The following is a 56,068-nucleotide window of genomic DNA, read 5'->3' on the forward strand; positions in this document are numbered from 1 at the left end:
AGGCGGTGTCGGTCGGCGCGTCGGCACCTACCACCACGGTCTGATTGACGAACACCAGCACGACGGCGTGATTCGGCTCGGCGGAGACGGATGCTGCGGCGGGCACGGTCGCGACGGCGGAGATCTTCTTCTGCTTGGCGCCGGGGATGACCACGTCGTTGATGAGGCCCGTGTAGGAGTTCTGGAAGTCACCGGTGAGCAGGTTGCGTGCGTCGTTCAACTGCTTATCGACGGTGTCGGGCTGGTACGACAGCATGGCGATGGTGCTGTCCTTGGCCACCTGCATCGACTCGATGCGTGCGGTGTCCGAGTCGCGCACCGAATTGTCCACGTACTTCAGGTAACCGGCGGCAAGCACGAGCAGCAGCGCCAACGCGGGCAACACCCCGTAGGCCGCGACGCGGCCCCAGTCGATGCTCCGGGTCCGGGCCTTCGGCACCTCGGCGGTCTCTGCATCGGCCGCTGCCTCGTCCGTCGCTTCTTCGTCCGAGGTTTCGTCGGCCTTCGTTTCGTCGGCCTTCGTTTCGTCGGCCTTTGCGTCGTCGGCCTTCGTTTCGTTGTCTGCGTCGCCGACCACGGTCGTCTTCTCTTCGTCTGTCACGGCACGAACTCCACGTTCGAAACCTTGGTGTCTTCGCCGACCTTCTGCACCGTGATGCGCATCCGCCACGCGCGCGGTTGCTGTTCGGGTTGCCCTTCGACGGTGGTGTTCACCGCGACCGCGACGAGCACCTGCGCCTGGTCTTGCGACTCCGATTCCAGGCCGGCCTCGGTGACGGAGCCGACGGACTTCGACTTGACCTGCTTGACCACTTCGGTGAACGGCTGGGAGCGCTTCTGGAAGTCGTCGTAGAACGTTCCCGTCGCCGAGTCGAGGATGCGCTGGACGTCCGCGTCGACGTGATTGAAGTCGATCGTGGTGAGGTTCAGCGCGCCCTGGCGGCCGACCTGCACGAAGACCTTGCGTTGGGTGTCGAGCTGGTGCGACTGGTAGGCGCGGAAGCCCAGCCAGCCCGTCAAGCCGCCAAGCGCCAGCACCACGACCAACCCGACGATGGTCGCCAGCCGGACGTGCGACATCCGTGGCGCTGACTCGGCCTCTTCGAGGTCGGTGTCGTCCCCATCGTCGTCAACCGCGTCGTCGTCGAGCGCGTCGTCGTCAACCGCTTCGTCTACGACGTCGGTTGTCGGTTCGACCGCTTTGGCTGAGGGTTCGTTCAGTTCCCCGTCGGGGGCAGCAGCATCGTCTGCCATGTTTGCTCCTCTGTGGCACTGCGGGCCAGGTTGGACTGTGTGTACACACGTCCGTCGGGACCAACGTACGTGCCGCTGGCTGGGTCGTATTCGGCGGCTGCCACTGGCGGCGGTGCAGGACCCGGCGGCGGAGCGGCTTGCGCAGGTGGCACGGCCGGCGGCACGTGCGGGATCGCTTGCCCGGACAGCGTGGCGTTCGGATCGCCCTTCCAGTTGTATCCGTCGTTGAGCGGCACGTAGTGCTCGTCGCTCTCGCATTGCTGCCACGTCGGCGCGCGTTTGCCGGGCACGGTGATGCAGGGCAGGTTGCGCGCCCCCCGGACGTTGAACGGCGCGTCCTGCGGCACCCGGCAGTAGACGTCACCCGGCGGCCTGTCGGGATAGTCCTCGAAGGTGGGCACTCGCTGCTGCTGGGCGGGCAGGAAGCCGGTGGTGCACGGCGGGGGCAGCTGCTGTGGCGGCAGTGGGATCGGCGCAGGGAAGTTGGGGATCATCAGGTTGAGGTTGAAGACCAATGCATCGCCTTCGTAGTCCTGCTTGGTGTTCCGCTTGTGCACGCCGACGGCCTGCGTGACGGCAGTGCCCTGAGGTAGCAGCACCAGCAGCTGCTCGAGGCTCGGCTGGTAGGTGACGGCCACCTCGCCGACGCTGACCAGGTTGGCCAGCACGATCGGCAGCGTTGGTTGCACCCGTTCGATCAGGGCCCGCACCTCATCGGCGGCGCCAGGGCCGTTCTGCAGGATGCCGGACACCGCCTGATCCTGGCCCTGTAACTGACCGGTGATGCTCGCCAGATTCGCGGCCCATGCCTGAATCGAATCCGCGGTGTCGGTCTGACTGTCCAGCACCGGTTTCGACTGGTCGATCAGGGTGGTCAGTGGGTCGAGGTTCTGGCGGGCGTCGATGGCCAGCGCGGTGCTGCCGTGGACCAGCCTGCGGAGCTCCGGTCCGAGCCCGCCGACCGCGATGTAGGACTCGTCGATGACCGTCTTCAGGTTCTCGCGGGGGATCGCCTCAAGGCCGCGGGTGGTGTCGTTCAGGACCGTATTGATGTCCGTCGGAACCGTGGTGCGGTCCCGGGGGATGACGTCGCCACCCGTCAACGCCGGCCCCTGCCCACTGCGGGGCACCAGCATGACGTACTGCTCGCCGACGGAGGATTGGCTGTGCACTTCGGCGACGACGTCCGCGGGAATCTTTATGTCGGAGTTCAGCGAAAGCACCGCTGCCACACCGGTGTCCGTCAGCTCGACGCTGTCGACGATGCCGACCTGCGCGCCGCGATACGTCACGTTGCCGCGCGGGTACAGCCCACCGGTTTCTGGTAGCTCCACGGTGACGCGGTACTCCCCGATCCCCATCATCTCCGGCAGCCGCATGTAGCCGAAGACCATGATGCTCACCGCAGCAAGGGCCAGCACCGAGAAGATCGCGAGCTGGATGAGCATTTGTCTCGTCAGGATCATGTCTAGGGCCCCTGATCGAAGTGGTACGGAGCGACCAACGGGTTGCCTGCGCCGTTCGGCGGGGCGCTACCCGTACACGGGCTGGGGAACTGGCCGATGGTGCGGCCCCACTGAATCTCCAGCCAGGTCAGGTCGCACTCCCACCGCGAGCCGGTGAAGAAGCCGGAGTCGATCCGGCTCAGCGTGAGGTCGAGGATCAACGTCAGGTTGGCGTAGTCGCCGCGCATCCAGTTGGTCAGCGTCTCCTTGGGGAAGGGGAACGTGGGCAGGAAGCTCAGCGCACGGGTCAGCGCGGGACCGGCGTCGGCCAATGACTGCAGCACCGGGCCAAGGTCTTTGAGCTCTTGGACGAGCGCGTCCTTGGTTTGGTTGACCGAGTCGGCGGCCAGGGCACTGAACTTGCCCAGCTGTGCCAGCGCGTCGGAGAGATTCTCACGCTGGTCCCGCAGCACGGCCAGCGCATCGGGGATGGTCTTCAACGCCTTGTCCACCACCGGCTTCTGCGCGGCGATCTGACCGAACAGGTCGTTGAGGCTTTCCGACGCGGCGATGATGTCGCCCTTTTGGTCGTCGAGGTAGCCGATCGCCTTGTCGAGTTGCTCGATCAGGCTGCGCAAGTCGTTCTCACGACCGGCGAAGGCGGTGCTCAACGCCTCGGTGATGTCTTGAATGTTGCCGATGCCGCCGCCGTTGAGGACCACAGCGATGGCGGCCAACGCCTGCTCGGTGGTCGGATACGCGCCAGCAGAGGCCAGCGGAATCACCGAACCTTCACGCAGCTTGCCTTGGGGCGCAACGTCGGTCGGTGGCGACAGCTCGATGTGTTGTGACCCGAGCAGGCTGGTCTGTCCGACCTTGGCCGTCGCATTGGCAGGCAACTGCACGTCGCGGTTGAGGGTCATCGTCACCAGCGCATTCCACCCCTGGCGTTCGATCTTGCTCACTGTGCCGACGTTCACGTCGCCGACACGCACGCGAGAGTTCTCCTCGACGTTGTCGACGTCGGGCATCTGCGCCTGAATGGTGAACGCCCCGGGGCCCACACCCTGCACCCCGGGCAACGGAAGCGAGTTCAGCCCTCGCCAACCACAACCGGACACCACGAGGCCGAGCACCAGCATGCCCGCCGCGACGCGTCTCCACCTGGCGCGCATCATGGTCCGACTCCAGGCGGCACCATCATGCCGGGCAGGCCGTCTGCTGGATTGGTGACCATCGCCTCGGCGGGCAGCGGCGGCGTGTCGGGCGGTGGTGGCGGCGGCGTGCCGTCCGCTGGCGGTGGAGCCTGCGGCGCAACCGGCTGTGGCGGAATGTAATCCGGCCGCATCCAGTCCTCGCTGTAGGTGAGCTCGTTCGGCCGCGTCGTGGCACCGACGAAGACGTTCTGCGCGAGGGGCAGGAAGTTGTACTGCCGATTCTTGATGACCGGCGCCAAGTACTGCACGCACAGCTTCGCCGACTCCTCGGCGCCGAGCCGTGACGCCGCCTGAATCGCGCCGCACAGGAAGGAAATCGGGTTCGCGAAGTTGTTGAGCATCGGCACGCTACTCACCGCGCCCTGGGCGGGCTGCCAGATGTTCACGTAGTTCTGCAACGTGTTGGGCGCGACGTGCAGGAACTGCTTGACGTCGGCCAGGCTGTCGTTCAGCGCCTGCGTCACCCCCGCCAGCTTGTCCGACGTGGTGCCCAGCGCTTCACGGTTCTCCGCCACGAACGACTGCACCTGGGGGACGACGGCGTTGAGGTCGCGCACGGCGTCGGCGACTTCGTTCGGATTGTCGGCGAGCAGCCCCGTCACCGACGCCAGGTTCTGGTTGAGCTGGCGCATCAAGTCGGTGCTGTCCTTCAACGCCGACACCAGAATCGCGAGGTTCTTGACGGTCGAGAAGATGTCGGTGCTGTGATCGCCGAGCGCCGAAAAGGCCTGCGACAACTTGATGACCGTGTCGCGGATGTTGGCGCCCTCGCCGCGCAGGTTGTCGGCGGTGGTGTTGATGATCGAACCCAGCGGGCTCACTTCACCGGGCTCGGTCGGCTGCAACGTGTCGGCGAGCTTTTCGAGTTGTTGACGAACCTGGTCCCACTCGACCGGCACCGCGGTCCGTTCGCGCGGGATGACCGCGTCGTCCTTCATCACCGGCCCTTCGGTGTAGACCGGGGTGAGCTGAATGGCGCGCGCAGTCACCAGCGTCGGCGACAGGATCGCGGCCTTCGCATCGGCAGGCACGTCGTACTTGTCGTCGTACCAGAACGAGACCTTGACCCGCTCGGGCTGGGGTTCGATCGACGTGATCTTGCCGACCGGCACCCCGAGGATGCGGACGTCGTCGCCGACGTAGATGCCGTTGGTGTTCTCGAAGTACGCAACGACATTCGTGCGGTTGATCGACTCCGACGTGCGAAGCAAGATGATCACCCCGCCCACCAAGAGCACTGCCAGCGCGGCGGCGATCCACGGCCTGTAGTGGCGGATCATTGGCCTCCCTCCGCTGGCCCGTGGGACTGCACCTCACCGGGTGCCGGCTCGAAGATCGGATTCGGGGTCGGCGACGGTGTGGACTCCAGCCCCGGTGGCGGCGGCGCCGGAGGTCCCGGTGGCGGTCCTCCCGGCGGGGGTGCGGGCAGCGGCTCGCGGTACGGATAGCAGCCGGTGGGTCCGGGCAACGGCAGGCCGGGCGGTCCGCAGCCCTGATCGCCCGGGTTGCCGGTAATGGCATCCGGGATGGTCAAATTCGGCTCGCCGCCCTGGCCCGTCCGCGGGAACGGTACCGGCAGTGCCGGTGTGCCCGGCTGGCCGACCTGTGGGTCGGTGCGTTGCGACGGCAGCAGCACGTTGGGATCGAGTCCGAGGTCGGAGAACGCGGCGTCGATGAACGGCTGCAGGAACTGTCCCGGCAGGAGATTCGCGACATAGGTCTTGAAGAACGGCCCGGACGCGACCGACTCGCCGAGTGACATCGAATATTGGGTGAGCAGTTTGAGCGAGCGCTGCAGCCGTTCCTTGCGATTGTCGAGGATCGTCAGCACGCCGTTGAGCTTGTCGAGCGCGGGTTTCATCGTCGCGCGGTTCTCGCCGATGAAGCCCTGCAACTGTTGGCTGAGGGCAGAGACATTGCCGGAGATCTGATCCAGTGCGGCGCTTTGACTTCGCAGTTCGATCAGCAGCGCATTGCTGTTGGAGACCAGGCCGACGATCTGGTTGCTGCGCTCGGCCAGCACCGCGGACGTCTTGTTGGCGTTGGCCAGCAGCCCACGCAAGTCCGCGTCACGCTCATTGAGCGTTTCCGAGAAGCGGGCCACGCCCTCGACCGCGATCCGTAGCTGCGGCGGGGTGTCGGAGAACGTCTCCGACAACACGCGCAGGGAGTCCGACAGTTGATTCGTGTTCAGACCGCTGATCGTGGTCGCTAACTCGCCCAATGCATCCGGCAGTTGATAGGGCGACGTGGTGCGATCCAACGGGATCGTGCCGTCCTGCTGGCCGTCGCCGCGCGAATAGACCTCCAGGATCTTCGTGCCCAACAGACCCTTCGTCTTGATGGCTGCCTCGGTGCGATCCCCCAGCCGGATGTTCTTCTTGACGGTGAACTTGACCAGTACCCGCGGACCGTCCAGCTCGATCGAGGTCACCTTGCCCACCTGGAAACCCGAAACCTGCACGCCCGCATCACCGGTGATACCGCCGGCCTCGGCGAAGTAGGCCGAGTACTCCTTGCCCTGATTGAGGAAGGGCAGCTTGTCGTATTGCAGTGCACCCACGACGATGCCGATGGTGATCGCCAGCCCGATGGCGCCGATGATGAAGTGGTTGCGTTCGCTGAAGGGTTTCACCTTGGCGCACACCTTCCACTCGTCTGGCCCGCGACCTTGACGTACACCGGCTGGCCGCCCTTTCCATTGAGCTTGAGCACGATGTCGCACAGGTAGAAGGAGAAGAAGTCGCCGTAGATGCCTTGGCGGGAAAGCGCTTGATACGCATCCGGCAACGTGTTGAGCAGGTTGTCGAAGTAATCGTGATCGGCCACCACGATGCCTGCGGCACGGTCGGTCTCGGTGATCGTCTTCGCAAACGGTGGACGGGCCTGCGCGAGTAGGTCGGTGATGCTCCCGGCGGCGGCGTTGGCGTACGCCAGGCCGTTGCTGATGTCCGCCTTGCGGGCCTCGAGTCCCTTCACCAGTTCGGCGAGCGCGTCGACGCCCTTGCCGAATTGCTCGTTCTGGTCGCCCAACGACCCCAACACTGCGTTGAGGTTGACGATGACGTCCCCGATCAGCTGATCGCGGTCGGCCAGCGTGGTCGTCAGCGCCGCGGTCTGAGCGAGGAACGAGTTAATGGTGCCGCCCTGGCCTTGCAAGGCGGTGATCAGCTGACCGGACAACGCATTTACCTGATCGGGATCGAGCGCCTTGAACAGCGGCCGGAAGCCGCCGATCAACGCATCCAAGTCCAGCGCCGGCGACGTGCGGGCCAGCGGGATCGTGTCACCCGCGTTGAGCTTCTTCGTGCCGCCGGTACCTTCTTCGAGCGCCAGGTACCGGCCGCCGATCAGGTCGTCGTAGCGGATGACGGCTCGGCTGCCCTCGGTCAGCACCACCGAGTCGTCGGCGGTGAATTCGACCGCCGCCGAGGTGTCGGGCTGAATCTCGACCGACTTCACCTGGCCGACCTCGACGCCCGCGATGCGGACGAAGTCGCCGTTCTCCAATCCGGTCACGTTGACGAATTCGGCGTTGTAGGTCTTCGCCTTCTCGCCGAAACGCAGCTGCCCGAAGACCGCGTACAGCCCGAACACGCCCAGCAGGCAGACAGCCAGAAAGACGGCGAGGCGCAACCCGACGCCTCCCAGGCTTTCCTTCATGACTGGCTACCTCTCGTTGTCGTCGGTCTGCGGACGGTCATGGTGACGGGACCACCGCAGGCGGAAGGGGTACCGGCGGCAGCGGTGTCGGCTGCATCTGCGCGGGCTCAGCGACCACGAACGGCTCCGTGCCCGGTGTCCGGCCCGGGTCCCGTGGCGCCATCGGCGGAGGCGCCGGTGGGAGACCCGGCCACAATGGCGTGCCGTCCGGCGCGTACAGGTCGGCACCGTAGGCCGGAGCACCGGGATACGGAATCGGCCCCGGGGCGGGCCCACCGAACAGGTTGCGGATGCTCGGCGGCTCCGGCACCGCACGGGTGGTCGGCAAGTAGTTGGCCCAGGCCGGGAAACCGATGCCGGGGTTGGGCCGCCAATCGACTCCGGTTCCAAATCCCGTGTTGGTGACGAGGTTGCGCACCGGCCAGTTCTGCGCGACGTCCGGCAGCGAGCCGCAGCTCGGCTTGCCGCCCGGTCCGCCCTTGGCGCCGATGACCGGCAGGTTGTCCGGGTAGTGGTACGGGTCGTCGCCGAGCGACAGGCCGGTGTCGAGCACGAGCGAACGACCATTGCCGCCAGGCGCTTCGTAGCCGCCGGTGTCCAGCAGGGTCTTCGCGCCCACCAGCAGGCAGGTGTACTCGGGGTTGTACTTGTAGAACAGGCCGGTCGTCGGCTGCAGCACGTTGATGGCCTTGATGAGGTTGGCCTGGTTCGGCGCGAGCAGACTGATGCCGCTGTTGGAAAGCCCAATGGTCGCCAGCAGCAACGCATCCAGCTGGCCGGCCTGCCTGACGATGGTGGTGCTCGTCGTGCTTGCCGCGTTCAGCGTGGCCAAGATGTTCTGTGCCGCACCGGCATAGGCGTCGTTGAAGTCCTTGAGCGCCCGCCAGTCGGCTCGAATCGTCTCATTGCGCGGATTCAGCTCGAGCAGAACCTGATTGGCGTCGGTGGTGGCCTGACCGATCCGGTCGCCTTGTCCGCGTACGCCTTCCGCGAGCGCGGACAGGGTGCTGTTCAGCTTGGCAGGGTCGATCGTGTCCAGCACCGCAACGACGTTCTGGAACACCGTATTGACCTCGGTGCTGACGTTGCGCGACTTCAACACCTGACCGGCCGCCAGCCGCTGCTTGCTGGGATCGCTGGGATACACCAGATCGACGAACTTCGAACCGAATACGGTCGTGGCCCGAATCTGCGCCTCGATGTTGGCGGGAATGCGGTCGATCTGGTTCCGGTCGATCTCCAGTTTCAAGGTCACCGGTTGCCCACCGCCGGTGATCTCGGCGACCCGGCCGACCTGTACGCCGCGAAGTTTCACCTTGGCGTTGGTCTCCATCACCAAGCCGGCCCGATCCGAGCTCAACGTGACCGGAATGGACCTGCGGAAGGTGCCGCTGAACAACGCATAGGTCAGCCAGATCAACGCGGCGACCACGAGCAACAGGCTGAGCGTCGCCCAAGCGGGATGCAGTCCTTCGTCTCTGTCGTCCATTGCGCTAACCAGCCAGATTGAAGTTGCCGGATTGGCCATAGATGGCGAGCGACATCATGACGAGGACGAACGCGGCGATGATGAGTGACATGCGCACTGCGCGGCCGACGGCCTCGCCGACGCCGGCGGGACCGCCCCCTGCGGTGAAGCCGTAATACGTGTGCACGAGCATGATTACCACGGCGAGGACCACGCACTGGAGGAATGACCAGAACAGATCGGTGGGGTTCAGAAAGGTCCTGAAGTAGTGGTCGTACACGCCCGTCGACTGGCCGTAGAGCACCGTCGTGCCGAATCTCGCCGCCCAGAATGCCGCCAGCACACCGATGCAATACAGCGGGATCACGACGAGCAGGCCGGCGACCACACGGGTGGACGCGAGATACGCGACGCTGCGGATGCCCATCACCTCGAGCGCGTCGATCTCCTCGTTGATTCGCATGGCGCCGAGTTGGGCTGTGGCTCCGGCCCCGATCGTCGCCGACAGTGCGACCGCGGTCGTCGCGGGCGCGATCAATCGCACGTTGAAGAACGCCGACGCGAATCCCGTCAAGGCCTCGACGCCGATCTCGGAGAAGTCGGTGTACCCCTGCACTGCCACCAGCGCGCCGGTGGTGACGGTCAGGAATCCGACGATCGCGACCGTTCCGCCGATGATGATGAGCGCGCCTGCGCCCAAGCCCATTTGTGCGATCAGCCGGATGAACTCGACCCGATATTGGGTGACGGCGATGTGGATCGACCGCAGTGTGCGGCCGTAGAACTTGGTCTGCCGCCCAACGCGATTCCAACCGTCGACCCAGGGGCGCGCCCTGGCCTTCAGCCACGGGAACTGGGAGTGGGGTCTGGAGACGGTCACATCGTCACCTTCACGGCGACGGCGGTGGCGACGACGTTGATGGCGAACAGCGCCATGAAGGTGAACACCACGGTTTCGTTCACGGCGTTACCGACACCGGCCGGGCCGCCACGCACGGAAATGCCCTTGTAGCAGGCAATCAGCCCAGCGGAGAGTCCGAACAACGCCGCCTTCAGCAGCGCGATCGTCACGTCGGCAGCGCCGATGATCAGGGTCAATCCGGACGCGAAGGCACCCGGTGAGACGTTCTGAATGTAGACGGTGAAGAAGTACGCGCCCGCGAGGCCGACGAGGATCACCGACGCGGACAGCGCCAGCGACACCAGTGTGGCGGCGAGCACGCGGGGAACCACAAGGGCCTGAATCGGATTGATGCCCATCACCCGAAGCGCATCGAGTTCCTCGCGAATCGTTCGGGCACCGAGGTCGGCACACATGGCGGTGGCGCCAGCGCCTGCGACCACCAGCACCGTGACGATGGGCCCGATCTGACGCACGGTGCCGAGCGCGGCTCCGGTGCCGGAGAAGTCCGCGGCGCCGAACTCCGTCAACAGGATGTTGAACGTGAACGTGAGCAACACCGTGTAGGGAATCGTCAGCATCAGCGTCGGCAGAATCGACACCCGCGCAACGAACCACGACTGGAAGACGAATTCCCGCCAAGCGAACGGTGGCTTGAACATCGACACGAAGGTGTCGAGCGCCATCGCGAAGAATCCGCCGGCCGCGCGGATCGGTTTGGCCGCATTCGTGGCGACGGTGCCAGGCGCAACCATCAGCGAATCTCCCCTGTGTTGCACCTCAGTGGCATGAGTCGATGGTCCCCTCCGACTAAACCGGATCGCTGGGCGAATCCCGTGATGGTGACACAAGACGAAGTCGAAGAACCGTACAACAGGAATTTCGACGCCAGCAACCGCACGACCGTCGGGCTGGCGTCCGCAAAGTGTCGGAAGGGTCAACCACGGCGGATCGCGGGTGCCGACTGCGCCTCGACCCGGCTCGCCACCGCGTTGCGCGCCGGCGAAGGTGATTTCAGCAAACGCCCGACAGGTTGTGACCGCGCCAGGATCAGGCTTTGTCGGCCGCTGCTTCCAGCTCGGCGATCACGATCCGCCGCATGCCGAGCATCGCCTTGGTCGCGGCGGCGGCGCGCGCCGGGTCGGGGTCGTCGAACAGTTCGAACAGCCGCTCGGGCACGATCTGCCAGCTCAGCCCGAACCGGTCCTTGAGCCACCCGCACTGGGATTCTTCACCGCCGTCAATGAGCTTGTCCCAGTAGTAGTCCACCTCGTTCTGGTCGGCGCAGCGCACCATGAACGACACCGCCTCGGTGAACGAAAAGTGCGGGCCGCCGTTGATGCCGACGAATCGTTGGCCGTCCAGCACGAATGCGCCCGACACCACCTGACCAGGCGTGCCGGGGCCGGCTTCGGTGTAGCGGTTGAAGCCTTCGATGGACGAATTGGGGAACACGGACGTGTAGAACTGAGCGGCCTCTTCGAGGTCGTCGTCGAACCAGAGAGATGGCGTGATCACAGGCATGACGAACAGACTCGCCGCGGCGCCCAAACTCATCGCGGGGGTGCCCGCAGCCCGGTGAACCGCCTGGGTAGCGTGAGGCCAGGGGCCCGGCCGAGAGGACGTTCGTGAGCATTGCGAGCAGCACACCGCAGACCGTGACGTTCCGTGGCGTCGACGACCTGGCCCTCGTCGCCGACGAGTGGAATCGCGACGCTGAATCGGCCGACGGCCGGCCGACCATCCTGATGATGCATGGAGGCGGTCAGAACCGGTATTCGTGGAAGAACACCGGCCAGATCCTGGCCGACGCCGGCTTTCACGTCGTCGCCATGGACAGCCGCGGGCACGGCGACAGTGACCGCTCGCCGACCGCGAACTACTCGGTGGAGACGCTGTGCAGCGACACCCTGCAGGTGCTGTACCAAATCGGCAGGCCGGTGGTGCTGGTCGGCGCCAGCATGGGCGGGCTGACGGGCATCCTCGCCGCACACGAGGCCGGACCCGAACTGGTCACCAAATTGGTGCTCGTCGACGTCGTGCCGCGGTTCGAGAAGGACGGCAGCGCCCGCATCCGCGACTTCATGTTCAGCCACGTGCACGGCTTCGATTCGCTCGACGAGGCCGCCGACGCGGTCGCCGCCTACCTGCCGCACCGGCCGAAACCGCGCAGTCCCGAAGGATTGAAGAAGAACCTGCGGCTGCGTGACGGCCGGTGGTACTGGCATTGGGATCCGGCGTTCCTGACCAAGCCCCAAGATGACCCGTTCACGCGGGTGGACAAGCTGGAACAGGCCGCGATCAACCTGGAGATCCCGATCCTGCTGATCCGCGGCAAGCTCTCGGACGTCGTCAGCCCCGAGGCGGTCGAGGACTTCCTAGCCAAGGTGCCGGGCGCGCAATTCGTCGAACTGTCCGAAGCCGGACACACGGCTGCCGGTGACGACAATGACGCCTTCACCGACGTCGTCGTCCGGTTCGTCAACCCGTGACCGCGGGCTTCAACTTCCTGGAGCAGCCCGAGTTACCGGCCCCCCAGGTCAGCGAGACGCAGGCCGAGTACCTCTTGTTGAAGCACTACGGCATCAACGCCCGAGCCGAATCGCTTGGTAGCCAGCAGGACAAGAACTTCCTGGTGCTCGACTCCGACGACCGGCCGTTCGGCGTTTTGAAGATCGCCAACCCGGCGTTCACCCCGGTCGAACTCGCGGCACAGGACGCCGCCGCCGAGACGATCGCCGAGGCGGAGCCGACACTGCGGGTGGCGGCGCCGCTGCCCAACCTCGACGGCGAGAAGTGCACGACGGTAACGGGTCTACTCGACGGGCCCGCCCACGTCAGGTTGCTGCCCTATCTGTCCGGCGGCACCCTGGTCCAGGCCGGTCATCTGTCGGCCGAGGTGATTGCGGGCATGGGCGGTCTGGCCGGGCGGATTAGCCGGGCCCTGGCCAGCTTCCATCATGACGGCCTGGACCGGGCGCTGCAGTGGGACCTGCGCTTCGGTCGCGACGTCGTCGACACCCTCGCCTCCTACGTCGACGATCCGTCACACCGGCAGCGGTTGACCGCTGCCGCCACGGAGGCGTGGCAGCGGATCGAGTCGCGGGCCAACGAACTTCCGCGCCAGGCCGTGCATCTCGACTTGACCGACGCCAACGTCGTCGCCTCCTGCGGTCACGGCAGCGTCGCGCTTCCCGACGGCATCATCGACTTCGGTGACCTGTCGAACAGCTGGGCCGTCTCGGAAGTCGCCATCACGCTGTCCTCGGTACTGGGGCACCCCGGCACGACGCCCACGTCGATCCTGCCTGGGATCAAGGCGTTTCACGCGGTCCGGCCGCTGACGGCCGCGGAGGCCGACGTGGTGTGGCCGCTGCTGGTGTTGCGTACCGCGGTGCTCATCGTCAGTGGCGCGCAGCAAGCACGGCTCGATCCCGACAACGACTACGTCACCAATCAATCCGACGACGAGTGGCGCATGTTCGAACAGGCCACCTCGGTGCCGGTCGATGTCATGACGGCCGTGATCCGCGCCTCGCTCGGCATGGAAGCCGGCGTCGACGCAGTACCAGGCGGCGCGTTGATCGCCGATCTCGACCCGGCAACGGTCACCATCTTGGACCTCTCCCCCACCTCGGACGTATTCGACCGCGCCTTTGAACCCGGTGCGTGGCTTCGAGCCGGCGTCGAGGACGAATTGGCAAGGGCGGCAGTGCATGACGGCGCCTCACTCGTCGTCACCCGCTTCGGCGGACCGCGTCTGACCCGTGCCCCCGCGCTCAGCCAGGACAGCCCCGAGGTGATTGCGACCGGCATCTCGTTGTGGCCGGCCACGGCCGCCACGGTGACGGCGCCGTGGCCTGGAGTCGTCGAGCACCTCGGTGACGGCTTGGTGCTGCGGGGTGCCGGCTACGAGCTGAGGGTGTCGGGCGTCGACGTGGCCGCCGCCGGCGACGTCGGGGCGGATGCGGTTTTGGCGACCGCATCAGCCAACCGTTGGTTCGAGGTCGGTATCCGCCCGGCAGGCGCGCCGCCCGCGCCGGCGTTCACCACCGCCGAATTGGCACCAGGATGGCTTGCCGTCTCCCGGGACCCGGCACCGCTGCTCGGGTTGCCCCTGGCGGAACCCGCTTCAAGCCGAGACCTGTTGGCGCGCAGGGATGACAGCTTCGCCAAGGTGCAGGAGCACTACTACCGCAATCCGCCGCAAATCGAGCGCGGCTGGCGGCACTTCCTGATGTCGACGTCCGGCCGGGTGTACCTCGACATGGTCAACAACGTCACGGTCCTCGGCCACGCGCACCCCCGGGTGGCGGATACCGCGGCGCGACAGCTGCGCAGGCTCAACACCAATTCGCGGTTCAACTACGAGGCCGTCGTCGAGTTCAGCGAGCGTCTCGCGGCCACCTTGCCCGACCCTCTGGACACCGTCTTCCTGGTGAATTCGGGTTCGGAGGCAAGCGATTTGGCGATGCGCCTGGCGATGGCGGCGACGGGTCGCCGCGACGTGGTCGCGGTCCGCGAGGCCTATCACGGTTGGACGTACGCCACCGACGCGGTGTCGACGTCGACGGCCGACAATCCGAATGCGCTCACCACCCGCCCGGACTGGGTACATACCGTGGAGTCGCCGAACAGCTTCCGCGGCAAGTACCGCGGTGCCGACGTCGGCCGGTACGCGGTCGATGCGGTGCGCTGCATCACCGATTTGGCCACCGAAGGCAGGCCGCCCGCCGGATTCATCTGTGAAACGGTGTACGGCAACGCCGGTGGCATGACGCTGCCGGACGGCTACCTGCAGCAGGTGTACGCGGCGGTGCGCGGCAACGGCGGACTGGCGGTGGCCGACGAGGTTCAGGTCGGCTACGGCAGGCTCGGCGAATGGTTCTGGGGTTTCCACCAGCAGAACGTCGTGCCCGACATCGTCTCGGTGGCGAAGTCGGTGGGCAACGGCTATCCGGTGGGTGCCGTCATCACCAGCCGCGCGGTGGCCGATGCGTTCAGCTCGCAGGGGTACTTCTTCTCGTCGACGGGCGGCAGCCCACTGTCATGCGCCATCGGCCTCACCGTGCTCGACGTGCTGCGCGACGAGGACCTGCAGGGCAACGCGTCCCGGGTGGGCAGCCATCTCAAGCAGCGGCTGCTGGCGCTGCGCGACAAGCACCCGATCATCGGCACCGTGCACGGCATGGGGCTCTATCTGGGAGTCGAACTGGTCCGCGACCGGGAAACGCTGGCGCCGGCGACCGTGGAGACCGCGGCGATCTGCGACCGCATGCTCGAATTGGGCGTGGTCATCCAGCCCACCGGCGACCACCAGAACATCCTGAAGACCAAGCCACCGTTGTGCATCGACGTCGACGGCGCCGACTTCTACGTCGACGCGTTGGACCGGGTGCTGACCGAAGGCTGGTAGTCCGCCTGGCCAGATCCCTTCGATGCGTGGCACGAACGGCTCTGGCGAGGGCCTGCACGTTGGCTTAACGTCCACCGCGATGTCTCCGATACTGCTCAGTGCCCACGTCATCCTGGCCATCCTCGCCATCGGCCCAATCGCCGTGGCGGCAAGCATCTTTCCGCGCTATGCCACGACTTCGTCGGTCGCCGCGGTGCTGCACCGGATCTGCATGACCTACGCAGCCGTCGGCTTGGCGGTGCCGCTTCTCGGTGTCGCGACCGCGATGGCCATGGGGGTGCTCACCGACACCTGGGTGCTGGTGTCGATCGGGCTGACCGTCGTTGCGGCGGGGATCCTGGTGGCGGCGATCCTGCCCGCACAGCGCGCCGTGCTCGACGGCGCGTCCGCAGGTCGGCTTGCCATGGCCACGGGCATCTTCAACCTGCTGTGGGTGGCCGTGACGATCCTGATGATCGTGCGCCCGGGTTCGTCGACGGGCGCGTAGTCAAGCCAGGAGCGGCACCGACTCCACGACTGTGCGTCTGACGAGAAAAACGGCGCGCAAATCTCGTCACGCGCACAGTCGCGGCCCACGTCCGTCCCCAACACAACTAAGCCAGCAGCGGCACCGATTCGTGCGGCTCCGGCAGCAGGATCTCGAACATCGCCCGGCGTGAGGAGACGAGTTTGACGTCGGTGAACCCGCTGCCCGACAACCGGATTCGACACGTGGCGAGCGCCGAGTTGTAGCAGTACTTGGTGTGGCCGGTGGTATCGAAGTACGTCAATCCGATCACGTCGGATGGTTCGGCGGTCATCTCCCCCTCCATCGTCATCTCCCCTACCCTGCCGCCGAACGACCACGAGAACGGCCAGTACTCGCCATGGGTGTGACGTGTGCCGAGAACCGACCTGACCGCGAATTCCCTTCCGCCATGGCGCAACACGAACAACGTCGCCGCGGGCAGCGAGACGGGTCCGACGGCGGCGTGGGCAGTGACGATCTCGAGCGTCGCAGCGGGCGCATCGTCGAATCCGCACACCTGGCCGAACGCATAGGCGGGGGTGTGTCGTCGGCCCCAGTTGTGGTTGACGCTGCCCGTCCACTGCTGCACGTCCAGGCCCGTCCCGTCGAGCTCCAGCCGACCGTCGAACGTCGCCAGCGGGTGACGGACCAACGTCTTCGCCGTCGGAAAGGGCGCCCGATACCCACGGTCGGTCAGCAGTTTCACGGGCGCCTCCTCGTCGGCGTCGATGCGCAGATCCCACGTCGCGCGGCGGTCATCGTCGGTGACGGTGCCCCGCACGGAGGCGTCGTCGATCGTGGTCTCACCGATTCGCGCGGTCCACGCATCGGCCCCGGACTCGTAGCGGTAGTCGGACGCCTCGATCGGATGTCCGACCTTCAACGCCCGGTTCCCCGCACCGGCCGGATCGAACACCATCACCCACACGTCGGCCACCGCTTCCCCGGCCGTGGGCAGCAGCAACGTCTCCCGCAGCCAGAGCGCCAGAGGCTGGTCGGGGTGGTTGGCGCGGACGAAACGGCTCTCGTAATAGGGCGGCTTGACCGGCTTCACGGCCCCAGCATCCATTACCTGAGCGGTGACGGGGACCAGGATCAGGATGTGGTGTCGGAAAATTCCGCTGCATGTGGCTTGGCGACATCGTCCCAGCCACTGCGCTGAAAACGGAGCCGAACCAGCAGCTCGTCCCAGTGCTCGAAGCGGGTGGCGTGTGAGAGTGGTTTGTCGAGGTCGTCGACCGCCAGCACCGCCGGATCGTCATCCGGTCGGTCGCGATAGTCGAGCAGCACGGCGCGGTGGTGATCCGCCTCCAGCACGATCAGCCTTTCCGCGCCGACGTGGCGCCGCTTCCACGGCGTTTCGCCCGGCGGAAAGGCAATCCGGTCCGAGAGGACGGCGAGGTTGACGACGAACTCCAACGGCACGGGAAGGCGCATCACTTCGAGATCCGCGGCTCTGCCGTCGATCTCGATCTCGACGAACCGCGACGCGACGCCGCCGCCGTTCTTGGCACGCCACAGCGTGACGAGGCTCGCTGGCAACGTCACGCGGAGCCGTGCGTGCGTCTCGGCGATCAGGTCGTCATCGGCGAAAAGCTTCGGCTCCGATCCGTCCTTGCCGTAGCTGGCGCTGACGTAGAAGGGATGCTTCTTCCCCGCGCCCCAAAACCGCCGGGCGCGGTTGCCTTCCGATGCCTCTCCCAGCGGTTTGTCGAGATTGCGTCGTGACGGCGGGCGGTGGGCGACGCGTTCGCGCCGGAGGGCCGCAAAGAACGCGTCGAAGTCGTCGAAGGCGATGTCGATCGGATCCTCGCCGGGCTTGTCATAGTCGACGATCAACACTCGCGGCAGGGGCCCGCCCGAAAAGTCGAGAAGCGTCATGTCGCCGTAGCGGGCCTGCAAGATGACGAGACGGTCGGCGTTGGCCGGAACGTCGTCCGGATCGTGGGTGAAGTCCTCGTAGTGCTCGGCGACGGTGCGCAGCTTCTCGAGCGGAACGAGCGACGAATAGTCGATGGAGAACGCGCCGCGCCAATCGTCGTAGACGGGCCGCGGCTCCGGTTTCAGTGGCACGTACATCGAGCCGACGTAGCCGCCGTTCATCACGCCGTACAGCTTGCGAAGCGTTTCGGGCAGCCGTAACCCCAGCCGTTCCTCCGCGGCCACGATCATGTCCTCGCGAGCCGCGAGCGGCGGCTTCACGACGATCTCCCCACGCCGTTCCAGCGCCTCCCGCGCTGCGTTGACCCGCCAGTAGCCGGGAGACTTGAAGAATGTGTCGAGCGTGAGCGGTGTCGGGTCAACGTCAAGCTCGAGTTCGTCGGTCGACGTGCTGACCTCCGCGGCGGCGGCCGGCACCGGAGTGTCCTCGAGGCGGATGATCGCGACGCTGACCGCCACGCCGACGGCGAGCAGAATTCCCGCCCCGAGCGCGTCAACCCCCGACAACGCCGCAATCGGCCGGTATCCGGCCGCCAGCCTGCCTAGACCCAGGCCGACGAGATAGAGCGCCCCGGCCAAGATTGCCTGGATGGGCAGTGTCGCAAGCGTTGCCAGCATGATCTGCTTCGCACCGCCCATGCGCCAGGCGGCCTTCCACGACGTCCATTTACCCAGTGCATAGAGTGCCGTGAACGTCGGCGCCGCCAATGCGACGATCCACGGCGAACGATGCAGCCAGCCCGCCACGATCATCGCCACGACGATGGTCAACGCAGCTGTGAGCCTGATACCGCCGGCGCGGTCGGATTTCATCCGCTCCCCTACGCATTCCAAACACGGGTTGTTTCAACAGAACTCATTTTACGTGGATGAGTAACCGCGGGTGCGCGGCACGACTGCACCGCGTTGCGGTGCGGGACTCGACACGACAGCAGAGCCGTGCGGCGCCGATCGAGGTCATGTCCGCGACCATACTTGAGCGGTGACGGGAACCATGCTTGCCATTTACGGGCTCGCAGCGGTCGCGGTCGTCGAGGCGATCGCATTGCTCGTGCTTTGGCGACAGCTGACGAAGCGCGACGGCGAGCTGGCCGAGCTGCGGCACAGGCTCGACGCCCGCGCCAACCTCATCTCCGGTGGTCGAGAGGCCGTCAAGTCGGTCTGGCAGACCGCCAACATCCTGCGCAAGGAAGGCTTCGGCGCGGCAGTCCGGTCGTCGATCGAAGACCTGGCCGACTGGGCCGAGGTGGAGCGGCCCGACCTGGCCCGGCTGTCCCCGAGCGGCCGCGTCGCGATCCTCTTCTCGGACATCGAGGAGTCCACCGCACTCAACGAGCGGATCGGTGACCGGGCATGGGTCCGGTTGATCGACCGGCACGACAAGATGGTCGGCAGGCACGTGAAGCGGCACTCGGGGTACGTCGTCAAGAGCCAGGGCGACGGGTTCATGATCGCGTTCGCGCAGCCCGAGGAGGCGGTGCGGTGTGGCCTCGACATTCAACGTGAACTTCAGAAGCGGCACAATGGGATTCGGGTACGCATCGGCATCCACGCGGGTAAGTCCGTGCGGCGGGGCGACGACCTGTTCGGCCGTAACGTCGCAATGGCGGCGCGCGTGGCCGCGGCAGCCGACGGCGGAGACGTACTGGTCAGCGAATCGGTGCGCGAGGCCGTCAGCGATCGGGACGGCATCGCCTTCGACGACGGCCGCGACGTGGAGCTGAAGGGGTTCAGCGGAACCCACCGGCTGTACGCGCTGTCGAAGTGAGAGACGCCTATTCGGTAGCTCCCGCCTCGGCGGCTCGCTGGTGCAGCCGCGCCCGGATGTCGTCCGCGGTATAGGCATTGCGCTTGCGTTGATCGCGCGCCACCAGGACACCACCTGCCACTACGCCCGCAACTCCAGCCATTCCGATCCACTTCCAGATGCCTCGCATGATCAAAGTCTGCCTAAGCTGCGGTGGTGAATGCGAACACGGTGCCTCTGAGCCGCGCGCTGGCCGAGACGCGGACGGGTGACGTCTGGCTGTTTCGCGGCGAATCCGGACCAGATCGGGCGATTCAGACGCTGACGAATGCCCCGGTGAATCACGTCGGGATCACCGTCGCGATCGACGATCTGCCACCGCTGATCTGGCACGCCGAACTCGGCGACAAGCTGCAATGTCTGTGGAGCGGTACCAACCATCGCGGCGTGCAGCTCAACGATCTGCGCCAGGCCGTGGAGCGGTGGATGCTCACCTACGGTCAGCGGTGCTGGCTGCGTCAACTCACCCCGTATGCGAGCCGCGAGCAGGAGGACGAGCTGCTGCGGGTGATCGCGAGGATGGACGGCACCGCGTTCCCGACCACCGCACGGCTGACCGGGCGCTGGGTGCGTGGCCGGTTGCCGATCGTCAGCGACTTCACCAGGGGCCTGCCCTTCGTGCACCGCCGCGTGCGGGAATCGGCCGAACGGAAGAAGGCCGAGCGCAAGGTCGCCGTCGAGACCGCGTACTGCGCCGAGACGGTGGCCATCACGTACGAGGAGATGGGCCTGCTCACCACCGAGAAGCACTACAACTGGTTCGACCCCGGCTCATTTTGGAGCGGCGACACGCTGCCGCTGGCCGAGGGATACCAGCTGAGCGACGAAATCGCGGTCGTGCTCGACTGAGCGGACCGCCGCCATCGGTCCAAGACAACTAGATGTGTGCGACGTCACACCGCCCCAGGCATAATCCAGCTGAAGTATGCGTTCTTGTGCATGGATCGGCCCGTCGATAATCATCCCCGAGGTCGGCGGGCCGACCACTCCAAACCGCCAACGCCTTCAGGGCATTCGCTAAGGCAAGCCGCGCGGACCCTGAGGTTTCGGCGGCGGCGGGTCCGCGATGTACGGGCACGTCGTTTCTATCTCGAATTGATGTGCCTGGACCTCACCGGGATTCGGCGGCATCCGTCCGCTGAAGTTGTAGGTGTCGTCCACCTTGGTCGCCACGACCTCGCGCGGATCGGCGACGAAGCCGGCCGCATCGTCGTACCGTAGGCCTGCGCGCTCGACGACGAGCCGACCCCGCCGGCTGAGCATCACGCGGACGGTTTTCTTGCCGCCGTCTTCGTTCACCAGGATGAGGAGCCTGCCGTCGGGTTGGGCGGTGCAGTGCACCACGCCTTTGATCGTCTCCGTTCGGCCGTCGAAGACCACCGTCGTATCGGACGGGGTCTCGTGTCCGCAGCAGCAGAGCACCGACGCGACAAACGGGATCACAGCCATCCGAGCCAGCACCGCGGTGCGCCTACTTGGTGGTAGTGGGAGTCGACGGCGGCACCAGGTTCAACCCGGTGTAAATCTCGTCGAGCATCGGCGCGAGCATCGCCTGCGCCGTGGTCCTGCCGTCGGGAGTGAGCGTCAGGTTGGTCCAAATAACAAGCGCCACATCGTTGTCCGGGTCGTAGCCCATGAAGGAGTTGAAGCCGGGCATTTCACCACCGTGGTAGAACATGGCGGCGTTCGGGCCGAATCGCTGATACGAAATCCCATACCCGTACTTCTGCCCGTCGGGCGCCGCCGGATCTTCGGCCTGCGGGCTCGCCAACCACTGCTGGTGGAAGTCGACGTTGAAGACGTTGCCCGACACCAGCGCCTTCATCCAGGTGGCCAGGTCGTCGGCCGTCGAGATCCCTCCCCCGGCGGCAGTGGCGTACGAGGAGTTCTGGTTTGTGTAGTCGATCGGCTTCAACGTGCCGGCCTCTGCGGCGGCTTGCATGTCGGCGGGGTACGGGTCGTCGGCGAGCGCGTAGAGGCTGCCGCCGTACATGTAGCCATGTGAGTACGGAGCAGGGATCGAGGTGTCGTCGACGGCGGGCAGCGACGTCTGCGTGAGGCCGACCGGGCCGAACAACCGGTCACGAAACTGCTGGGCCAACGGCCGCCCTGCGATCTTCTCGGCGATGAGCCCCAGCAACGCGTAATTGGTGTTGCTGTACTCGTATTCGGCGTCGGGCGCGAACTGCGGAGGATGCCGGAACGCGATGGCCAAGACCTCCTGCGGCGTCCATACCCGTGCTGGGTCGGCATCCATCGCCTCGGAGAGCCCAGGGTCGCCGGTGTAACCGTAGAGCCCACTGCGCATCTTCAAAAGCTGTGCGACGGTGATGTTCTCGCCATTCGGCACGTCGGGCACGTACGTGGATACCGGGTCACTGAACTTCAGCTTGCCATCCTGGGCGAGCAGCACGATGATCGCCGCGGTCATGGTCTTGGTGTTCGAGGCGATCCGAAAATGAGTGCTCGCCGCAGGCGACGTCTGCTTGCCGAGTTCGGTGGTGCCGACTGCCGCGTTGAAGTTGCCCTGCGGGGTGCGCAGCACCACCATCGCCCCAGGGACTTTAAGCTTTTCGGCGACGGCCGCCACGGCTGCCTGAAACGCCTGGGGATCGATGGTCTTCAGCGCCGATTCCTTCGACGCGGAGCTGGTCGCGGTGGTGGTCGTGGCGCCCGGGGTCGAAGTCGTCGGCTCAGTCGTGGACGAGCAGCTTGCGATCGACACTGCCACGCACGTCGCAAACGCAGCGACACATCGCGCTTGGGAACCGATCATCGTTCGCCAGCACCGCCTCGAATATGGGCCTCGCCTACCGCGCCGAGCACCGGCAGACATGGGCCTACCATTCGCCGAACCCTAGGCCGTTTGCGCAAGTCGAGCCGAGCGTTTGACGAACGAACCTAGAATCGCGGCCATCGGCCCAGGCGTACGAGGAGTCCACGTGCCCGCAGAAGGACATATCCGGGTGGGCACCCGGACTGTCACCTATCTCGAAGTCGGTGACCCGGGTGGGGCGCTGGTACTGCACAACCACGGCGGACCTTCGAGCCGCCTCGAGGCCGAGCTCTTCGATTCCGAAGCGAAGGCCAATGGCTTGCGGTTCGTCTGCGCGGACCGCCCCGGCATCGGAGCGTCTGATCCACAGCCGGACCGGACCTTCAAGTGCTGGGCCGACGACCTCCTGCTGCTGTCCGACTCCTTCGGTGCACACCAATTCGCGGTCACCGGCTGGTCGGAGGGCGGACCGTGGGCGCTTGCGGCGGCCGCCTACCTCGACCCTGAACGCCTCGTCCATGTCGCGTGCATCGGCGGTGCCAGTTACGGAACGTTCGGACCGAACTGGGCTGCGAAATACCAAAGCAGGGCGGACGCACTGGGTGGGCGTTTGGCGCTGCACTTCCGCCCCGGCTTCAAGCTGATGTACGACGTGCTTGGCATGAGCGCCAAGCACTTCGAGGAAGGCTATGGGAAGGCGATATTGAAGTCGGTGAATGCGGCGGATCGGGAGGTGCTGGCCGACGACACGGTCATGGCGTCGTTTCTGGCGGCAAGCCGAGAATGCTTCCGACACGGTGCGGACGGACTCGTCGTCGATGCCACGATCCTCTACGACGCGTGGCCATTCGACATCACGGAAGTACGGCGCCCCATCCACTTCTGGCAGGGCGACGCCGACACGCTGGTGCCCGAGGTGATCAATGAGACGGTGGCGGATCAGACGCCCGGCGCCGTCTGGCACCCGATCAGCGGTGGTGGCCACTTCATCGCCGTGAGTCACGCGGGCGAGATCCTGGCGCTGGCGGCCAACGACCTTGCGGCGGCGCCAAAATCATGAGCGGACACGTCTGTCGCTACGCCTGACGGCATCAGGACTGGGTTAGCCTCGGCCCGTGCCGTCTCGAAGCCCAGTCCGCGCGGCCAGATACGCGCGCCGACGCAAGCGGCGCATGGCGCAGAAGGAGCACGACCTCACCGAGTCACAGTGGACCGCGCTGAAGGCGGCGTGGGGTGGTTGCGCGTACTGCAATGCGATCGGGACGCCGCTGCAGAAGGACTGCGTGCTGGCCATCTCGCGTGGCGGGCGATACGCGCTCGCCAACGTGGTGCCCAGCTGCCGTTCGTGCAACGCCAGCAAGTGCAATGCAGAAGTGACCACCTGGATGCGCCGCAAGAAGCTCGACGAGAAGAGCTTCCTGGTCCGGCAGGCCGAGATCAACCAGATGTTGGCTGCCGAAGCGGTTGACCCCGAACCGGGCCCGTAGTACTACTTCTGTCCCTCCAATAGGTGGGCGTACGGATCAGCCTCGGCCCCAACGGATTCCGGCATCGGGTAGTAGGTCTTGATGAGGAGGTTTCCGTCGTCGTCCCACGCGAACGTCTCGATGCTGTGTGCCATTTGTACGTTGGGCTCGGTGCCGAAGTAGTTCTCGCACACCCAGGCCATCTCGTTCCCGTTGACCTGGACCGTGAGCATCTTGATCTTGAGGATCGACTGGAACATGTCGTAGGCGTCCGACGTCGCGGCCTCGAAGCCCTGCTTCTCCTCGGTGCCGACGGGGTCGTACATGCGAACGTCGCCGGGACAGATCGTGCGCCACGACGCAACCCAGTCATCCTTCTTGCCCGCGTTCCAGAGGTCGGCGTGCTTGGCGGCGTGCGCCAGGCGCGCAGCACGGCTCGGAACCTTGCTCAAAGTCAGCCCCCGTCTCAGTCCGGATTGGTAGGCCCACGATAGCTGGACACCTGTCCAGTCGGGAAGGGTCTGGCTCGGACGTGTGGTTACGCCTTCCCGGCGGCGGCCCACGCGCGAGCGGTAACCGTGAATGGTCCGCTGCCCAGCCGTTCGCGAGCCACGGCTCTGAGGCGTGCGCGACCGTCGTCATCGAGTCGCAGGACGTACTCGCCGGCCGGCCCGACACCGAACGTGTACGGCTCCCACCATTCGTCGAAGGTCGGATGCACCACATTGACCGTTATTGCGTCTTCGCGCACTTCGCGTAGACCGGCAGCTTCGAAGAGATGAGTGAGGTGTCCCCTGTCGGCCCCGGACAGCAGTGCTTCGTCTTCCGCTTCGGGTTCGATCACGTGAACCGCATCCCAGAAAGGCGCCAGCGCACCCGTCGGCCCATCCCACACGCAGGCTGCGATGACGCCGCCGGGCCGCGTCACGCGTGCCATCTGGGTGATGCCACCCACTGGATCCGTCATGAAGTGCACCACCAATTGGGCGAGAGCAGCATCGAATGACGCACTGTCGTATGGCAATTCCTCAGCGGTGCCTCGCCGGGCGTCGACGTCGGGGAAGCGCTCGCGGAGGGCGTCGATGAACGGAGGCGATGGATCGATCGCCGCGACGTCGGCTCCGGCTGACAGCAGGAACGCCGTCAACGCGCCCGGGCCGCAGCCGACGTCGAGCACCTTGTCCCCCATGGTGATCCCGGCGAATGCCGCGAAGACCTCCGCAAGCGGCGCGGCATACCGGCCCATGAAGCGGGAATAGTCCTCCGGCGGGACGATGAAACTCACGAGGAAATGCTAAGCCGCCAGCTACTCCACCATGTCAATAACCGCCGCTCTGCCGCCCAACCGTTGACTCTGCGGTGAGGGCGCAAAAGTGCGAGAGCACATCGCCATAGCCGCAGAGTCGACGACCGCTACACGTTGAAGCGGAACTCCACCACGTCACCGTCGGCCATGACGTAGTCCTTGCCTTCGATGCGGACCTTGCCCGCGGACTTGGCGGCGGCCATGGAGCCCGCCTCGACCAGGTCGTCGAACGACACGACTTCCGCCTTGATGAAGCCCTTCTCGAAATCGGTGTGGATGACGCCCGCCGCCTTGGGCGCCGTGTCGCCCTGGTGGATGGTCCACGCCCGGGACTCCTTCGGGCCTGCCGTCAGGTACGTCTGCAGCTTCAACGTGTGAAAACCCGCCCGCGCCAACGCATCCAGGCCGCGCTCGGTCTGGCCGATCGACTCGAGCAGCTCGGCCGCGGACTCGTCGTCGAGCTCTTGGAGCTCGGCCTCGATCTTGGCGTCGAGGAACACCGCGTCGGCGGGCGCCACCATGGCACGCAGCTCGTCCTTGCGGGCCTCGTCGGTGAGCACCGACTCGTCGGCATTGAAGGCATACAGGAACGGCTTGGTGGTCAGCAGGTTGAGCTCCCGCAACGGCCCCGTGTCGACGCCCGCCGAGAACAGTGTCTTGCCGCTGTCGAGCAGCTGCTGCGCGGCCACCGCCGCCTCGTGCACGGGCTTGCGGTCCTTGTTGTTGCGCGCTTCCTTCTCCAACCGCGGGACGGCCTTCTCCAGCGTCTGCATGTCCGCGAGGATCAGCTCGGTCTCGATGACCTCGATGTCGGACGCCGGGTCGACCTTGCCGTCGACGTGCACGACGTCGTCGTCGGCGAACACCCGCACCACCTGACAGATCGCGTCACACTCGCGGATGTTGGCCAGGAACTTGTTGCCAAGCCCGGCGCCCTCCGACGCTCCCTTGACGATGCCGGCGATGTCGACGAACGTCACCGGCGCCGGCACGATCTTCTCCGAGCCGAAGATCTCGGCCAGCTTGGTCAGCCGCGGATCGGGCAGTGCCACCACGCCCTCGTTCGGCTCGATCGTCGCGAACGGATAGTTCGCAGCCAACACGTCGTTTCGCGTCAACGCATTGAACAAGGTTGACTTGCCGACGTTCGGCAGTCCGACGATTCCAAGATTTAAGCCCACGGTTTCGACAGTCTAGGGCCCTGCCCAGGCACGCCAGAGCGTGCTGGCAGCGCATCGCCGGAGATTGCCGGTACGGTCTAAGCGTGTCAGGACAGCGTGCGCGGTCGGCAGTTGCGGCCGATCACCAGTCAGTGCTGCCCCGCGTACCCGGTGTTCCATGGTGGGGCGCGGTGGTGCTGGCCGCGACGGCCGCCGCCGTTGGCTTCGCGTATGACGCCGGCACGGGTGACAAGACTCTCAGCTCCGTCTTCACGGTGTGCTACGTCGCGGGCTGCCTGCTCGCAGTGCTCGGCGTGCGGCAATCGGGCGTGTTCACTGCGGTCATCCAGCCGCCGTTGATCCTGTTCTTCCTCGTCCCCACGGCCTACTTCGTCTTCCACGGCGGCACGTTCACCGGGATCAAGGACACCTTGATCAACAGCGGCTACCCGCTCATCGAACGGTTCCCGCTGATGTTCTTCACCTCGGCGGCCGTTCTGTTGATCGGGATGGTCCGCTGGTATCTGGGCATGGCGGCCGGCCGCCGGACAGCGCACGACGACGACACCGCGACGCCCGACGCGGCGGCTTCCGACAGCTCGGCTGCCGCGGCAGCACTCGCGACCGAGGGCAAGACATCGGCGCGGCGTGCTCGTCGACACACGATCGAACGCCCCAGCCGCGCCGCTGCCGCCGCCGCCGCCGCCGCGGAGGAAGATGCACCGCAGCGTCCGGCTCGCAAGCCGCGGGCGGCCACCGGATCCACCCGGGCGTCCCGCTCGCGCCACACCCGCCCGCCGGAGACGGAGATCATCGAGCCGGTCGCCCGACCGCGACGGCCCCGGCCGGCAGCCGCGCCGACCGATCCACCGGCAGAACCGCGTCGACGCAGCCGCAGCTCCGAACCGCGCGAACCCCGTGAACCGCGCGAGCGCCGTGAACCACGGGCTGCGCGCGAGCGGCGGAACCTGCCGCCCATCGAGCCGCGCGACGTCTATGACCGGTCAGATCGGTATGACCGCCCGCAGCGCCAGGAGCGTCCGGAGCGGCGCCGTCGGGCGCCGGAGGACTACGACTCCTACGAACCTCGGCCCAGAAGCGGGCTGGGCGGTTCCACCGGATCCGACGCGTACCACCCGGTGTCGCGGGTGCGCTACCGCGGCACCGATGACGGCGAGTCGCGTACCGAAAACCGCAAGAAACCGCGGCACAGCCTCAATTCGGACGCCGATTCCTGGCGGTACGACCTCTAACGCCGCGCGGGCCGGATCTCCCGCGGCAGCGCGAACACCAGCGTCTCGTTCGCCGTGGTGACGGGCTGCACGAAGTCGAAGCCGTAGTCGGCCAGCCGTTCCAACACGCCGCGCACCAGGATCTCGGGCACCGAGGCACCGGAGGTGACGCCGACGGTCGTCACGCCGTCCAGCCATGCCGGGTCGATGTCGTCGGCGTAGTCCACCAGGTACGACGTCTGCGAACCGGCGTTCAGCGCGACCTCGACCAGCCGCACGGAGTTCGACGAGTTGCGTGACCCGACGACGATGACCAACTCGCACTCGGGTGCCATCGCCTTGACCGCGACCTGACGGTTCTGGGTGGCGTAGCAGATGTCGTCGCTCGGCGGATCCTGCAGCTTCGGGAAGCGCTCCCGCAGCCGCTGCACGGTCTCCATGGTCTCGTCGACGCTGAGCGTGGTCTGCGACAGCCAGATCACCTTGTTCTCGTCGCGCACGGTCACCTGGTCGACTGCTTCGGGGCCGTCGACGAGCTGCACGTGATCGGGTGCCTCACCCGCCGTGCCGACGACCTCTTCGTGGCCCTCGTGACCGATCAGCAGGATGTCGAAGTCGTCACGCGCGAAGCGCTTGGCCTCGTTGTGCACCTTCGTGACGAGCGGGCACGTGGCGTCGATGACCTTCAGGTCGCGCGCCGCGGCGGTCTCGTGCACGGTCGGTGCGACGCCGTGTGCGGAGAACACCACGATGGAGCCCTCGGGCACCTCGTCGTTGTCCTCGACGAAGACGGCGCCGGCCTTGGCGAGCGTTTCGACGACGTGCCGGTTGTGCACGATTTCGTGCCGGACGTAGACCGGCGCACCGTGCTTCTCCAGCGCACGTTCGACGGTCTCGACGGCGCGGTCGACGCCCGCGCAGTAACCTCGCGGCTCGGCGAGGAGCACCCGCTTGCCGATCGCAGGGTCGACGACCGAGCTGGCGGCACCTGGGATGCCCATGTTGATCGTCGGTGGCATGCCTCCAAGGGTACTGACCCACCCCGGGGATCGCCCAGCCGTAGGCTTGCACCCATGGCTACTGCACCGTATGGGGTCCGCCTGCTGGTAGGAGCGGCCGCGACCGCGCTCGAGGAAACCCGCAAGCTGCCGCAGACCATCCTGATGTACCCGATGACGGTCGCGAGCCAGGTCGCGCACCTCGTCATGAAGATGCAGCAGGACGTCGCAGACCTGGTCAACAAGGGTGACGAGACCCTCGAGCAGCTGTTCCCGCCCAAGGATGAGCAGCCCGAGTGGGCGACGTTCGACGAGGACGAGGAGGACGACGGCGACGCCCCGGACTCCTCGGAGCCACGCTCGAACGGCGAACGGCTGACCGAGGGCCGGTTCGCGCTGTACAGCACGGGCGAGCCCGAGCAGCCCGCAGCCAAGGAGGCCAAGCTCGCCAAGGCCGATCCACCCGACATCGTCGGCGAGCTGGACTACGAGTCGCTGACGCTCGCTCAGCTCCGCGCCCGGCTGCCGTCGCTGCGGGTGCCCGATCTCGAGGCACTGCTGGCCTATGAGGGTGCGACGAAGTCGCGCGCGCCGTTCCAGACGCTGCTGGCCAACAGGATCACCCGCGCGACTGCGAAGTGACCCAGCCGAGCTCAGCGGAGAACCCGTGGCCCGTCCGCGCGGTCGCCATCCGGGTCGCCGGCTGGATCGACAAGCTCGGCACCGTGTGGGTGGAGGGCCAGCTGACCCAGCTCAGCGTCCGGCCGGATTCGAAGACGGTGTTCATGGTGCTGCGCGACCCGGCCGCCGACATGTCGTTGACGCTGACGTGTCCGCGTGACCTGGTGCGCAACGCGCCGGTGAAGCTGGCCGAGGGCACGCAGGTCGTGGTGTGCGGCAAGCCCAGTTTCTATACCGGCCGCGGCACGTTCTCGTTGCGGGTCAGCGAGATTCGCGCGGTCGGCCTCGGCGAACTGCTGGCCCGCATCGACAGGTTGCGCCGGCTGCTGGACGCCGAGGGCCTCTTCGACCCACGAATGAAGCGGCCAATACCCTTCCTGCCCAACACAATTGGCCTCATCACCGGACGCGCATCGGCCGCGGAGCGCGACGTGATGTCCGTCGCGGAGGCCCGTTGGCCGGCGGTGCGGTTCGCCGTCCGCAACACGATCGTGCAGGGGCCCAACGCCGTTGCGCAGATCGTCGAAGCGCTCCGCGACCTCGACGGCGACCCGGAGGTCGACGTCATAGTGGTGGCCAGGGGCGGTGGCAGCGTCGAAGACCTGCTGCCATTCTCCGACGAGACGCTGTGCCGCGCCATCGCCGCGTGCACCACGCCCGTGGTGAGCGCCATCGGGCACGAACCCGACAGCCCGCTGTGCGACCTGGTCGCCGACGTGCGGGCCGCGACGCCGACCGACGCCGCCAAGCGCATCGTCCCCGACGCCGCCGCCGAGCAGGCACTCGTCGCCGATCTGTGCCGCCGCAGCGCCCGCGCCCTGCGCAACTGGGTGCACCGCGAGCAGCACACGGTGAGCCAGCTGCGCAGCCGTCCGGTGCTGGCACAGCCGCTCGCTGCGCTGACCGCGCGCGCGGAGGAGATCCATCGGGCCCGTGCCGCCGCGCGCCGCGACGTCACCCGCCTCATCGCGTCGGAGACCGATCGGGTCGGGCACCTGTCGGCCCGGCTGGCCACACTGGGACCGGCAGCGACGCTGGCGCGCGGCTACGCCGTCGTTCAGGTCGTGTCGGATTCCATGCCGGTGCTGCGGTCGGTTGAGGACGCCCCGGCAGGCACCCGGCTGCGGATCCGCGTGTCCGACGGCGCCGTCACTACGCTCAGCGAGGGGTCAGATGAAGCCCATTAGTCAATTGGGATACGAACAGGCACGCGACGAACTGATCGAGGTGGTGCGCACGCTCGAGCAGGGCGGACTGGACCTCGACGCCTCCCTCAAGCTGTGGGAAAGGGGTGAGGAGCTGGCCAAACGCTGCGAAGAGCACCTCGCAGGCGCCCGCCAGAAGGTCGAGCAGGCACTTGCGTCCCGGGACGCCGAAGAAGGTTGAGAACGGAACCAGTCAGTCCCTCAGCGGAAGCAACTGGAACACGTTACAGTTTTCTTCGGTATGCTTCACGTCCATGGGTGACTCAACGCTGACCACTGACCTAGGCCGCGTCCTGGTGACCGGAGGATCCGGTTTCGTCGGTACCAACCTGGTGAAGGAACTTCTCGACCGCGGCCACGAGGTCCGATCGTTCGACCGTGCGCCGTCACCGCTGCCCCCACATCCGAGGCTGCAGACCCTGGTCGGCGACATCACCGACGTCGAGGACGTCACCAAGGCCGTCGATGGCATCGACACCGTCTTCCACACCGCGGCCATCATCGAACTATTGGGCGGCGCGTCGGTCACCGACGAGTACCGCCGGCGCAGCTTCGACGTCAACGTCGGCGGCACCGAGAAGTTGGTGCACGCCGGTCGGGCGGCGGGCGTCAAACGCTTCGTCTACACCGCGTCCAACAGCGTGGTGATGGGCGGCCAGGTGATCTCGGGTGGCGATGAGACATTGCCCTACACACAGCGTTTCAACGATCTCTACACCGAGACCAAGGTCGCGGCAGAGAAGTTCGTGCTCGCCCAGAACGGGGTCGACGGCATGCTGACGTGCTCGATCCGCCCCAGCGGCATCTGGGGCCGCGGCGACCAGACGATGTTCCGCAAGCTGTTCGAAAGCGTGCTTGCAGGCCACGTCAAGGTTCTCGTCGGAAGCAAGCACTCGAAACTCGACAACTCCTACGTGCACAACCTGATTCACGGTTTCATCCTGGCCGGTGAACACCTGGTCCCCGGCGGGACTGCACCGGGCCAGGCGTACTTCATCAACGATGGCGAACCGATCAACATGTTCGAGTTCTCCCGCCCGGTGGTCGAGGCATGCGGCGAACGCTGGCCGCGGTTCCGCGTGTCCGGCCGCCTCGTCCGCTTCGTCATGACGGTGTGGCAGCGCCTGCACTTCCGCTTCGGCCTACCGAAGCCGCCGCTGGAACCGCTTGCCGTCGAACGGGTGTACCTGGACAACTACTTCTCGATCGCCAAGGCCGAACGCGACCTCGGTTACAAGCCGTTGTTCACCACCGCGCAAGCGATGGCCGAGTGCCTGCCGTACTACACCGACCTGTACGCCGAGATGAAGACCGCCGGACAGAAGGTGCCTGCACTGGCCTAGCCGCTACCCCGGTGATTTGGCTGCCCTGCGGCCGCCTGCTGGTTGGGTCGCGGTGGCGAACTGTCCGAGCAGGTGGCGCAGCACGAACGCGTTCATCGGCTCCGTCGCATCCGCCACGGCGCCGAGCACGTGATCGACGACGGCCACGGCGCACGACGGCGGAACGACGTACAGCACCGCGTCGCGCGAATGCGTGCCGATCAGATAGATGGTTTCGCTCGTCACCAGCGTGTACGGATCGACGGAAATGGCGACGCCCCTGCGGATGATCCGCCGCGGCGTCGGCGGCCAGATGCTGGGGTCGTACACCACCCGGCGAACCTCACCGATCCGCGACCCGAAGACGGCCAACACGTCGGGTAGCTCGGCACCAAGGTCGGTGCTGCCGGGCCACCACGCCCCGTCCACGCTGCCCCGCACGGCCGACCTGGTGCAGAACGCCAGGCGCGGCGCGTGCGTACGAGGAGAGGAAATTGGCACCATGAAAGGTGCTCCCGTCCGCTATCAGAGCAATCGCAGACGGTAACCGAAGTGGCGGGAACACGAGGAACCTACGATCCCTCGAGACTAGCGCACCACACCCGTATACACGTTGTTTGCCAAGCCGTAGTAAAGCCTCAGTCGTGCACCGCAATTGTCAAGGTGCGAAGTTGATTTGATCAACCGTGACTGCGCCAAACCGCGATGTTGAGGTCCCGCATTGCCTAGCATCAGAAATCGCCACCACCAGCGCAAGGAGCAGCAATGCCAAACGGCAAGCCCAACATTCTCGTCATCTGGGGCGACGACATCGGGATCTCGAACCTCAGCTGCTACAGCCGCGGCATGATGGGCTACTTCACGCCCAACATCGACCGGATCGCCAACGAGGGAATGCTCTTCACCGACTCGTACGGCGAGCAGAGCTGCACGGCGGGACGGTCGTCGTTCATCACCGGGCAGAGCGTCTACCGCACCGGAATGAGCAAGGTCGGCATGCCCGGCGTCGACATCGGGCTGCAGAAGGAAGACCCGACCATCGCCGAGTTGCTCAAGCCCCTCGGCTACGCGACGGGACAGTTCGGCAAGAACCACCTGGGTGATCTGAACAAGTACCTGCCGACCGCCCACGGGTTCGACGAGTTCTTCGGCAATCTCTACCACCTCAACGCCGAGGAGGAGCCGGAGAACGCCGACTACCCCACCGCCGAGGAAGCGCCGCTCATGCGTGCGCGCCTGCTGCCACGCGGCGTCATCCACTCCTGGGCCACCGACGAGGACAGCGGCGACGTCGACGAGCGCTACGGCCCCGTCGGCAAGCAACGCATCGAGGACACCGGGCCGCTGACCAAGCTGCGGATGGAGACCATCGACGACGAAACCACCGGTGCCTGTGTCGATTTCATCAAGCGCCAGAACGAGGCGGAAACTCCGTTCTTCGTGTGGATGAACATGACGCACATGCACTTCCGCACGCACACGAAGCCGGAGAGCCTCGGCCAGGCCGGGCGCTGGCAGTCGCCGTACCACGACACGATGATCGACCACGACCGCAACGTCGGCACGCTGCTGGATCTAGTCGACGAACTCGGCATCGCCGAGGACACCATCGTCATCTACTCGACCGACAACGGTCCGCACGCCAACAGCTGGCCGGACGGTGCCACTACCCCGTTCCGCAGCGAGAAGGCCAGCAACTGGGAGGGCGCCTTCCGCGTGCCGGAGATGATCCGTTGGCCCGGAAAGATCAAGGCCGGTTCGGTGTCGAATGAGATCGTGCAGCACCATGATTGGTTGCCGACGTTCGTGGCCGCCGCGGGTGACACCGAGATCATCGACAAACTGAAGGCAGGCCACACCATCGGTGACATGACCTACAAGGTGCACATCGACGGCTACGACCTACTGCCGTACCTCACCGGCGAGGTCGACAAGAGCCCGCGGCGCGGGATGATCTACTTCTCCGACGACTGCGACGTGCTGGGCATCCGCGCCGAGAACTGGAAGGTGGTGTTCCAGGAGCAGCGCTGCGAGGGCACACTGCAGATCTGGTTCGAACCGTTCACCAAGCTGCGGGCCCCCAAGCTGTTCAATCTGCGCACCGATCCGTACGAACGAGCAGACATCACGTCGAATACCTACTGGGACTGGATGATCGACCGCATCTATCTCGTCCTATACGGGTCCGCCATCGCGACGCAGTTTCTGCAGACGTTCAAGGAGTTCCCGCCGCGGCAGGAACCGTCGTCGTTCACGATCAACCACGCGGTCGAGGAACTGGAGAAGTTCCTGTCCACCTGTGGCGGCTGAGCGTGGGGGAACTCGAATCGTGGAATGACGGGCCCACGAAGTCGGTGATCGTCGACTTCGTGGGGCGCGTCACCACCGAGGGGCCCGACTACGTGGAGCCAGAGGAACGCGTCGCGGTCTTCGACAACGACGGCACACTGTGGTGCGAGAAGCCCGCGTACATCCAACTCGACTTCATCGTCCGCAGGCTTGCCGAAAAGGCCTCGGCAGACAACTCATTGGCGGAGCACCAACCGTACAAGGCGGCGTTGAGCGGGGATCTGCGGTGGTTCGGCGGAGCGATCACCAAGCACTACCAGGGCGACGATTCGGACCTCAAAGTCCTTGCGGGGGCAGCACTGTCGCTGCACGAGTCGATGAAGGTGGAAGACCACGCCACCCGTATCGCCGCCTTCTTCGCCGAGGCGAGTCATCCGACGCTGGGCCGGCCGTACAAGGCCTGCACGTACGTGCCGATGGTCGAGTTGCTGCGCTACCTCGAAGCGCATGGCTTCACCTGTTACATCGTCTCCGGAGGCGGCCGCGACTTCATGCGGCCCATCACCTCGACGATCTACGGCATCCCACCGGAACGCGTCGTCGGCAGCGCGCAGGGCCTGAAGTTCGAGGGCGGTGACGGTCACGGCGACCTGTTCATCCAGCCCGCGCTGGACATTTGGGACGACGGCCCGGAGAAGCCGGTGCGCATCTGGAACCGGATCGGGAGGCGGCCCATCCTGTCGGCGGGCAACTCCAACGGCGACGACGAGATGCTGATGTACTCGGGCCGGCCCGGCAAGCCGTCGCTGCGACTTGTGGTCCTGCACGACGACGCCGACCGCGAATTCGCCTACACCGCAGGGGCAGAACGCGCGCTCGGGCATGCCGATCAGTACGGGTGGACCGTCATCAGCATGCGCGACGACTGGACCCAGGTCTTCAGTGCCTGACCCCTCAATGCCTGCCCCCTCGCCAGCCCTGACCCCCTCGCCGAGACTGCTGTGAGATCGCGTTGACGCACGAAATCGCGATCTCCCAGCAGTCTCGCGAGGGGTTGGTGTGGGTGCCGCCGCAGACCACCGTCCTGGGTTCCGACGCGCACTATGCGGAGGAGGCGCCCGCCCGCGAAGTCACGGTCGACGGCTTCTGGATCCAGGCGCACCAGGTCACCAATGCCGAGTTCGGCGCGTTCGTCGACGCCACGCACTACGTCACGGTCGCCGAGCGTCCGCTGAACCCCGTCGACTACCCGGGGGCACCGCCGGAGAACCTGCAGCCGGGATCGATGGTGTTCCACCGCACCCCCGGCGCCGTCGACCTGCGCCACCTCAACCAGTGGTGGACGTGGACGCCGGGCGCCTGCTGGAACCACCCGCGCGGACGGAAGTCGTCGTTGCGCGGGCGTGAGCGTCATCCGGTCGTGCACGTCGCGTTCGAGGACGCGTCGGCATACGCCGAGTGGGCGGGCAGACAGTTGCCGACGGAAGCGGAATGGGAAGTGGCCGCGCGTGGCGGGCTGTCGGGCGCGGCCTATACCTGGGGTGACGAACCGGAGGCGCCGGGCCAACGGCTGGCCAACTACTGGCACGGCGAGTTCCCCTACCTGCCCGACACCGGGTATGGCGTCACTGCCCCCGTCGGCAGTTTCGAGCCCAACGGTTACGGCCTTTACGACATGGCAGGCAACGTGTGGGAGTGGACCACCGACTGGTGGGCGGATACCAGGGCGCTCGAATCCTGTTGTGCAGCAGAGAGCTACGATCCGGCGCAGCCGCAGTTTCCCGTTGGCCGCAAGGTGATCAAGGGCGGCTCGTTCCTCTGCGCGGACAGCTACTGCATGCGCTACCGGCCGGCCGCGCGGCGCCCACAGGCCATCGACACCGGGATGAGCCACATCGGTTTTCGCTGCGTCCAGCGGCCGTGAGATTCGTCTCGGCGTGACAGGATCACTCCCGTGGCCATGCAGACCGAGTTCACTGTGTCGCAGAAGCGCGCCCTGGCCGTCGCCACGGTCATCGCGATCCTGTTCGCCGCCTACTTCCTGCGCAGTTACTTCATCCTCGTCGTGGTCGCCGCCGTGGCCTCCTACCTCTTCACTCCCCTCTTCGACCGGTTGCGGCGGCGGTTCGGCACCGGACTGTCGGCCACGCTGACGCTGCTCGCCGTGGTCGGCGTGGTGATCATCCCCGTCGGCCTACTGGTCCTGTTCGCGGTCATTCAGATCAGCAGCATGATCGACAGCGTCTCCGAGTGGGTGGCCAAGACCGACCTCAGTGCCCTGGGCAACAAGGCGCTCGGGGTGGTCAACGAAGCGCTGGCGCGGGTGCCGTTCATCCACGACCTGCAACTGACGCCCGACATGCTGCGCGACCGGCTCAGCACCGTCGCCCAGCACGTCGGCGAGTTCCTGCTCGGCACCCTGCAGGGGGCTGCGGGCGGCCTGGTCGGTGGGGTGACGGCGGCGATCCTGTTCCTGTACGTCTTCGTCTCACTGCTGACCAACCGCGCGCAGGTGGCCACGCTGATCCGTCAGCTGAACCCGCTGGGCGAAGAGGTCACCGACCTGTATCTGCAGAAGATGGGCGCGATGGTGCGCGGCACCGTGCTCGGCCAGTTCGTGATCGCGTTGGCGCAGGGCATCTCTGGGGCCGCGTCGATCTACATCGGGGGCTTCCACGACGGCTTCTTCATCTTCGCGATCCTGCTGACCGCGCTGTCGGTGATCCCGTTGGGCGGCGGCATCCTCAGCATCCCGGTCGGCATCGTGATGATGCTGTTCGGCAACGTGTTCGGCGGAGTGTTCGTCATCGCGTTCCACATCGTGGTGGTGACCAACATCGACAACTTCCTGCGACCCATCCTGGTGCCGCGCGAGGCGCGCCTCGATTCCGCGCTGATGCTGCTGGCCGTCTTCGCCGGAATCGCGATGTTCGGCTTCTGGGGCATCGTGATCGGCCCGGTGCTGATGATCGTCGTCGTGACGACCATCAGCGTCTACCTCGCCGTGTACAAGGGCGTACCGCTCAACCAGTTCGACGATGACGACGGACCCAAGAAGCCGGGCGGGCTGCGCCGGTTGCTGGCCAGGGCGAGGCGCTCAGCGGCGCCCGCTTCGAAACAACCTGTGCTCAAGCCGGATTCGGACTCAGCCGCTCAGTAAGGAACTCCACCACCCGCTTGCGCGCCTCGTAGGCCGGGTGCCCGTCGACCTCGCGCACCTCCAGGGTCAGCACGGAGTGGGCCGACTTGCCGAAACCGTGCTCATTGCCCTTCCTCGAGTCGAGTTCGATGACCTCGAAGGCGTCACCGAGGCGGTCCTTCAGCGTCTTGAAGCGCGCGCTCGGTACCAGGACGTCCTCGCTGAACCGTAAGCCCATGGCGCACAGGCCCTCTTCGGCCGCGCGACGTTCGATGATCTTCAGCTCGCCTTCGGACAGACCGGGGTCGCGGCGCTGCTTCGCCGTCAGGCCTATCGGCAGTGACGGCTGGCTCAGTATCGGGGCCAGCACGCTGTCGTCCACGGCGGCGGCCAATGCGAAGCCGCCGCTCCAGCACTCCCCGATCACGCCGACGCCCTTGCCCGGCGTCTTCTCGTTGAGATCACGCGCCAGCGCACGGAGGAACTGCCCGATCGGCCGGTTGGCGTTGGTCGCGAACGCCGCGAATTCCTTTGCCACACAACCGCGCAGCATCACCGGAATCGCGCCCGGTCGCATACCCGGCGCACCAGGCGTGCCGTACAGCGACGGGCATGCCACGGTGAAGCCGTTGTCGACGAGATGGTTGCCGAGTGCCAGCACGCCGGGATGGATGCCCGGCATCTCGGGGATCAGCACGACGCCGGGACCTTCACCCCTGCGGTAGACGTCGTAGGTGAAGCCGGCGCCGGTGAACGGTTCGACGCTCCATCCGGTCAGATCCGCTTCCGGCGCCGTCAGGGCGGCGACGTCTGGTTTGCCTGAGGTCATTCAAACGCTCCTAGCTGACGGGCAGTGGCGGCTGCGTCTGCGTCGCCTCGGCCAGCATACGGTACTCGTTGGTACCGGCAGCTCCGTTGATGGCGATCTGTGCGGCGCCGGTCGGTCCGGTCAAGCGCGTCGTCCACACCGGCTGCACGTCGCCGCCGCCCTCGTAGACGATCCACTTCACGCCGTCGACGTCCTGCGTGCCGGTCGGCGCCAGGCTGGTGTCGATCGACGCGACGAGCTTCTCCTCGTCGGCGTCGCTCTGGGTCAGGCTGAGGTACATACCGCTCGGCGCCAGGTAACCCACCCGGGAGATCACTGCGCGCGCCTGCCTGCCGTCGGCATCGGTGCGACCACCATCGATGCTGCCGCGGGAACCGGAGTTGGCGTGCCAGTCCGCGGGCAGCTTGGGCAGCCGGATCGGGATCTTGAGCGCCTCGGCGTCGGCCTTCAGCGCCGCGGGCGCATCGTAGGTCGGCGCAGCGCCCTCACCGGGGCCGTTGGGCGCGAACGAACACATGCCGAGCACCCCCGCGAGCACGATGCAGGCCAGCACCAGCGGCGCCATCGACCAGAACATGTCGCGGCCGTCCTGCAGCAGCCGGGCCTTCGCGGGCTTCGGTCCCGGGAGCGGCGCAGGGGTCGTCACAACTGCCAGTATCCCAGCTCCCAAACTCCGATCCGCTAATGGGACAATCTGCGCATGACGCCATCGCGCCGCGAAGCCCCAGACCGCAACCTCGCTCTCGAACTGGTGCGCGTCACCGAGGCGGGAGCCATGGCGGCAGGCCGCTGGGTGGGCCGCGGCGACAAGGAGGGCGGCGACGGGGCGGCCGTGGACGCCATGCGCGAGCTGGTGAACTCTGTGTCGATGCGCGGTGTCGTCGTCATCGGCGAGGGCGAGAAGGACAACGCCCCGATGCTCTACAACGGCGAAGAGGTCGGCAACGGCGACGGCCCGGACTGCGACTTCGCCGTCGACCCGGTCGACGGCACCACGCTGATGAGCAAGGGCATGCCCAACGCCATCTCGGTGCTCGCGGTTGCCGAGCGCGGCGCGATGTTCGACCCGTCGGCCGTGTTCTACATGAACAAGATCGCCGTCGGGCCCGACGCCGTCGACGTCATCGACATCACCGCACCCATCGGCGAGAACATCCGGCGGGTCGCCAAGGTCCGCAATTCGACGGTCGCCGACATCACGGTGTGCGTGCTGGACCGGCCCCGCCACGCCCAGTTGATGGAAGACGTCCGGGAGGCCGGCGCGCGCATCCGGCTGATCTCCGACGGCGACGTCGCAGGCGCCATCTCGGCCTGCCGACCCGAATCCGGCACCGACATGCTGGCCGGCATCGGTGGCACCCCCGAGGGCATCATCACCGCCGCGGCGATCCGCTGCATGGGTGGCGCCATCCAGGCGGTGCTGGCCCCGACCGACGACACCGAGCGCCAGAAGGCCCTCGACGCGGGCCACGACCTGGACCGCGTTCTGCACACCGAGGACCTGGTCTCCGGCGAGAACGTCTTCTTCTCCGCCACCGGCGTCACCGACGGCGACCTGCTGAAGGGCGTCCGCTACTTCGGCGGCGGCTGCACCACGCAGTCGATCGTCATGCGATCGAAGTCCGGAACGGTCCGGATGATCGAGGCCTACCACCGGTTGTCCAAACTGAACGAGTACTCCGCGGTCGACTTCACCGGTGACAAGACCGCCGCCTACCCCTTGCCCTAACAGCAGCAAACCCACATTCACCGACGAAACAGGGAGCAGATGTCCGCGGACAGCGCAGTCGACACCGAGTACCGCATCGAACACGACACGATGGGTGAGGTGCGTGTGCCCATCGATGCCCTGTGGCGAGCGCAGACCCAGCGGGCGGTGGAGAACTTCCCGATCTCGTTCCGGCCGCTCGAGCGCACCCAGATCCGGGCACTCGGACTGCTGAAGGGCGCCTGCGCGCAGGTGAACAAGGACCTCGGCCTGCTCGACGCGGAGAAGGCCGATGCCATCATCGCCGCCGCAGCCGAGATCGCCGACGGCAAGCACGACGACCAGTTCCCCATCGACGTGTTCCAGACCGGCTCGGGCACCAGCTCGAACATGAACGCCAACGAGGTCATCGCGTCGATCGCCGAGGCCAACGGCGTCACGGTGCACCCGAACGACCACGTCAACATGTCACAGAGCTCCAACGACACCTTCCCCACCGCCACCCACATTGCGGCGACGGAAGCGGCTGTCCGCCATCTGATTCCGGCGCTCGAGGTGCTGCATGAGTCGCTGGCGAACAAGGCCCGGCAGTGGCGCGTCGTCGTGAAGTCGGGCCGCACCCACCTGATGGATGCGGTCCCCGTGACGTTGGGCCAGGAGTTCGGCGGCTACGCGCGCCAGGTGCAGGCCGGCATAGAAAGAGTGCGCGGGTGTCTTCCCCGCCTCGGTGAGCTCGCGATCGGCGGCACCGCGGTCGGTACCGGACTCAACGCGCCGGATGGGTTCGGCGACAAGGTCGTCGAGGTGCTGGTGAACGAGACCGGCATCGCCGAACTGCGGCCGGCCGAAGACCACTTCGAGGCACAGGCGGCGCGCGACGGGCTGGTCGAGGCGTCTGGTGCGCTGAAGACCATCGCGGTGTCACTCACCAAGATCGCCAACGACATCCGTTGGATGGGTTCCGGTCCGCTGACCGGTCTCGGCGAGCTGCAGCTGCCGGACCTGCAGCCGGGTAGCTCGATCATGCCCGGCAAGGTCAATCCCGTTCTGCCAGAGGCCGTTACGCAGGTGGCCGCCCAGGTCGTCGGCAACGACGCCGCGGTCGCCGTCGGCGGGCTGTCGGGCGCGTTCGAGCTCAACGTCTACATCCCGATGATGGCGCGCAACATCCTCGAGTCGTTCACGCTGCTGTCCAACGTGTCGAAGTTGTTCGCGGAGAAGTGCATCGACGGCCTGGTGGCCAACGAGGCGCACCTGCGCGAGCTCGCCGAGTCGTCGCCGTCGATCGTGACGCCGCTGAACTCGGCGATCGGCTACGAGGAAGCCGCCAAGGTGGCCAAGGAAGCGCTCAAGGAGCGCAAGACGATTCGGCAGACGGTGCTCGACCGTGGCCTCATCGGCGACAAGCTGTCCGAGGAAGAACTGGACCGCCGGCTGGACGTGCTGAAGATGGCCAAGGTGCAGGACGGCGACAGCTAGCTTTCGCGCGAGCAGACGCAAATGTCCCCCAAAACACCGTGTTTGGGGCACATATGTGTCTGCTCGCGCAGGGGTTTGTGATGACCGATGACGAACGGACCCGCGTCGGCGTCACGCATCTGCTGACCACCTACCAGTACCTGGCCGACACGGGCAAGGTCGAGCGGCTTGCACAGCTCTTCGCGCCCGACGGCGTGCTGGAGATCGGCGGCGACCGCTTCGTCGGTGCGGACGGCGTTCTCGCGTTGTTCCGAGACGCGGGTGCGCGTTTCGCCGACGCGGACATCCTGCCCGCCCGACATCACTTGAGCTCGATTTACGTCGAGCCGCTGCCCGACGGCAGCGCGAAGACCTACGCGTGCTTTCAGTTCATCGGCGCCCGCGGATTGGACCACTGGGGCGTCTACCGCGACGTCGCCGTCCGATGCGAAACCGGCGACGGCTGGCGGTATGCGCACCGCCGGGTGATCACGGAGGGGTTTGCGCCGGAGTCGCGGCTGGCTCCCGCGTCGCCAACCACTTGATTCCGGGCCACACTGTGAGGCTGTGCACGACGAGGCTCAGCGTAATCGTCACGGCCACCACCTGAATGATCAACGACTCCTGCTCGATCTGACCGCGTTCGACGACGAGCAGGCCCAACACCAAGGTGCCGATGCCGCGCGGCCCGAACCATCCCATGAATAGGCGTTCGCGCGGCGGCACGTCGCTGCGGATGAGCGCCAGCCACACCGCGACGAGCCGGACGAGCAGCAGCGCGACCACCGCGAAGACGACGACGCGCCAACTGACGTCCCGCCAGCCGGTGATCACGGCGTAACCGCCGAACAACGCGAACACCGTCAGCTCGAGAAGCTGTCCGGCCGCGTCGGACACGTGGGTTTCGGGTCGCGAACCCGCCCGCCGCGCCGCGAAGGCGTATGCCAGACCGCCGGCGAAGGCGGCGACGAAACCGCTGCCGTGCAACATCTCTCCCACCTGGAAACACACCAGCGCGACGGCGAGCGTCGCGAGCTGCGCCCAGATGTCGTTCATCCAGCCGCGCTCGCGCGACGTGCCGATCACCCAGCCCGCGGCCGCACCGATGACGAGCCCAACCCCTACGGAGAGCAGCTCGGTGCGCACCAGGAACCAGCCCCAGTGGACGTCGGAGTCGTGGCTTTCGGAGGCCAGCGCCAGCGCGGCGAGGAGGGCGGCCAGGGCGAAGCCGTCGTAGAAGCCGCTCTCGGTGGACAGCGCGTGGCGGATCCGCTCGGGAACCCGGCCGTCCTCGAGGAGTGCGTCGATGAGCGCCACCTCGGTCGGCGCCACGATTGCCGCGAGACACACGGCTTCCCACAGCGGCATCACCGGCAGCACCACCAGTGCCGTCACCACGCCAAGGGTGATGGCCAGCGGAATGCCGATCACCAGCAGCCGGAACGTCACCTCCCGACGGCGGACGACCGCCGACACCTTGAGCTCGGCGGCCTGGTTGAAGAGGATGACCGTGAGAGCGAGCTGGGCGAGCACCGTGAACGTCGTGGTGTTCGGGCCGCCCTCGAGCAGGTTGAAGCCGAACGGCCCCAACGCCATTCCCGCGAGGACGAAGATCAGGGCGGGCGCCAGGTACCACTTCTTGACCAGACCCGAGACGACCGCGTAGGCCAGCACCATCAACGTGAGGACGAACGCGGTGTTCGTGGTCATGGCGTGTCGCTACGCCCCGTTGTTGGAGCCGCCAGAGTTCGCACCCGGGATGTCGGTGATCGGAATGTTCGGCATCGGCGCCGGCGACGGCGTATTCGGCAGCGACGGGATCTCGGCCGGCGGGATGTCGAGCAGATCGTTGGCCGGTGGCCCGTTGTCCCGGCTGCCGTAGCTGGTGCCCGCCGCACGCGGGCCGAGCATCTGGCTGACCGTCACCAGGTGGTAGCCGTTGGCCTTCAGCACCGGGATGAACTGGTACACCAGGTCGACCGTCGAGGAGTAGGTGTCGTGGAACAGGACCACCGAATTCGGCTTGATCTGGGTCATCAACATGTAGCGGGTCGCGCCGGTGTTGGAGTCGTTGGCCCAGTCGAACGGGATGACGTCCCAGTTGATGTCGGCAAGGCCCTGCTTCTTGGCCTCGGCCAGCACCTGGTCGTTGATCAGGCCACCGGCGGTGCGTACCAGCTGGGGACGCTGTCCCGTCGCCGCCTCGATCGCGTCACCTGCCTTGCTGAACTGGGCGGGGATGGCCTCGGGCGGGATGGTGGTCATGTTCGGGTGTTCCCAGGTGTGGCTGCCGATCTCCATGCCCGCGTCGGCTACGCGCTTGGCGCCCGCCGGGTTGGCGGCGACCTTGTTGCCGATCAGGAAGAACGTCGCCTTGGCGTCGTTGTCCTTCAGGATCTGCAGCAGCCGGTCGGTGTACGGGCTCGGCCCGTCGTCGAACGTCAGAGCGATGCACTTGACCTGAGCGCAGTCCACGTCGTCGGCCTTCGCGACCTTGATGTGGCCGGTGAACCCGCCGATGACCACGATGGCAGCGCCCGCGCACACGCCGATGACCATGCGCCAGTACGACCAAGCTGAGCTGTCAGGGCGTTTGCGCACCCTGGCAGCCTACCGATTGGCGATTTGTGCACGCGCAGTCGCGGGGAGCGCAACTGCGCGTGCACGAGCCGCAGAGAGATCAGGGCAAAGCGCCGGGGCTGAACTCCTCGAGCATCTCCGTGACCAGGGCCGCGATCGGCGAACGCTCACTGCGCAGCAGCGTGATGTGGGCGAACAGCGGATGGCCCTTGAGCTTCTCGATCACCGCAGCCACGCCGTCGTGCCGGCCGACCCGCAGGTTGTCGCGCTGGGCGACGTCGTGGGTGAGCACGACGCGCGATCCGGCGCCGAGCCGGGACAGCACGGTCAGCAGGACGTTGCGCTCCAGCGACTGGGCCTCGTCGACGATCACGAACGAGTCGTGCAGCGAGCGGCCCCGGATGTGGGTCAGCGGCAGCACTTCCAGCATGCCGCGGGACAGCACCTCTTCGAGCACCGCCGGGCTGGCCAGACCTTCGAGGGTGTCGAAGACGGCCTGCGCCCACGGACCCATCTTCTCGCTCTCGCTACCGGGCAGGTAGCCGAGCTCCTGGCCGCCGACGGCGTACAGCGGCCGGAAGACGACCACCTTGCGCTGAGTGCGCCGCTCCAGCACGGCCTCCAGCCCCGCGCACAGCGCGAGCGCCGACTTGCCGGTGCCTGCCTTGCCGCCCAGCGACACGATGCCGACTGACTCGTCGAGCAGCAAATCGAGCGCGACGCGCTGCTCGGCCGAACGGCCTCGCAGTCCGAACACCTCGCGGTCACCGCGGACCAGTTGGACGCGCTTCTCGGCGGTCACCCGGCCGAGGGCGTGCGAGTTTCCACCCAGGAGACGAATCCCGGTGTGGCACGGCAGATTACGTGCGTCTTCGAGGTCGATCTCGCCGTCGGTGAACAGCGCGTCGATCTCCTCGGTGGTCACGTCCATCTCGGACATCCCTGTCCAGCCGGACGTGACGACGTCCTGGGCGTGGTACTCGTCGGCGGCCAGGCCGACGGCACCGGCCTTGACCCGCAGCGGGATGTCCTTGCTGACCAACGTCACTTGCTTGCCCTCGGCCGCGAGGTTGGCCGCACAGGTGAGGATGCGCGCATCGTTGGTCTCGGTGCGGAACCCGGCGGGTAGCACCGTTGGGTCGCTGTGATTCAGCTCGACCTGCAGCGTACCGCCTTGCGTGCCAACGGGAATCGGCTGATCGAGGCGTCCGTACTCCAACCTCAGATCGTCGAACATCCGCAACGCCTGGCGGGCGAACCAGCCGAGCTCGTGGTGATGGCGTTTCGCCTCGAGCTCACTGATCACAACCAAGGGAACGATGACTTCGTGTTCGGCGAACCGGGTGCATGCCCAGGGATCGGACAGCAGCACGGAGGTGTCGAGCACATAAGTCCGAACGGACGAATCAGTCACGTGGCGCTCCTCGGCCCGCGCGGCCCCGCGGAGGCGTCTCGACGGACACTGCGGTACGGGACCGGGGCCGGTCCCCTTCCTGAGAAGACGGGTACCGCCACGGACAGCGAAGCAAATTGCTAGCCATCACCTTCGACGCTACCCCGCTCGCGGCGTGTCCGCCGATCAGGCGCGCCGGGACCGAAAAGTGACTACCGGGCGACGAACTTCTGAAGGTCCGGGTGCTCGCCGAGACCCCACGCGACGATGCGGTCGGAGATGACGGTCTTGAGCTTGTCGGCGTCGAAGATGCCCGCCTCGGCGATCACGGCGAGCTTGTCCTGATATGCATCGATGTCGGCGCCGATCGGCTCGAGGGCCGCAGCGCGCGCAGCGATTGCCGCGACCGTCTGGTCGCGATCGTGCTCCAGCAGATAGGCGACGAGGTTCGCGAAGAACTCCTCGTGGCGCTCCTCGTCCCTGGCGATCCGCCCGACCATGTCCTGCAACACCGGCTCCTCGATCTGAGCCTGCAGATTGCGGCAGTACACCGCGTGGGCGCGCTCGAGGAACGCCATGAACGCCAGCGTCTCGATCTGGCTGTAGGTGTCGGCGCGGTAGCCCTTCATCACGTGCTCGACGCGGACGTCCTCGTTGGCGGCGGGGTCGATCTCGCGGGTCACCACGAGGTAGTTGCGCAGGGCGATCGCGTGCAGGTGCTCCTCGGCGGTCCACCGGCCAATCCAGCGGCCCCACTTCTCGTCGAGGATGAAGTGCTCGACCAGTTCACGGTGGTACCCGGCGACGTTGTCCTTGGTGATGAGCAGGATCTCCAGCGCATCGGTGATGGGCTTGGGCAGCGTCACCGACGACGGATCCCAGTCCGTGCCGCCGAGGAAGGCGAAGTTCTCACCCTGGTCGAAGGGGACGAAGTCGTGTGCGTACCAGAGTTCCTCGGTCGCGACGTGGCGTGCCAGGTTCTCCTGCACGACCGGCTCGAGTTCGAGGATCAGCGCGTTAGCAACCGGTTTGTCTGCCATGAAACTAACTGTAACCCGTATTCACACGTTCTTTGAAATCGGGTGGCGCGTGTCGTGCCGAGGCTGCTCGAGCTCGGCGGCGAGGGTAGCCAGTTCACCCAACACGTCGACGGTGATGTCAGCGAAGGACCGTTCCTCGCCGTCCCGGATCCACTGACTGAACGCGACTCCGAATGCCATGACGGCCGTTCGCGCGGCGACATCGGCCGTCAGGTCGTCGACGCCTCGGGCCCGGAACGCCTCGCCCAGCCGGGTGCCGAGGGTGGTGAGCTTGTGCGACTCCCGCTCCTGCAGTGCAGGATTCTGGTCGATGACCGACTGCCGCGTGCGCGAGTAGGGCCTGCGCTCGTCCGGGAAGAAGGTCGACGCCGACCGCAACACGCTGACGACGAGGTCCGTCGGCGATGCCTCGGTCGACACTTCGTCGAGACCGGCGAGGAAGGCGTCGGTCAGCAGCTGCTGTCCGTAGAACAGCACCTCGCGTTTGTCGCTGAAGTGGCGGAAGAACGTGCGCTCGGTGAGTCCGACGGCCTGGGCGATCTCCGTGGCCGTCGTCTGCTCATAGCCCCGGGCCGCGAACAGTTCGAGTGCAGCCTGTTGCAGCCGCTCCCGTGCGCCGGGTTGCCACCGAACCATGCGCTGAGTGTAGTGATGACAGGGACTGACTTCACCGGTATTGTCATGTCAGTAACTGACGTCACGATTACTGGGAGCTCATCATGCGCGTTTTCGTCACCGGGGCATCGGGTTGGATCGGCACCGCCGTCGTCGCCGACCTACTCGCCACCGGCCACGAGGTCACCGGACTGGCACGATCGGATTCGTCTGCCGAAGCCCTCGAAGCCAAGGGCGTCCGCGTGCTCCGCGGTGACCTCGACGACCTCGATGCCATTCGCCGCGGCGCGCACGACGCCGAGGCCACCATCCACCTGGCGAACAAACACGACTGGTCCGACATGGCCGCTTCGAACGCCGCCGAGCGGGCAGCCGTGCAGGCCATCGGCGAGACGCTCGCCGGTTCCAACCGACCGTTCCTGCTCGCCTCGGGACTGGCAGGCCTCGCGCCCGGCCGGATCGCCACCGAGCAGGACGCGTCACCGTTCCACGGACCCGACGCGATGCGCGGCGGTAGCGAGAACCTCGCCCTCGAGTTCGTCGACCGCGGCGTTCGGTCGATCGCCCTGCGCTTCTCCCCCACTGTGCACGGCACACGCGACCACGGCTTCATCGCCGTGCTGAGCCAGATCGCCCGCGACAAGGGCGTGGCCGGCTATCCGGGAGACGGCACCAACCGCTGGCCCGCCGTGCACGTCGCCGACGCCGCCCGCATGACCGTGCTCGGGCTCGAGCGGGCGCCGGCGGGAACCCGCCTGCACGCCGTCGCCGAGGAGGGTGTGCCCTCGCGCGAGATCGCCGAGGCAATCGGGCGGGCGTTCGACCTACCCGTCGCATCCGTTCCCGCCGACCAGGTCGTCGAGCACTTCGGCTGGCTCGGCGGCTTCTTCGCGGCGGACGCAGCGGCGAGCAGCGCAGCCACCCGGGAACTGCTCGGCTGGAAGCCTGCCGGTCCGACGCTCGTCGCCGACATCGACGCAGGCGCCTACGCGGAGTGAGCTACAGCGTCAAACCCGGGTACAGCGGGTTGGCGTTCAGCAGCTCGGCCGACGCGGCGTGCACGCGGTCGGCGGTGCCGTCGGCCAGCGTGTACTTGGCCTTGGAGGTGCCTTGCGGCTCGGTGTTGCTGAGCACGTCGACGATCAGTTCCGCCACGCGATCGAAGTCGTCGGGCCCGAACCCGCGGGTCGTCAGCGCAGGCGTGCCCAACCGGATGCCGCTGGTGTACCAGGCCCCGTTCGGGTCGGCGGGGACGGAGTTCCGGTTGGTGACGACGCCCGCGTCGAGCAACGCCGACTCGGCCTGCCTGCCCGTCAAGCCGAACGACGTCACGTCGAGCAGCACGATGTGGTTGTCGGTGCCGCCGGTGACCAGTCCGGCATCACGCTTGAGGAAGCCGTCGGCCAGGGCCTGAGCATTGTCGGCGACGCGCTGGGCGTACGCCTGGAACGACGGCTGACGCGCCTCGGCCAACGCCACCGCCTTGGCGGCCATGACGTGCGACAGCGGCCCGCCGAGCACCATCGGGCAGCCCTTGTCCACGGCGTCGGAGTACTCCTTCGTCGCCAGCACCAGGCCACCACGCGGGCCGCGCAGCGACTTGTGGGTCGTCGTGGTGGTGACGTGGGCGTGCGGCACGGGGTCCTCGTCGCCGGTGAAGACCTTGCCCGCCACCAGGCCGGCGAAGTGCGCCATGTCGACCATCAGCGTGGCGCCCACCTCGTCGGCGATCTCGCGCATCTTGGCGAAGTTCACCCGCCGCGGATACGCCGAGTACCCGGCGACCAGGATCAGTGGCTTGAACTCGCGGGCGGCGGCGGCGACGGCGTCGTAGTCCAAGAACCCGGTGTTCGGGTCGGTGCCGTAGCTGCGCTGGTGGAACATCTTGCCGGAGATGTTCGGGCGGAAGCCGTGCGTGAGGTGGCCGCCTGCGTCGAGCGACATGCCCATCAGCCGCTGGTTGCCCAGCTTGTTGCGCAGCGTCTCCCAGTCCGCCTCCGACAGGTCGTTGACGTGCTTGGCACCGAGTTCGGCCAGGCCGGGCGCCTCCACCCGCGTGGCCAGGATGGCCCAGAACGCGACGAGGTTGGCGTCGATGCCCGAGTGTGGCTGCGCGTAGGCGTACGGCGACCCGAACAGCTCGCGGGCGTGTTCGGCGGCCAGCGCCTCGACGGTGTCGACGTTCTGACAGCCCGCGTAGAAGCGGTGCCCGATGGTGCCCTCGGCGTACTTGTCCGAGAACCACGTGCCCATGGTGAGCAGCACCGCGGGCGACGCGTAGTTCTCGCTGGCGATCAGCTTCAGCGAATCACGTTGATCGGCAAGCTCTTTGCGTGTCGCCGCGGCGATCCGGGGTTCGACGGACTCGATGACCTCGAGCGCCGCGCGGTATGCGGCACTCGCGGTGTCGGCGTACTCCGCACCGGGAGCGGAGTCGGGGGAGGTCACGGTCGAGTCAGCAGCCATGGTTAAAGCGTAAACGGCGCGTGAAATCGGCCGCGTCGGCCTCAGCCCCGCAAGCTCGACGGGATCAGCGGCTCGTCGAGCAACCGGCCGAACCGCTCCCCCAGCGTCACGTCGGCGGGCCGCTCGTCCAACCAACCACGCAGCAGCCGGTAACCCTCCACGTAGGTACTCGTGTAGGCGCGCCACAGCGGCGACGACAGGAACCGCAGCGCCTGCCGGGCGCGGGCCTCGTTGACCAGCAGCCAGCGCTGCATGAACGCGACGACCTCGTCGACGTCGCGGTGCTCGTCGTGCAGCATCAGCGCCGCATCCTGACGCACGTCGGCCAGCGCCGCGGACGCCTCCGCGATCGCTTCGGCCCGCTCCCCGTCGAAGCGCAGGCCCAGGTCGGCGTAGATCTCGGCGGCCCACGCGCCCCAATTGGGGCCAATAGCGGCGTGTAGCGCCAGATCGGCCAACCCCTCGGCCATCAGGCACTGCGGGGTGTTGACCAGAAAGATCGTCTGCTCGGCCTGATTCAGCCCCGCCACTAGCCCGGCCTCCTTGCGGCAGTGCTCGGTGTGGTGCCCCGGGTACGACTCGTGCGCGACGAGGCGCGGCAGGTTCGACATCTGCTGCTTGAGGTCGGCGTTGACGGCGACGGTGGAGCGGTAGTCGCCCTCGTAGTAGTTGAACCCCGACCACGGCTTGTCGGTGACCACCTCGTAGACGATCGTCTCGCTGTCCGGCAGCGGGTAGGTGGCACGCACCCGGTCGCGCAGTGCGCTGGAGAACGCGTGGATGGCTTCCTCGAGCCGCTCCGGTGGAATCTCCTCGCTGCTGCGGTGAGCCTGCATCCGGTCGGCGAGGGGACCGCTGCCACCGAGCGCCTCGTCGAGCTTGCGGTGCGCGTCGCGGTACCGCTCGGGGTCGCCCTTGGCGATGTCGACGTCGAAGTAGTCACGCACTTCCTCGACGAACCCGACATCCTCACCGGCGAACTTGCGGCCCGCGCAGGCCAACGCCTTGAGGTGCGCGGCGAGGTAGTCGGCACGCTGGGGGTCGAGGCCGTCGGCGCCTGCCACCTCGGCCCGCAGGCGTTCGGCGTCGCGCGCCAGCTGGGCCGGGTCGGGCGCCGGCTCGTCCGCCACGGCGCGGCGCAGTGCGGGATCCCCGGTGAACGAGTCGACGTAGCCTTCCTCGATCCGGTCGAATCGCAGACCGAGCAGCAGGTACTCGCGAATCAGGTCCATGCCCACCAACTTAATTGGCCCGGGCTACGGCTTCCGGTCAACCGGTGCGCAAGAGGCCGGGATCACGCGTTCGCAACCCCCGGGCCCAGGCCCGCCGCACGTGCTGCAAGACTGGCTCCATGCCGCGGCCGAGCGAGCCGAGCCCCTATGTGGAGTTCGACCGAGCGCAATGGCGATCGCTGCGTATGTCGACGCCGCTGAAACTCCGCGAGGACGAGCTCGAGGGACTGCGTGGCCTCGGTGAGCAATTGGACCTCCTCGAAGTCGAAGAGGTCTATCTGCCGTTGGCGCGGTTGATCCATCTGCAAGTCGCGGCGCGGCAACGGCTGTTCGCCACCACGGCGGAATTCCTCGGGGAACCGCAGCAGAACCCCGACCGCCCAGTGCCATTCGTGATCGGCGTCGCGGGCAGCGTGGCGGTGGGTAAGTCCACCACCGCCCGCGTGTTGCAGGCGCTGCTGGCCCGGTGGGAACACCACCCCCGCGTCGACTTGGTGACCACCGACGGCTTCCTGTATCCCAATGCCGAGCTGGCGCGACGAAACCTGATGCACCGCAAGGGTTTCCCCGAGAGTTACGACCGACGCGGCCTGATGCGCTTCGTCACCGCGGTGAAGTCGGGCTCTGATCAAGTGTGCGCCCCGGTGTATTCGCATCTGCTCTACGACATCGTGCCCGACGAGAAGATGCTGATCCAGCATCCCGACATCCTGATCCTCGAGGGCCTCAACGTGTTGCAGACCGGGCCCGCACTGATGGTGTCCGACCTGTTCGACTTCTCCGTCTACGTCGACGCCCGCATCGAGGACATCGAGGGCTGGTACGTCTCGCGCTTCCTGGCCATGCGTGCCGGCGCGTTCGCCGACCCGCAGTCGCACTTCCACCACTACTCCACGCTGACCGACCAGCAGGCCGTCTTCGCGGCCCGCGACATCTGGCATTCGATCAACCGGCCCAACCTGATCGAGAACATCCTGCCGACCCGCCCGCGGGCAACTCTGGTGTTGCGCAAGGACTCCGACCACTCCATCAACCGGCTGCGCCTGCGCAAGCTCTAACCCCCCAGCGATTTGTGGAGTCCCACCGGCGGTGAGCACCGGTGAGACTCCACAAACCGCTACTTCATGCGGCGCAGGCCGAGGTACTGCAGGTCGGCCATCACCAGCGTGTAGACGCCGCTGGCCAACGTCAGCACGACGCCCGCCGTGGTGAGCGGCCAGACGTCGGCAAGCACGACCCCGACGGCCGCCACCGTGAACAGGACGTTGCCTGCGATGACGGCGATGCCCGGAATGCGGACGTGCTGCAGCATCGACAGGCTGAGGACCACCACGCCGTAGACGATGAAGAAGGCGCTCAGCGCGTACTCCGTTGCGGGCGTGGTGCCGGACAGTTCGGCGATGCGGGGCGCGAGCGCGGCGCCGACGACGCCCATCACGCCGGTGACGACGGCGTCGAGGCGCAACGCGAAGCGCAGGAACGAATCGCGGGCGGTGGTCTGGGGAACGGTGATGGCGGTCATGGAACTTCCCTTCGATGGTTGTGAGTGATGGTGATGGCCGGTGCGGGCCGCGCGCCGTAACCTCTTGCGGCGGGCGGCCGCGCACCGGTTCGGAGGGAGTCACGCCAGACGGCGCACTCCGAGGTACTGCAGGTAGGCGAAGCCGAGGGTGGAAGCGACAGTCACGAGCACCATGGCGACGCCCAACCCGGTCAGCGGCAGCACGCCGGCGACCAGGACCGCCGCCGCGGCGATGGCGAACACCACGTTCGCGGCGACGACGATGAGGCCGATGCGCCGGATGTCGGGCGCCGCGGCGAGCACGTACAACACCGCGCCGTAAACGACGAGCGCCGCGCCAGCCACCCACTCGGATGCGGCCGAGAGGCCCGACAGCCGCGACAGCGGATCGGCCGCCGTCGCGATGATCAGGCCGATGCCCGCGCACAGGGTGGCGTCGGCGCGCATCGCGAAGCGCAACAGGCTGTCGGAACTGTCGGACAGTGGGCGGGTGGTGATGGCGGTCATGGCGGGCTCCTCGTCGGTGAGGCTGGGTGTCGAACACCACCGACGATGCTCAGAAGCCACTGCCAGATCGACGCCTCACGCTGCCAGTCACTGCCAACCGCAGGTCAGCGCTGAAAATCAGTTGGTCGACGACACCGGCGTGCCGCGCAGGTCCGCCGCGATGACGCGGGCGGCGGCGTTCTGCCAGTTGTGCAGCGACCGCTGGGGCACCTCGGTGACGAACCACTGCCATGCCTGCCGGGCGACGGGATCGAGCCCCGCGGCCGTCGCGTTCTGCGCGTAGGCGCGCACGCCGACGACGTACGGGAAGTAGAGCGAGTTGTAGTGGCGCCACTGCTCGGTGGTGCCGAAGTCGCCGCCATCGCGCGGCTTCAGCGCGGCAATGCGATCGGCGAGCAGCGCCTTGAGCTCGTTGGCCCGCTCCAGCGGCTGATCCGGGACGCCGCGGCGCGCCAGTCGCTCGTCGATCACCGGCAGTGCGGTCAGCGGGCTGGCGACGAGCTTGGACAGGTCACCGTAGTGCCCGAGCGCGCGACGGGTCAGCCGGACGAACGTGTCGTCGTCGACGCCGTCCAGCGGGCTCGTCGAGCGCAGCGGCAGCGCGGCTTCGGTGCGACGCAACGCCGCACGGTCGGCGCGCAGCCCGGGTGAGCGGGAGAATGCCAGCCGGTCGAGAAGGCCCGCCAGCGGATCGGCCAGCACGTTGATCGCGATGGCGATCGCCAGGCTGGTGAACAGCAGCACCGTCAGCGCGGTGCGTTCGCCGGTGACGGCCATGCCGACCAGAGCCTGCCCACCGAAGAGCACGGCGACGACGACGCTGCCCACGAACGACCGGAGCATGTCGGCGCGCAGCGCCTGCCCCTCGTCGAACGCATCCCACAGCGCGACGGCAACGCCGAGCAGCAGGACGTCGAATCCGGTGGAGGCCAACGCCAATCCGCTCTGCACCAGGCCGAGCGGGATGACGAGGATGGCGTTGCCGAGCGCGAAGAACAGCGTCGCGATCACCACCACGCCCGTCACCGAACCCGGTCGCCGCGCCCCGGTCACCGCCCGCACCATGGCGCCGAGGGTGGCCAACGAGATCACTGCGAACATCAGCCAATGCCCAAGGCGTAGCGGCCCGTCCACCCCGCCGGCCAGCACCGCCCCGCACAGCGCGAGCGCGAATACCACCGCCACGGCCAGCATCTCGCAGGCGCGGCCGCGCCACGTGTCGCCGGGGCGCGTCAGCTCCAACAACACCGCGAACCACGCCACACCGGGCACGACGACGAGGTAGATCTCGATCTGGCTCAATGCTGCGGAGTGCGCGACGGTCACCCGGATCGCGTCCAGGGCCACCACGACCGCGAAACTGGTCAGGCCGATCGCGGCCAGCACCAGCACGGGTTTGCGCGGATCACGGGCCAGCAGATACAGCCCGAGCCACCAACTCAGACCGAACACCACTGCGGACATCGCAGCCATGTGATCAGTCTGACACGGGCGGTCCGGTTATATGCCGTAGCGCCGGTGTCGACGGGTGTAGTCGCGCAGCGCTCGCAGAAAGTCGACCCGGCGGAAGGCAGGCCAATGCGCCTCGGTGAACCACATCTCCGAATAAGCGCTCTGCCACAACAGGAATCCCGATAGCCGCTGCTCCCCCGACGTCCTGATCACCAGGTCAGGATCGGGCTGCCCTGAGGTGTACAGGTTCTCGGAGATCGCGTCGACGGTGACCGCTTCGATGAGTTGCTCGGCCGTCGCGCCGTTGGCCAGTTCCTTGCCGAGCAGGGCGCGCACGGCGTCGCTGATCTCCTGGCGGCCGCCGTAACCGACCGCGACGTTGACGTGGAAGCCGCCGTTGTTGGTCGTCGAATCCACGGCTTCGCGCAGCCGGCGCGCCGGTTCCTCGCCGAGTAGTTCAAGGTCGCCGACGGTGCGCACGCTCCACTGGTTGGCGGGAGCGCAGATCTCCTCGACCACGTCGGTGATGATCTCGATGAGCGACGACAGCTCGTCCGGATCGCGTTGCAGGTTCTCGGTCGAAAGCAGGTACACCGTGGCCAACTCGACGCCGGCTTCCTGGCACCACCGCAGCATCTCGGCGATCTTGTCGGCGCCGACGCGATAGCCGTAACTGACGTCGTCGTGACCCTCGTCACGGGCCCACCGCCGGTTGCCATCGCACAGCACGGCGACGTGGCGAGGCAGGTCGGCGCGCGACCGCGCCAACTCCTGTCGCAGGCGCATCTCGTAGACCCGGTAGGCCGGTTCCTTGAGACGCGGGGGAATGAGATCCACGAAGATCAAGACTACTGTGGCAATCGGATACGCCCATGCCAGTCAGTGAAGGTGACATGACCGCTCCGCTCGACACCGAGAACTCCGATCGGCCCGGTTCGACGCACGCGCACGCGGATGACCTGCCCGAGGCATTCGCCGACGGCGTCGCCAACTTCCTCGGCAGGCCCCGCGCCAGGGGCTGGATCCACGTCTACTCGGCGGTCGTCGCGTTCATCGCCGGTGCCGCGCTGGTGTCGGTGTCATGGGCACTCGAATCCACCCGCGCCGGCCTGGCCACGCTGCTCTATACGTTCACCATCGTGGCCATGTTCACGGTCAGCGGCGTCTATCACCGCGTGACGTGGAAGTCGCCGACGGTGCGCAAGTGGATGAAGCGCCTCGACCATTCGATGATCTTCCTGTTCATTGCGGGCAGCTACACCCCGTTCGCTCTGCTGGCGCTGCCGTCGGAGAAGGGCATGGTGCTGTTCTGGATCGTCTGGGGCGGCGCGATCGCCGGTGTGCTGCTGAAGATGTGCTGGCCGTCGGCGCCGGCCTGGGTCGGCGTGCCGCTCTATCTGCTGCTCGGCTGGGTCGCCGCGTTCTTCATGGTGCCGATCATGCACGGCGCTGGCGTCGCGGCACTGGTGCTGCTGATCGTCGGCGGCGCGCTCTACAGCATCGGCGGCGTGCTGTACGGGCTCAAGTGGCCGAACCCATGGCCGACGACGTTCGGTCACCACGAGTTCTTCCACGCCTGCACGGCGGTCGCGGCGATCTGCCACTACATCGCGATGTGGTTCGCCGTCTTCTCCGGCGTGTGATTTGTGGAGTCCTACCGGCGCTCACCGCCGGTGAGGCTCCACGAATCGCTCAGAGCTGGGTCATGTTCTCCGGGCCCCAGTAGGCCTTCATCGACGTGATCTTCGCCTCGTCGTCGAACGTCATGACGCTGATGATCTCGATGCGCGACGCGCTGCCGCCGAAGTCGACCGTGAGGTTCCAGAAGTATGCCGCCTCGTGGCCGCCGACCCGCAGCGTCACCAATTCGCTTTTACGCTTCAGGTTTTCGATGTTCGAGTAGAAGCCGTGGATGGCCTGCCTGCCGATGTGCACCTCGCCGCCGCCGACCGGATCCTCGATCGTGGCGTCCGAGGCGTACAGCTCGACGATCTCGTCGGCGCTGCCTGCGGCGACGAGTTCCAGATAGCGATTGACGGTCTGCGTGATCTGCTCGGGCGACGGCATGTGCC

At 66.8% G+C, this 56,068-nt stretch carries 57 protein-coding genes (1 of these 57 only partly in view); 22 read left to right on the forward strand and 35 right to left on the reverse strand.

The annotated features are described in order from the left end of the window. From N536_RS0114150 to N536_RS0114200, 11 genes are all read right to left on the reverse strand, one after another. Positions 1 to 601 carry the 5' portion of a hypothetical protein gene (locus N536_RS0114150; RefSeq protein ID WP_029114202.1) on the reverse strand. 68 nt of this gene lie to the left of the window's left edge, so only the first 601 of its 669 coding nucleotides appear in the window; the start codon lies at positions 599 to 601; the stop codon falls past the left edge of the window. Next, a complete protein-coding gene (locus N536_RS0114155) occupies positions 598 to 1,254 on the reverse strand; it encodes a hypothetical protein (RefSeq protein ID WP_029114203.1) in 657 nt (218 codons plus the stop codon). Before N536_RS0114155 ends, N536_RS0114150 begins: the two co-directional genes overlap by 4 nt. Further along, a complete protein-coding gene (locus N536_RS0114160) occupies positions 1,218 to 2,720 on the reverse strand; it encodes an MCE family protein (protein ID WP_029114204.1) in 1,503 nt (500 codons plus the stop codon). The genes N536_RS0114155 and N536_RS0114160 overlap by 37 nt, the downstream gene beginning before the upstream one ends. 2 nt (positions 2,721 to 2,722) lie before the next feature. Next, positions 2,723 to 3,877 (reverse strand): virulence factor Mce family protein, encoded by a 1,155-nt coding sequence (locus tag N536_RS0114165; protein ID WP_029114205.1) that lies wholly within the window; start codon positions 3,875 to 3,877, stop codon positions 2,723 to 2,725. Continuing rightward, positions 3,874 to 5,196 (reverse strand): virulence factor Mce family protein, encoded by a 1,323-nt coding sequence (locus tag N536_RS0114170; protein ID WP_029114206.1) that lies wholly within the window; start codon positions 5,194 to 5,196, stop codon positions 3,874 to 3,876. The genes N536_RS0114165 and N536_RS0114170 overlap by 4 nt, the downstream gene beginning before the upstream one ends. Further along, a complete protein-coding gene (locus N536_RS0114175) occupies positions 5,193 to 6,551 on the reverse strand; it encodes an MCE family protein (protein WP_029114207.1) in 1,359 nt (452 codons plus the stop codon). The genes N536_RS0114170 and N536_RS0114175 overlap by 4 nt, the downstream gene beginning before the upstream one ends. Further along, complete coding sequence (locus tag N536_RS0114180; RefSeq protein ID WP_029114208.1) at positions 6,548 to 7,579, reverse strand: virulence factor Mce family protein; 1,032 nt, start codon at positions 7,577 to 7,579, stop codon at positions 6,548 to 6,550. The genes N536_RS0114175 and N536_RS0114180 overlap by 4 nt, the downstream gene beginning before the upstream one ends. A gap of 37 nt (positions 7,580 to 7,616) precedes the next feature. Then, positions 7,617 to 9,068 carry an MCE family protein gene (locus tag N536_RS0114185; RefSeq protein WP_029114209.1) on the reverse strand — a complete coding sequence of 484 codons (1,452 nt, stop codon included), beginning with the start codon at positions 9,066 to 9,068 and terminating at the stop codon, positions 7,617 to 7,619. Between the two features lie 4 nt (positions 9,069 to 9,072). After that, on the reverse strand, positions 9,073 to 9,927 hold the full coding sequence (locus tag N536_RS0114190) for an ABC transporter permease (protein WP_029114210.1): 855 nt from the start codon (positions 9,925 to 9,927) through the stop codon (positions 9,073 to 9,075). Continuing rightward, a complete protein-coding gene (locus N536_RS0114195; RefSeq protein ID WP_029114211.1) occupies positions 9,924 to 10,703 on the reverse strand; it encodes an ABC transporter permease in 780 nt (259 codons plus the stop codon). The genes N536_RS0114190 and N536_RS0114195 overlap by 4 nt, the downstream gene beginning before the upstream one ends. Positions 10,704 to 10,998: 295 nt before the next feature. Beyond that, positions 10,999 to 11,472: a VOC family protein gene (locus tag N536_RS0114200; RefSeq protein WP_029114212.1), complete on the reverse strand. Its 474-nt coding sequence runs from the start codon at positions 11,470 to 11,472 to the stop codon at positions 10,999 to 11,001. Positions 11,473 to 11,576: 104 nt separating this feature from the next. On the opposite strand from N536_RS0114200, the gene N536_RS0114205 reads away from it, so the two are divergent. The 3 genes from N536_RS0114205 to N536_RS0114215 all read left to right on the forward strand — a co-directional run bounded on the left by N536_RS0114205 (position 11,577) and on the right by N536_RS0114215 (position 15,851). Further along, positions 11,577 to 12,440, forward strand: coding sequence for an alpha/beta fold hydrolase (locus N536_RS0114205; protein WP_029114213.1), 864 nt, complete (start codon positions 11,577 to 11,579; stop codon positions 12,438 to 12,440). Then, positions 12,437 to 15,364 carry an aminotransferase gene (locus N536_RS0114210; RefSeq protein WP_029114214.1) on the forward strand — a complete coding sequence of 976 codons (2,928 nt, stop codon included), beginning with the start codon at positions 12,437 to 12,439 and terminating at the stop codon, positions 15,362 to 15,364. The genes N536_RS0114205 and N536_RS0114210 overlap by 4 nt, the downstream gene beginning before the upstream one ends. A 79-nt stretch (positions 15,365 to 15,443) precedes the next feature. Beyond that, on the forward strand, positions 15,444 to 15,851 hold the full coding sequence (locus N536_RS0114215; protein WP_029114215.1) for a hypothetical protein: 408 nt from the start codon (positions 15,444 to 15,446) through the stop codon (positions 15,849 to 15,851). Positions 15,852 to 15,957: 106 nt separating this feature from the next. Here the strand turns inward: N536_RS0114215 and N536_RS0114220 are convergent, their stop codons facing one another. Then, the gene (locus N536_RS0114220) at positions 15,958 to 16,941 is read right to left on the reverse strand and encodes a hypothetical protein (RefSeq protein WP_029114216.1); all 984 of its coding nucleotides are present in this window, start codon (positions 16,939 to 16,941) and stop codon (positions 15,958 to 15,960) included. A 26-nt stretch (positions 16,942 to 16,967) separates the two neighbouring features. Further along, on the reverse strand, positions 16,968 to 18,626 hold the full coding sequence (locus N536_RS0114225) for an SMI1/KNR4 family protein (protein ID WP_029114217.1): 1,659 nt from the start codon (positions 18,624 to 18,626) through the stop codon (positions 16,968 to 16,970). A gap of 181 nt (positions 18,627 to 18,807) precedes the next feature. On the opposite strand from N536_RS0114225, the gene N536_RS0114230 reads away from it, so the two are divergent. After that, a complete protein-coding gene (locus N536_RS0114230; protein WP_036436487.1) occupies positions 18,808 to 19,581 on the forward strand; it encodes an adenylate/guanylate cyclase domain-containing protein in 774 nt (257 codons plus the stop codon). A 7-nt stretch (positions 19,582 to 19,588) separates the two neighbouring features. Here the strand turns inward: N536_RS0114230 and N536_RS42600 are convergent, their stop codons facing one another. Beyond that, positions 19,589 to 19,750: a hypothetical protein gene (locus N536_RS42600; RefSeq protein ID WP_197040139.1), complete on the reverse strand. Its 162-nt coding sequence runs from the start codon at positions 19,748 to 19,750 to the stop codon at positions 19,589 to 19,591. A 26-nt stretch (positions 19,751 to 19,776) separates the two neighbouring features. Between N536_RS42600 and N536_RS0114240 the strand changes: the two genes are divergently transcribed. Beyond that, on the forward strand, positions 19,777 to 20,469 hold the full coding sequence (locus N536_RS0114240) for a hypothetical protein (protein WP_036436489.1): 693 nt from the start codon (positions 19,777 to 19,779) through the stop codon (positions 20,467 to 20,469). 168 nt (positions 20,470 to 20,637) lie between these two features. Here the strand turns inward: N536_RS0114240 and N536_RS0114245 are convergent, their stop codons facing one another. After that, positions 20,638 to 21,069: a lipoprotein LpqH gene (locus N536_RS0114245; protein ID WP_155948594.1), complete on the reverse strand. Its 432-nt coding sequence runs from the start codon at positions 21,067 to 21,069 to the stop codon at positions 20,638 to 20,640. A gap of 22 nt (positions 21,070 to 21,091) precedes the next feature. Then, entirely contained in the window at positions 21,092 to 22,396 is a 1,305-nt protein-coding gene (locus tag N536_RS0114250) for a serine hydrolase (RefSeq protein WP_036436409.1), read from the reverse strand. A 166-nt stretch (positions 22,397 to 22,562) separates the two neighbouring features. On the opposite strand from N536_RS0114250, the gene N536_RS0114255 reads away from it, so the two are divergent. Together N536_RS0114255 and N536_RS0114260 are read left to right on the forward strand one after the other, a co-directional pair. Beyond that, positions 22,563 to 23,456 (forward strand): alpha/beta fold hydrolase, encoded by an 894-nt coding sequence (locus tag N536_RS0114255; protein ID WP_029114222.1) that lies wholly within the window; start codon positions 22,563 to 22,565, stop codon positions 23,454 to 23,456. A 55-nt stretch (positions 23,457 to 23,511) separates the two neighbouring features. Then, positions 23,512 to 23,883 carry an HNH endonuclease gene (locus N536_RS0114260; RefSeq protein WP_029114223.1) on the forward strand — a complete coding sequence of 124 codons (372 nt, stop codon included), beginning with the start codon at positions 23,512 to 23,514 and terminating at the stop codon, positions 23,881 to 23,883. Between the two features lie 2 nt (positions 23,884 to 23,885). On the opposite strand, the gene N536_RS0114265 is transcribed toward N536_RS0114260, so the two are convergent. The 3 genes from N536_RS0114265 to ychF all read right to left on the reverse strand — a co-directional run bounded on the left by N536_RS0114265 (position 23,886) and on the right by ychF (position 26,349). After that, positions 23,886 to 24,314 (reverse strand): hypothetical protein, encoded by a 429-nt coding sequence (locus tag N536_RS0114265; protein ID WP_029114224.1) that lies wholly within the window; start codon positions 24,312 to 24,314, stop codon positions 23,886 to 23,888. Positions 24,315 to 24,400: 86 nt separating this feature from the next. Beyond that, the gene (locus tag N536_RS0114270; RefSeq protein WP_029114225.1) at positions 24,401 to 25,147 is read right to left on the reverse strand and encodes a class I SAM-dependent methyltransferase; all 747 of its coding nucleotides are present in this window, start codon (positions 25,145 to 25,147) and stop codon (positions 24,401 to 24,403) included. A 128-nt stretch (positions 25,148 to 25,275) separates the two neighbouring features. Then, positions 25,276 to 26,349, reverse strand: a complete 1,074-nt coding sequence (ychF, locus tag N536_RS0114275) for a redox-regulated ATPase YchF (protein WP_029114226.1) — start codon at positions 26,347 to 26,349, stop codon at positions 25,276 to 25,278. Positions 26,350 to 26,432: 83 nt separating this feature from the next. On the opposite strand from ychF, the gene N536_RS0114280 reads away from it, so the two are divergent. Next, positions 26,433 to 27,581, forward strand: coding sequence for a DUF6542 domain-containing protein (locus N536_RS0114280; RefSeq protein WP_029114227.1), 1,149 nt, complete (start codon positions 26,433 to 26,435; stop codon positions 27,579 to 27,581). Here N536_RS0114280 and N536_RS0114285 read toward each other — a convergent pair. Then, a complete protein-coding gene (locus tag N536_RS0114285; RefSeq protein WP_029114228.1) occupies positions 27,578 to 28,579 on the reverse strand; it encodes a 4-hydroxy-3-methylbut-2-enyl diphosphate reductase in 1,002 nt (333 codons plus the stop codon). The genes N536_RS0114280 and N536_RS0114285 overlap by 4 nt on opposite strands. Positions 28,580 to 28,633: 54 nt before the next feature. Here N536_RS0114285 and N536_RS0114290 point away from each other — a divergent pair, with 54 nt between their 5' ends. The 4 genes from N536_RS0114290 to N536_RS0114305 all read left to right on the forward strand — a co-directional run bounded on the left by N536_RS0114290 (position 28,634) and on the right by N536_RS0114305 (position 31,787). Beyond that, positions 28,634 to 29,200, forward strand: a complete 567-nt coding sequence (locus N536_RS0114290; RefSeq protein WP_029114229.1) for a lipid droplet-associated protein — start codon at positions 28,634 to 28,636, stop codon at positions 29,198 to 29,200. Beyond that, positions 29,197 to 30,426 carry an exodeoxyribonuclease VII large subunit gene (xseA, locus tag N536_RS0114295; RefSeq protein WP_029114230.1) on the forward strand — a complete coding sequence of 410 codons (1,230 nt, stop codon included), beginning with the start codon at positions 29,197 to 29,199 and terminating at the stop codon, positions 30,424 to 30,426. The genes N536_RS0114290 and xseA overlap by 4 nt, the downstream gene beginning before the upstream one ends. Continuing rightward, positions 30,413 to 30,625, forward strand: a complete 213-nt coding sequence (locus N536_RS0114300) for an exodeoxyribonuclease VII small subunit (RefSeq protein WP_029114231.1) — start codon at positions 30,413 to 30,415, stop codon at positions 30,623 to 30,625. Before xseA ends, N536_RS0114300 begins: the two co-directional genes overlap by 14 nt. 73 nt (positions 30,626 to 30,698) lie before the next feature. Further along, positions 30,699 to 31,787: an NAD-dependent epimerase/dehydratase family protein gene (locus N536_RS0114305; protein ID WP_029114232.1), complete on the forward strand. Its 1,089-nt coding sequence runs from the start codon at positions 30,699 to 30,701 to the stop codon at positions 31,785 to 31,787. Between the two features lie 3 nt (positions 31,788 to 31,790). Here the strand turns inward: N536_RS0114305 and N536_RS40740 are convergent, their stop codons facing one another. Beyond that, positions 31,791 to 32,270 carry a DUF5994 family protein gene (locus N536_RS40740; protein ID WP_155948595.1) on the reverse strand — a complete coding sequence of 160 codons (480 nt, stop codon included), beginning with the start codon at positions 32,268 to 32,270 and terminating at the stop codon, positions 31,791 to 31,793. A 261-nt stretch (positions 32,271 to 32,531) separates the two neighbouring features. Between N536_RS40740 and N536_RS0114315 the strand changes: the two genes are divergently transcribed. From N536_RS0114315 to N536_RS38420, 4 genes are all read left to right on the forward strand, one after another. Further along, entirely contained in the window at positions 32,532 to 34,076 is a 1,545-nt protein-coding gene (locus N536_RS0114315; protein ID WP_029114233.1) for an arylsulfatase, read from the forward strand. After that, the gene (locus N536_RS0114320; protein WP_369798425.1) at positions 34,073 to 35,005 is read left to right on the forward strand and encodes an HAD family hydrolase; all 933 of its coding nucleotides are present in this window, start codon (positions 34,073 to 34,075) and stop codon (positions 35,003 to 35,005) included. The genes N536_RS0114315 and N536_RS0114320 overlap by 4 nt, the downstream gene beginning before the upstream one ends. Before the next feature lie 62 nt (positions 35,006 to 35,067). Further along, on the forward strand, positions 35,068 to 35,979 hold the full coding sequence (locus N536_RS0114325; protein WP_231514525.1) for a formylglycine-generating enzyme family protein: 912 nt from the start codon (positions 35,068 to 35,070) through the stop codon (positions 35,977 to 35,979). 36 nt (positions 35,980 to 36,015) lie between these two features. Then, positions 36,016 to 37,215: an AI-2E family transporter gene (locus tag N536_RS38420; protein WP_036436494.1), complete on the forward strand. Its 1,200-nt coding sequence runs from the start codon at positions 36,016 to 36,018 to the stop codon at positions 37,213 to 37,215. On the opposite strand, the gene N536_RS0114335 is transcribed toward N536_RS38420, so the two are convergent. Beyond that, entirely contained in the window at positions 37,184 to 38,023 is an 840-nt protein-coding gene (locus tag N536_RS0114335; RefSeq protein ID WP_029114236.1) for a dienelactone hydrolase family protein, read from the reverse strand. The genes N536_RS38420 and N536_RS0114335 overlap by 32 nt on opposite strands. A 10-nt stretch (positions 38,024 to 38,033) precedes the next feature. After that, the gene (locus tag N536_RS0114340) at positions 38,034 to 38,669 is read right to left on the reverse strand and encodes a DUF4245 domain-containing protein (RefSeq protein ID WP_036436412.1); all 636 of its coding nucleotides are present in this window, start codon (positions 38,667 to 38,669) and stop codon (positions 38,034 to 38,036) included. A 54-nt stretch (positions 38,670 to 38,723) separates the two neighbouring features. Between N536_RS0114340 and glpX the strand changes: the two genes are divergently transcribed. From glpX to N536_RS0114355, 3 genes are all read left to right on the forward strand, one after another. Further along, positions 38,724 to 39,752, forward strand: a complete 1,029-nt coding sequence (gene glpX / locus N536_RS0114345; RefSeq protein WP_029114238.1) for a class II fructose-bisphosphatase — start codon at positions 38,724 to 38,726, stop codon at positions 39,750 to 39,752. A 39-nt stretch (positions 39,753 to 39,791) separates the two neighbouring features. Next, positions 39,792 to 41,210: a class II fumarate hydratase gene (locus N536_RS0114350; protein ID WP_029114239.1), complete on the forward strand. Its 1,419-nt coding sequence runs from the start codon at positions 39,792 to 39,794 to the stop codon at positions 41,208 to 41,210. A gap of 80 nt (positions 41,211 to 41,290) precedes the next feature. After that, positions 41,291 to 41,734, forward strand: a complete 444-nt coding sequence (locus N536_RS0114355; protein WP_029114240.1) for a nuclear transport factor 2 family protein — start codon at positions 41,291 to 41,293, stop codon at positions 41,732 to 41,734. Here the strand turns inward: N536_RS0114355 and N536_RS0114360 are convergent. The 5 genes from N536_RS0114360 to N536_RS38425 all read right to left on the reverse strand — a co-directional run bounded on the left by N536_RS0114360 (position 41,679) and on the right by N536_RS38425 (position 46,838). Beyond that, positions 41,679 to 42,899 (reverse strand): sodium:proton antiporter, encoded by a 1,221-nt coding sequence (locus N536_RS0114360; protein WP_029114241.1) that lies wholly within the window; start codon positions 42,897 to 42,899, stop codon positions 41,679 to 41,681. The genes N536_RS0114355 and N536_RS0114360 overlap by 56 nt on opposite strands. 9 nt (positions 42,900 to 42,908) lie before the next feature. Beyond that, positions 42,909 to 43,790 carry a polysaccharide deacetylase family protein gene (locus tag N536_RS0114365; RefSeq protein WP_029114242.1) on the reverse strand — a complete coding sequence of 294 codons (882 nt, stop codon included), beginning with the start codon at positions 43,788 to 43,790 and terminating at the stop codon, positions 42,909 to 42,911. A gap of 79 nt (positions 43,791 to 43,869) precedes the next feature. Then, positions 43,870 to 45,183, reverse strand: coding sequence for a PhoH family protein (locus N536_RS0114370; protein WP_029114243.1), 1,314 nt, complete (start codon positions 45,181 to 45,183; stop codon positions 43,870 to 43,872). Between the two features lie 191 nt (positions 45,184 to 45,374). Continuing rightward, positions 45,375 to 46,202 carry an acyl-ACP desaturase gene (locus N536_RS0114375; protein WP_029114244.1) on the reverse strand — a complete coding sequence of 276 codons (828 nt, stop codon included), beginning with the start codon at positions 46,200 to 46,202 and terminating at the stop codon, positions 45,375 to 45,377. A 21-nt stretch (positions 46,203 to 46,223) separates the two neighbouring features. Beyond that, positions 46,224 to 46,838 (reverse strand): TetR/AcrR family transcriptional regulator, encoded by a 615-nt coding sequence (locus N536_RS38425; protein WP_051574490.1) that lies wholly within the window; start codon positions 46,836 to 46,838, stop codon positions 46,224 to 46,226. Between the two features lie 83 nt (positions 46,839 to 46,921). On the opposite strand from N536_RS38425, the gene N536_RS0114385 reads away from it, so the two are divergent. Next, positions 46,922 to 47,815, forward strand: a complete 894-nt coding sequence (locus N536_RS0114385) for an SDR family oxidoreductase (protein ID WP_029114245.1) — start codon at positions 46,922 to 46,924, stop codon at positions 47,813 to 47,815. A 1-nt stretch (position 47,816) separates the two neighbouring features. On the opposite strand, the gene N536_RS0114390 is transcribed toward N536_RS0114385, so the two are convergent. Continuing rightward, positions 47,817 to 49,283 carry a glycine hydroxymethyltransferase gene (locus tag N536_RS0114390; RefSeq protein WP_029114246.1) on the reverse strand — a complete coding sequence of 489 codons (1,467 nt, stop codon included), beginning with the start codon at positions 49,281 to 49,283 and terminating at the stop codon, positions 47,817 to 47,819. A 41-nt stretch (positions 49,284 to 49,324) separates the two neighbouring features. Next, a complete protein-coding gene (locus N536_RS0114395) occupies positions 49,325 to 50,515 on the reverse strand; it encodes a hypothetical protein (protein ID WP_036436498.1) in 1,191 nt (396 codons plus the stop codon). A gap of 119 nt (positions 50,516 to 50,634) precedes the next feature. On the opposite strand from N536_RS0114395, the gene coaA reads away from it, so the two are divergent. Further along, a complete protein-coding gene (gene coaA, locus N536_RS0114400; protein ID WP_029114248.1) occupies positions 50,635 to 51,573 on the forward strand; it encodes a type I pantothenate kinase in 939 nt (312 codons plus the stop codon). A 59-nt stretch (positions 51,574 to 51,632) separates the two neighbouring features. Here coaA and N536_RS0114405 read toward each other — a convergent pair whose 3' ends face one another. From N536_RS0114405 to N536_RS0114420, 4 genes are all read right to left on the reverse strand, one after another. After that, the gene (locus N536_RS0114405; protein ID WP_029114249.1) at positions 51,633 to 52,037 is read right to left on the reverse strand and encodes a hypothetical protein; all 405 of its coding nucleotides are present in this window, start codon (positions 52,035 to 52,037) and stop codon (positions 51,633 to 51,635) included. A 99-nt stretch (positions 52,038 to 52,136) separates the two neighbouring features. After that, complete coding sequence (locus N536_RS0114410) at positions 52,137 to 52,544, reverse strand: hypothetical protein (protein WP_029114250.1); 408 nt, start codon at positions 52,542 to 52,544, stop codon at positions 52,137 to 52,139. A 117-nt stretch (positions 52,545 to 52,661) separates the two neighbouring features. Then, positions 52,662 to 54,017, reverse strand: coding sequence for a hypothetical protein (locus N536_RS0114415; protein WP_029114251.1), 1,356 nt, complete (start codon positions 54,015 to 54,017; stop codon positions 52,662 to 52,664). A gap of 27 nt (positions 54,018 to 54,044) precedes the next feature. Beyond that, positions 54,045 to 54,833: a (2Z,6E)-farnesyl diphosphate synthase gene (locus N536_RS0114420; RefSeq protein ID WP_036436500.1), complete on the reverse strand. Its 789-nt coding sequence runs from the start codon at positions 54,831 to 54,833 to the stop codon at positions 54,045 to 54,047. A 56-nt stretch (positions 54,834 to 54,889) separates the two neighbouring features. Here N536_RS0114420 and N536_RS0114425 point away from each other — a divergent pair, with 56 nt between their 5' ends. Beyond that, positions 54,890 to 55,639: a hemolysin III family protein gene (locus N536_RS0114425; RefSeq protein WP_029114253.1), complete on the forward strand. Its 750-nt coding sequence runs from the start codon at positions 54,890 to 54,892 to the stop codon at positions 55,637 to 55,639. A gap of 49 nt (positions 55,640 to 55,688) precedes the next feature. Here N536_RS0114425 and N536_RS0114430 read toward each other — a convergent pair whose 3' ends face one another. After that, on the reverse strand, positions 55,689 to 56,063 hold the full coding sequence (locus tag N536_RS0114430) for a nuclear transport factor 2 family protein (protein ID WP_029114254.1): 375 nt from the start codon (positions 56,061 to 56,063) through the stop codon (positions 55,689 to 55,691). Between the last annotated feature and the right edge of the window lie 5 nt (positions 56,064 to 56,068).

The sequence above is a fragment of the Mycobacterium sp. URHB0044 genome (assembly GCF_000620625.1).
Lineage (GTDB): Bacteria > Actinomycetota > Actinomycetes > Mycobacteriales > Mycobacteriaceae > Mycobacterium.

Excerpts from the sequence above, each read along its gene's own strand:
- N536_RS0114155 (WP_029114203.1), bottom strand. The coding sequence starts at position 1,254 with ATGGCAGACGATGCTGCTGCCCCCGACGGGGAACTGAACGAACCCTCA.
- N536_RS0114160 (WP_029114204.1), bottom strand. The coding sequence starts at position 2,720 with ATGATCCTGACGAGACAAATGCTCATCCAGCTCGCGATCTTCTCGGTG.
- N536_RS0114165 (WP_029114205.1), bottom strand. The coding sequence starts at position 3,877 with ATGATGCGCGCCAGGTGGAGACGCGTCGCGGCGGGCATGCTGGTGCTC.
- N536_RS0114170 (WP_029114206.1), bottom strand. The coding sequence starts at position 5,196 with ATGATCCGCCACTACAGGCCGTGGATCGCCGCCGCGCTGGCAGTGCTC.
- N536_RS0114180 (WP_029114208.1), bottom strand. The coding sequence starts at position 7,579 with ATGAAGGAAAGCCTGGGAGGCGTCGGGTTGCGCCTCGCCGTCTTTCTG.
- N536_RS0114185 (WP_029114209.1), bottom strand. The coding sequence starts at position 9,068 with ATGGACGACAGAGACGAAGGACTGCATCCCGCTTGGGCGACGCTCAGC.
- N536_RS0114195 (WP_029114211.1), bottom strand. The coding sequence starts at position 10,703 with ATGGTTGCGCCTGGCACCGTCGCCACGAATGCGGCCAAACCGATCCGC.
- N536_RS0114200 (WP_029114212.1), bottom strand. The coding sequence starts at position 11,472 with ATGCCTGTGATCACGCCATCTCTCTGGTTCGACGACGACCTCGAAGAG.
- N536_RS0114215 (WP_029114215.1), top strand. The coding sequence starts at position 15,444 with ATGTCTCCGATACTGCTCAGTGCCCACGTCATCCTGGCCATCCTCGCC.
- N536_RS0114220 (WP_029114216.1), bottom strand. The coding sequence starts at position 16,941 with ATGGATGCTGGGGCCGTGAAGCCGGTCAAGCCGCCCTATTACGAGAGC.
- N536_RS0114225 (WP_029114217.1), bottom strand. The coding sequence starts at position 18,626 with ATGAAATCCGACCGCGCCGGCGGTATCAGGCTCACAGCTGCGTTGACC.
- N536_RS0114230 (WP_036436487.1), top strand. The coding sequence starts at position 18,808 with ATGCTTGCCATTTACGGGCTCGCAGCGGTCGCGGTCGTCGAGGCGATC.
- N536_RS42600 (WP_197040139.1), bottom strand. The coding sequence starts at position 19,750 with ATGCGAGGCATCTGGAAGTGGATCGGAATGGCTGGAGTTGCGGGCGTA.
- N536_RS0114245 (WP_155948594.1), bottom strand. The coding sequence starts at position 21,069 with ATGGCTGTGATCCCGTTTGTCGCGTCGGTGCTCTGCTGCTGCGGACAC.
- N536_RS0114250 (WP_036436409.1), bottom strand. The coding sequence starts at position 22,396 with ATGATCGGTTCCCAAGCGCGATGTGTCGCTGCGTTTGCGACGTGCGTG.
- N536_RS0114285 (WP_029114228.1), bottom strand. The coding sequence starts at position 28,579 with ATGCCACCGACGATCAACATGGGCATCCCAGGTGCCGCCAGCTCGGTC.
- N536_RS0114290 (WP_029114229.1), top strand. The coding sequence starts at position 28,634 with ATGGCTACTGCACCGTATGGGGTCCGCCTGCTGGTAGGAGCGGCCGCG.
- N536_RS0114300 (WP_029114231.1), top strand. The coding sequence starts at position 30,413 with ATGAAGCCCATTAGTCAATTGGGATACGAACAGGCACGCGACGAACTG.
- N536_RS0114305 (WP_029114232.1), top strand. The coding sequence starts at position 30,699 with ATGGGTGACTCAACGCTGACCACTGACCTAGGCCGCGTCCTGGTGACC.
- N536_RS40740 (WP_155948595.1), bottom strand. The coding sequence starts at position 32,270 with ATGGTGCCAATTTCCTCTCCTCGTACGCACGCGCCGCGCCTGGCGTTC.
- N536_RS0114315 (WP_029114233.1), top strand. The coding sequence starts at position 32,532 with ATGCCAAACGGCAAGCCCAACATTCTCGTCATCTGGGGCGACGACATC.
- N536_RS38420 (WP_036436494.1), top strand. The coding sequence starts at position 36,016 with ATGCAGACCGAGTTCACTGTGTCGCAGAAGCGCGCCCTGGCCGTCGCC.
- N536_RS0114335 (WP_029114236.1), bottom strand. The coding sequence starts at position 38,023 with ATGACCTCAGGCAAACCAGACGTCGCCGCCCTGACGGCGCCGGAAGCG.
- glpX (WP_029114238.1), top strand. The coding sequence starts at position 38,724 with ATGACGCCATCGCGCCGCGAAGCCCCAGACCGCAACCTCGCTCTCGAA.
- N536_RS0114350 (WP_029114239.1), top strand. The coding sequence starts at position 39,792 with ATGTCCGCGGACAGCGCAGTCGACACCGAGTACCGCATCGAACACGAC.
- N536_RS0114355 (WP_029114240.1), top strand. The coding sequence starts at position 41,291 with ATGACCGATGACGAACGGACCCGCGTCGGCGTCACGCATCTGCTGACC.
- N536_RS0114360 (WP_029114241.1), bottom strand. The coding sequence starts at position 42,899 with ATGACCACGAACACCGCGTTCGTCCTCACGTTGATGGTGCTGGCCTAC.
- N536_RS0114375 (WP_029114244.1), bottom strand. The coding sequence starts at position 46,202 with ATGGCAGACAAACCGGTTGCTAACGCGCTGATCCTCGAACTCGAGCCG.
- N536_RS38425 (WP_051574490.1), bottom strand. The coding sequence starts at position 46,838 with ATGGTTCGGTGGCAACCCGGCGCACGGGAGCGGCTGCAACAGGCTGCA.
- N536_RS0114385 (WP_029114245.1), top strand. The coding sequence starts at position 46,922 with ATGCGCGTTTTCGTCACCGGGGCATCGGGTTGGATCGGCACCGCCGTC.
- N536_RS0114390 (WP_029114246.1), bottom strand. The coding sequence starts at position 49,283 with ATGGCTGCTGACTCGACCGTGACCTCCCCCGACTCCGCTCCCGGTGCG.
- N536_RS0114395 (WP_036436498.1), bottom strand. The coding sequence starts at position 50,515 with ATGGACCTGATTCGCGAGTACCTGCTGCTCGGTCTGCGATTCGACCGG.
- coaA (WP_029114248.1), top strand. The coding sequence starts at position 50,635 with ATGCCGCGGCCGAGCGAGCCGAGCCCCTATGTGGAGTTCGACCGAGCG.
- N536_RS0114405 (WP_029114249.1), bottom strand. The coding sequence starts at position 52,037 with ATGACCGCCATCACCGTTCCCCAGACCACCGCCCGCGATTCGTTCCTG.
- N536_RS0114410 (WP_029114250.1), bottom strand. The coding sequence starts at position 52,544 with ATGACCGCCATCACCACCCGCCCACTGTCCGACAGTTCCGACAGCCTG.
- N536_RS0114415 (WP_029114251.1), bottom strand. The coding sequence starts at position 54,017 with ATGGCTGCGATGTCCGCAGTGGTGTTCGGTCTGAGTTGGTGGCTCGGG.
- N536_RS0114425 (WP_029114253.1), top strand. The coding sequence starts at position 54,890 with ATGACCGCTCCGCTCGACACCGAGAACTCCGATCGGCCCGGTTCGACG.
- N536_RS0114430 (WP_029114254.1), bottom strand. The coding sequence starts at position 56,063 with ATGCCGTCGCCCGAGCAGATCACGCAGACCGTCAATCGCTATCTGGAA.